This is a genomic window from Buchnera aphidicola str. G002 (Myzus persicae), from assembly GCF_000521565.1.
Taxonomy (GTDB): domain Bacteria; phylum Pseudomonadota; class Gammaproteobacteria; order Enterobacterales; family Enterobacteriaceae; genus Buchnera; species Buchnera aphidicola_C.
Map to the genome: position 1 here is coordinate 115,343 of NZ_CP002701.1, position 57,671 is coordinate 173,013.

General features: G+C 25.7%; 51 protein-coding genes, 1 tRNA gene and 1 pseudogene (2 of these 53 running past the window's edge). 37 read left to right on the plus strand and 16 right to left on the minus strand.

Translation table 11 applies throughout. The features are described from left to right. A protein-coding gene (gene metG, locus BUMPG002_RS00545; RefSeq protein WP_025384566.1) for a methionine--tRNA ligase crosses the window boundary here: on the plus strand, window positions 1-326 show its end. 1,321 nt of this gene lie to the left of the window's left edge; the window shows 326 of its 1,647 coding nt (coding positions 1,322-1,647); its start codon lies off the left edge, out of view; its stop codon occupies window positions 324-326. Window positions 327-386: 60 nt separating this feature from the next. On the opposite strand, the gene tilS is transcribed toward metG, so the two are convergent. Further along, entirely contained in the window at window positions 387-1,712 is a 1,326-nt protein-coding gene (gene tilS / locus BUMPG002_RS00550) for a tRNA lysidine(34) synthetase TilS (protein WP_025368757.1), read from the minus strand. A gap of 37 nt (window positions 1,713-1,749) precedes the next feature. Beyond that, window positions 1,750-1,823 (minus strand) — tRNA-Val (locus tag BUMPG002_RS00555). A gap of 145 nt (window positions 1,824-1,968) precedes the next feature. Here BUMPG002_RS00555 and BUMPG002_RS00560 point away from each other — a divergent pair. The 10 genes and pseudogenes from BUMPG002_RS00560 to tyrS all read left to right on the plus strand — a co-directional run bounded on the left by BUMPG002_RS00560 (window position 1,969) and on the right by tyrS (window position 12,019). Further along, window positions 1,969-2,610 (plus strand): riboflavin synthase, encoded by a 642-nt coding sequence (locus tag BUMPG002_RS00560; RefSeq protein ID WP_025368758.1) that lies wholly within the window; start codon window positions 1,969-1,971, stop codon window positions 2,608-2,610. A 56-nt stretch (window positions 2,611-2,666) separates the two neighbouring features. Continuing rightward, window positions 2,667-3,248 (plus strand): electron transport complex subunit RsxA, encoded by a 582-nt coding sequence (gene rsxA / locus BUMPG002_RS00565; protein WP_025368759.1) that lies wholly within the window; start codon window positions 2,667-2,669, stop codon window positions 3,246-3,248. 2 nt (window positions 3,249-3,250) lie between these two features. Continuing rightward, on the plus strand, window positions 3,251-3,748 hold the full coding sequence (rsxB, locus tag BUMPG002_RS00570; protein WP_044010847.1) for an electron transport complex subunit RsxB: 498 nt from the start codon (window positions 3,251-3,253) through the stop codon (window positions 3,746-3,748). Window positions 3,749-3,856: 108 nt separating this feature from the next. Then, window positions 3,857-5,353: pseudogene (gene rsxC / locus BUMPG002_RS00575) on the plus strand (electron transport complex subunit RsxC); the annotation flags it as partial. A gap of 46 nt (window positions 5,354-5,399) precedes the next feature. After that, window positions 5,400-6,443 (plus strand): RnfABCDGE type electron transport complex subunit D, encoded by a 1,044-nt coding sequence (locus BUMPG002_RS00580; protein WP_071879984.1) that lies wholly within the window; start codon window positions 5,400-5,402, stop codon window positions 6,441-6,443. Next, window positions 6,440-7,072, plus strand: a complete 633-nt coding sequence (rsxG, locus tag BUMPG002_RS00585) for an electron transport complex subunit RsxG (protein ID WP_025384567.1) — start codon at window positions 6,440-6,442, stop codon at window positions 7,070-7,072. Before BUMPG002_RS00580 ends, rsxG begins: the two co-directional genes overlap by 4 nt. Beyond that, window positions 7,062-7,769 carry an electron transport complex subunit E gene (locus tag BUMPG002_RS00590; protein WP_025368763.1) on the plus strand — a complete coding sequence of 236 codons (708 nt, stop codon included), beginning with the start codon at window positions 7,062-7,064 and terminating at the stop codon, window positions 7,767-7,769. Before rsxG ends, BUMPG002_RS00590 begins: the two co-directional genes overlap by 11 nt. After that, window positions 7,747-8,382, plus strand: a complete 636-nt coding sequence (gene nth / locus BUMPG002_RS00595; protein ID WP_025368764.1) for an endonuclease III — start codon at window positions 7,747-7,749, stop codon at window positions 8,380-8,382. The genes BUMPG002_RS00590 and nth overlap by 23 nt, the downstream gene beginning before the upstream one ends. Before the next feature lie 23 nt (window positions 8,383-8,405). After that, window positions 8,406-10,592, plus strand: a complete 2,187-nt coding sequence (gene priA, locus BUMPG002_RS00600) for a replication restart helicase PriA (protein WP_025384568.1) — start codon at window positions 8,406-8,408, stop codon at window positions 10,590-10,592. A 158-nt stretch (window positions 10,593-10,750) separates the two neighbouring features. Then, window positions 10,751-12,019, plus strand: a complete 1,269-nt coding sequence (gene tyrS, locus BUMPG002_RS00605; protein WP_025368766.1) for a tyrosine--tRNA ligase — start codon at window positions 10,751-10,753, stop codon at window positions 12,017-12,019. 7 nt (window positions 12,020-12,026) lie between these two features. On the opposite strand, the gene BUMPG002_RS00610 is transcribed toward tyrS, so the two are convergent. Beyond that, complete coding sequence (locus BUMPG002_RS00610) at window positions 12,027-12,419, minus strand: iron-sulfur cluster assembly accessory protein (protein ID WP_025368767.1); 393 nt, start codon at window positions 12,417-12,419, stop codon at window positions 12,027-12,029. Between the two features lie 202 nt (window positions 12,420-12,621). Between BUMPG002_RS00610 and ydiK the strand changes: the two genes are divergently transcribed. The 12 genes from ydiK (at window position 12,622) to yajC (ending at window position 24,950) form a co-directional block, all read left to right on the plus strand. Next, window positions 12,622-13,704, plus strand: a complete 1,083-nt coding sequence (ydiK, locus tag BUMPG002_RS00615; RefSeq protein ID WP_025368768.1) for an AI-2E family transporter YdiK — start codon at window positions 12,622-12,624, stop codon at window positions 13,702-13,704. Window positions 13,705-14,021: 317 nt separating this feature from the next. Next, on the plus strand, window positions 14,022-15,068 hold the full coding sequence (locus BUMPG002_RS00620; protein ID WP_025368769.1) for a 3-deoxy-7-phosphoheptulonate synthase: 1,047 nt from the start codon (window positions 14,022-14,024) through the stop codon (window positions 15,066-15,068). A gap of 153 nt (window positions 15,069-15,221) precedes the next feature. Further along, window positions 15,222-17,150, plus strand: coding sequence for a threonine--tRNA ligase (gene thrS, locus BUMPG002_RS00625; protein WP_025368770.1), 1,929 nt, complete (start codon window positions 15,222-15,224; stop codon window positions 17,148-17,150). A 3-nt stretch (window positions 17,151-17,153) separates the two neighbouring features. Further along, window positions 17,154-17,693 carry a translation initiation factor IF-3 gene (infC, locus tag BUMPG002_RS00630; RefSeq protein ID WP_025368771.1) on the plus strand — a complete coding sequence of 180 codons (540 nt, stop codon included), beginning with the start codon at window positions 17,154-17,156 and terminating at the stop codon, window positions 17,691-17,693. A gap of 93 nt (window positions 17,694-17,786) precedes the next feature. Next, a complete protein-coding gene (rpmI, locus tag BUMPG002_RS00635; RefSeq protein ID WP_025368772.1) occupies window positions 17,787-17,984 on the plus strand; it encodes a 50S ribosomal protein L35 in 198 nt (65 codons plus the stop codon). A 43-nt stretch (window positions 17,985-18,027) separates the two neighbouring features. Further along, window positions 18,028-18,384 carry a 50S ribosomal protein L20 gene (gene rplT / locus BUMPG002_RS00640; RefSeq protein ID WP_025368773.1) on the plus strand — a complete coding sequence of 119 codons (357 nt, stop codon included), beginning with the start codon at window positions 18,028-18,030 and terminating at the stop codon, window positions 18,382-18,384. A 228-nt stretch (window positions 18,385-18,612) separates the two neighbouring features. Then, on the plus strand, window positions 18,613-19,602 hold the full coding sequence (gene pheS, locus BUMPG002_RS00645; protein ID WP_025368774.1) for a phenylalanine--tRNA ligase subunit alpha: 990 nt from the start codon (window positions 18,613-18,615) through the stop codon (window positions 19,600-19,602). 9 nt (window positions 19,603-19,611) lie between these two features. After that, window positions 19,612-22,011, plus strand: a complete 2,400-nt coding sequence (gene pheT / locus BUMPG002_RS00650; RefSeq protein WP_025368775.1) for a phenylalanine--tRNA ligase subunit beta — start codon at window positions 19,612-19,614, stop codon at window positions 22,009-22,011. Window positions 22,012-22,015: 4 nt separating this feature from the next. Beyond that, window positions 22,016-22,318, plus strand: coding sequence for an integration host factor subunit alpha (locus BUMPG002_RS00655; protein ID WP_025368776.1), 303 nt, complete (start codon window positions 22,016-22,018; stop codon window positions 22,316-22,318). A gap of 52 nt (window positions 22,319-22,370) precedes the next feature. After that, window positions 22,371-23,438, plus strand: a complete 1,068-nt coding sequence (queA, locus tag BUMPG002_RS00660) for a tRNA preQ1(34) S-adenosylmethionine ribosyltransferase-isomerase QueA (protein WP_025368777.1) — start codon at window positions 22,371-22,373, stop codon at window positions 23,436-23,438. A 44-nt stretch (window positions 23,439-23,482) separates the two neighbouring features. Beyond that, window positions 23,483-24,592: a tRNA guanosine(34) transglycosylase Tgt gene (gene tgt / locus BUMPG002_RS00665; RefSeq protein WP_025368778.1), complete on the plus strand. Its 1,110-nt coding sequence runs from the start codon at window positions 23,483-23,485 to the stop codon at window positions 24,590-24,592. Between the two features lie 19 nt (window positions 24,593-24,611). Next, on the plus strand, window positions 24,612-24,950 hold the full coding sequence (yajC, locus tag BUMPG002_RS00670) for a preprotein translocase subunit YajC (protein WP_025368779.1): 339 nt from the start codon (window positions 24,612-24,614) through the stop codon (window positions 24,948-24,950). Between the two features lie 9 nt (window positions 24,951-24,959). Here yajC and glyS read toward each other — a convergent pair whose 3' ends face one another. Together glyS and glyQ are read right to left on the minus strand one after the other, a co-directional pair. Continuing rightward, entirely contained in the window at window positions 24,960-27,029 is a 2,070-nt protein-coding gene (gene glyS, locus BUMPG002_RS00675) for a glycine--tRNA ligase subunit beta (protein ID WP_025368780.1), read from the minus strand. Next, window positions 27,022-27,942, minus strand: coding sequence for a glycine--tRNA ligase subunit alpha (glyQ, locus tag BUMPG002_RS00680; protein ID WP_025384569.1), 921 nt, complete (start codon window positions 27,940-27,942; stop codon window positions 27,022-27,024). The genes glyS and glyQ overlap by 8 nt, the downstream gene beginning before the upstream one ends. Before the next feature lie 185 nt (window positions 27,943-28,127). Here glyQ and folE point away from each other — a divergent pair, with 185 nt between their 5' ends. The 3 genes from folE (at window position 28,128) to rplY (ending at window position 30,159) form a co-directional block, all read left to right on the plus strand. Continuing rightward, window positions 28,128-28,793, plus strand: a complete 666-nt coding sequence (gene folE, locus BUMPG002_RS00685; RefSeq protein ID WP_025368782.1) for a GTP cyclohydrolase I FolE — start codon at window positions 28,128-28,130, stop codon at window positions 28,791-28,793. A 195-nt stretch (window positions 28,794-28,988) separates the two neighbouring features. After that, entirely contained in the window at window positions 28,989-29,831 is an 843-nt protein-coding gene (gene nfo, locus BUMPG002_RS00690; protein WP_025368783.1) for a deoxyribonuclease IV, read from the plus strand. A 43-nt stretch (window positions 29,832-29,874) separates the two neighbouring features. After that, entirely contained in the window at window positions 29,875-30,159 is a 285-nt protein-coding gene (gene rplY, locus BUMPG002_RS00695; RefSeq protein ID WP_025368784.1) for a 50S ribosomal protein L25, read from the plus strand. A gap of 85 nt (window positions 30,160-30,244) precedes the next feature. Here rplY and BUMPG002_RS00700 read toward each other — a convergent pair whose 3' ends face one another. Then, window positions 30,245-31,012, minus strand: a complete 768-nt coding sequence (locus BUMPG002_RS00700) for a DedA family protein (RefSeq protein WP_025368785.1) — start codon at window positions 31,010-31,012, stop codon at window positions 30,245-30,247. Between the two features lie 159 nt (window positions 31,013-31,171). Here BUMPG002_RS00700 and BUMPG002_RS00705 point away from each other — a divergent pair, with 159 nt between their 5' ends. Genes BUMPG002_RS00705 through BUMPG002_RS00715 form a run of 3 tightly spaced genes read left to right on the plus strand, consistent with a single transcriptional unit; the run spans window position 31,172 to window position 34,203 of the window. Further along, the gene (locus tag BUMPG002_RS00705; RefSeq protein WP_268744733.1) at window positions 31,172-32,470 is read left to right on the plus strand and encodes a peptidylprolyl isomerase; all 1,299 of its coding nucleotides are present in this window, start codon (window positions 31,172-31,174) and stop codon (window positions 32,468-32,470) included. Between the two features lie 51 nt (window positions 32,471-32,521). After that, the gene (gene rsmA, locus BUMPG002_RS00710) at window positions 32,522-33,343 is read left to right on the plus strand and encodes a 16S rRNA (adenine(1518)-N(6)/adenine(1519)-N(6))-dimethyltransferase RsmA (RefSeq protein WP_025368787.1); all 822 of its coding nucleotides are present in this window, start codon (window positions 32,522-32,524) and stop codon (window positions 33,341-33,343) included. Window positions 33,344-33,387: 44 nt separating this feature from the next. Continuing rightward, entirely contained in the window at window positions 33,388-34,203 is an 816-nt protein-coding gene (locus BUMPG002_RS00715; RefSeq protein WP_025368788.1) for a symmetrical bis(5'-nucleosyl)-tetraphosphatase, read from the plus strand. A 16-nt stretch (window positions 34,204-34,219) separates the two neighbouring features. Here the strand turns inward: BUMPG002_RS00715 and folA are convergent, their stop codons facing one another. The 8 genes from folA to ribF form a co-directional block, all read right to left on the minus strand. Beyond that, the gene (gene folA / locus BUMPG002_RS00720; RefSeq protein ID WP_025368789.1) at window positions 34,220-34,705 is read right to left on the minus strand and encodes a type 3 dihydrofolate reductase; all 486 of its coding nucleotides are present in this window, start codon (window positions 34,703-34,705) and stop codon (window positions 34,220-34,222) included. An 89-nt stretch (window positions 34,706-34,794) separates the two neighbouring features. Further along, on the minus strand, window positions 34,795-38,025 hold the full coding sequence (carB, locus tag BUMPG002_RS00725; protein ID WP_025384571.1) for a carbamoyl-phosphate synthase large subunit: 3,231 nt from the start codon (window positions 38,023-38,025) through the stop codon (window positions 34,795-34,797). Between the two features lie 17 nt (window positions 38,026-38,042). Next, complete coding sequence (gene carA / locus BUMPG002_RS00730; RefSeq protein WP_025368791.1) at window positions 38,043-39,203, minus strand: glutamine-hydrolyzing carbamoyl-phosphate synthase small subunit; 1,161 nt, start codon at window positions 39,201-39,203, stop codon at window positions 38,043-38,045. A gap of 196 nt (window positions 39,204-39,399) precedes the next feature. Continuing rightward, window positions 39,400-40,209 carry a 4-hydroxy-tetrahydrodipicolinate reductase gene (gene dapB, locus BUMPG002_RS00735; RefSeq protein ID WP_025368792.1) on the minus strand — a complete coding sequence of 270 codons (810 nt, stop codon included), beginning with the start codon at window positions 40,207-40,209 and terminating at the stop codon, window positions 39,400-39,402. Window positions 40,210-40,227: 18 nt separating this feature from the next. Continuing rightward, complete coding sequence (gene ispH, locus BUMPG002_RS00740) at window positions 40,228-41,172, minus strand: 4-hydroxy-3-methylbut-2-enyl diphosphate reductase (RefSeq protein ID WP_025368793.1); 945 nt, start codon at window positions 41,170-41,172, stop codon at window positions 40,228-40,230. A 65-nt stretch (window positions 41,173-41,237) separates the two neighbouring features. After that, a complete protein-coding gene (gene lspA, locus BUMPG002_RS00745) occupies window positions 41,238-41,726 on the minus strand; it encodes a signal peptidase II (protein WP_025368794.1) in 489 nt (162 codons plus the stop codon). After that, window positions 41,726-44,548 (minus strand): isoleucine--tRNA ligase, encoded by a 2,823-nt coding sequence (ileS, locus tag BUMPG002_RS00750; RefSeq protein ID WP_025368795.1) that lies wholly within the window; start codon window positions 44,546-44,548, stop codon window positions 41,726-41,728. Before ileS ends, lspA begins: the two co-directional genes overlap by 1 nt. Window positions 44,549-44,569: 21 nt before the next feature. Then, complete coding sequence (ribF, locus tag BUMPG002_RS00755; RefSeq protein ID WP_025368796.1) at window positions 44,570-45,511, minus strand: bifunctional riboflavin kinase/FAD synthetase; 942 nt, start codon at window positions 45,509-45,511, stop codon at window positions 44,570-44,572. Between the two features lie 191 nt (window positions 45,512-45,702). Here ribF and rpsT point away from each other — a divergent pair, with 191 nt between their 5' ends. Continuing rightward, on the plus strand, window positions 45,703-45,963 hold the full coding sequence (gene rpsT / locus BUMPG002_RS00760) for a 30S ribosomal protein S20 (RefSeq protein WP_044006126.1): 261 nt from the start codon (window positions 45,703-45,705) through the stop codon (window positions 45,961-45,963). Between the two features lie 62 nt (window positions 45,964-46,025). Here rpsT and dnaJ read toward each other — a convergent pair whose 3' ends face one another. After that, the gene (dnaJ, locus tag BUMPG002_RS00765) at window positions 46,026-47,162 is read right to left on the minus strand and encodes a molecular chaperone DnaJ (RefSeq protein ID WP_025368797.1); all 1,137 of its coding nucleotides are present in this window, start codon (window positions 47,160-47,162) and stop codon (window positions 46,026-46,028) included. Window positions 47,163-47,274: 112 nt separating this feature from the next. After that, on the minus strand, window positions 47,275-49,188 hold the full coding sequence (gene dnaK, locus BUMPG002_RS00770; RefSeq protein ID WP_025368798.1) for a molecular chaperone DnaK: 1,914 nt from the start codon (window positions 49,186-49,188) through the stop codon (window positions 47,275-47,277). A gap of 359 nt (window positions 49,189-49,547) precedes the next feature. Here dnaK and ndhC point away from each other — a divergent pair, with 359 nt between their 5' ends. The 7 genes from ndhC to nuoH form a co-directional block, all read left to right on the plus strand. After that, complete coding sequence (ndhC, locus tag BUMPG002_RS00775; protein WP_025404218.1) at window positions 49,548-49,925, plus strand: NADH-quinone oxidoreductase subunit A; 378 nt, start codon at window positions 49,548-49,550, stop codon at window positions 49,923-49,925. A 54-nt stretch (window positions 49,926-49,979) separates the two neighbouring features. Beyond that, window positions 49,980-50,657: a NuoB/complex I 20 kDa subunit family protein gene (locus tag BUMPG002_RS00780; RefSeq protein ID WP_025368800.1), complete on the plus strand. Its 678-nt coding sequence runs from the start codon at window positions 49,980-49,982 to the stop codon at window positions 50,655-50,657. A gap of 139 nt (window positions 50,658-50,796) precedes the next feature. Further along, complete coding sequence (gene nuoC / locus BUMPG002_RS00785) at window positions 50,797-52,587, plus strand: NADH-quinone oxidoreductase subunit C/D (RefSeq protein WP_395765410.1); 1,791 nt, start codon at window positions 50,797-50,799, stop codon at window positions 52,585-52,587. 31 nt (window positions 52,588-52,618) lie between these two features. Next, on the plus strand, window positions 52,619-53,098 hold the full coding sequence (gene nuoE, locus BUMPG002_RS00790) for an NADH-quinone oxidoreductase subunit NuoE (protein ID WP_044006127.1): 480 nt from the start codon (window positions 52,619-52,621) through the stop codon (window positions 53,096-53,098). Further along, window positions 53,095-54,429, plus strand: a complete 1,335-nt coding sequence (gene nuoF, locus BUMPG002_RS00795; protein WP_025368803.1) for an NADH-quinone oxidoreductase subunit NuoF — start codon at window positions 53,095-53,097, stop codon at window positions 54,427-54,429. The genes nuoE and nuoF overlap by 4 nt, the downstream gene beginning before the upstream one ends. A 56-nt stretch (window positions 54,430-54,485) precedes the next feature. Beyond that, the gene (gene nuoG, locus BUMPG002_RS00800; protein ID WP_025368804.1) at window positions 54,486-57,221 is read left to right on the plus strand and encodes an NADH-quinone oxidoreductase subunit NuoG; all 2,736 of its coding nucleotides are present in this window, start codon (window positions 54,486-54,488) and stop codon (window positions 57,219-57,221) included. After that, a protein-coding gene (nuoH, locus tag BUMPG002_RS00805; RefSeq protein WP_025368805.1) for an NADH-quinone oxidoreductase subunit NuoH crosses the window boundary here: on the plus strand, window positions 57,218-57,671 show its start. It continues 515 nt past the right edge of the window; 454 of the gene's 969 nt are visible here — the first part of the coding sequence; its start codon is at window positions 57,218-57,220; its stop codon lies beyond the right edge, outside the window. The genes nuoG and nuoH overlap by 4 nt, the downstream gene beginning before the upstream one ends.

A 57,671-nucleotide genomic window follows, 5' to 3' on the forward strand; every position in this document is an offset into this window, starting at 1 on the left:
TTATCAGAGAATCTATGAGATTAATAGATATAGCTAATCAATATATTAATGAGAAAAAACCATGGAAAATTGAAGTTAAAGAAGAAAATATGAATAAATTACAAAAAATTTGTACTATGGGTATTAATTTATTTAGAATAGTTATGATTTTTTTAAAACCAATATTACCTGATTTAGCAAATAAAACAGAACTATTTTTAATTTCTAATTTGGTTTGGCAAAGTATAAAAAAACCATTATTATCTCATAAAATAAATAAATTCAAACCATTATATACACGTATTAGTTTTGAAAAAATTTCTCAATTAATGAATCTATACAGATAAAACATATTTTTTATAATTTATGGAATCTAGAAAAATTTTAATTTCATTAAAATAAATATTTTAAGAAAATAAAAATAAACGATCATGATTCGATTTTAAGTTATCCTGCCATGCTATAGTCCAAGTTTTTTTATTTGGATTTTTTATATTGACAACAAAGACTCCTAAAGCACTAACAAAGATATTATTATAAAATAAAAGTGGAATTTGACTACGTAACCAAGGAGGAATATTTTTTTCTTGCCAAATTTTTTTTATTTTTCGTTTTTTGTTTCTACCTAAAATTAATATATTTCCTTCATATTGAAATCGAATATTAATTAATTCATTATCTTTAGGTGCAGGAAGAGTCATTCCGTTTTTATGCTGCACTAAATTTCCTAGATTATTAGGTAAAGTAAACTGAATATCAATATTATGCCAAAATAATAAAGTTCTTTTTAAGCTTAATGTTGTTTTTATTAAATAAAGAGATTGTCTATAGCGTCTGATTTCATGTTTTTTTAAAATTATTTTAGGATTTGCATCTTTTCTACTAAAAATCATTTGATCATAAATACATTGAATATTTCTATATGATGGCAGTTTTATTTTTTTTAATGAAATCCAATGTCTGATCAGTGCTGTAGCCAATTCTTTTTGTAAATTTTTAAAACTACTAATGTTTAATGAATCATCATATTGTATGAAAGAATGAATTTTTTCATTAAGTAGATTTCTGAGAATTTTTTTTTCTTCTTGACAAATATTAATTGTACGGTAACAGTTTTTTAAAAAAAAAGGCCATCTTTTTTCTAGTATAGGAATAATTTTATGTCTTATAAAATTACGATCATAATTAATATTTAAATTACTAAAGTCTTCAATCCAATTTAATTTTTTATGATATGCCCATAATTTTAATTCTTTTTTTGTGATATGAAGAAAAGGTCTAACTATTATTTTATAGCCAAATGAAGTTTCTAAAGACATTGCAGAAAGTCCAGTAGGACCACTACCTCTCTTTAAAGATAAAATAAAGGTTTCACATTGATCATTCATATGATGACCAGTAAGTAGTATTTCATCCTGAAGTAAATAATGATAAAGAATATTATAACGTTCAATTCTTAATCTTTCTTCAATGTTTTTTTTATTTAAATCAATATTAATATTTTCAATAATTAATGGTATTTGATGTATTTTACAAATTTTTTTGCAATGTTCTGCCCATTTCTTTGACAGAGTATTAATATTATGATTGATATGAATAGCACGTATTTGAAGGTGAGGTGTTTTTTTTTTTATTTGTAACAACTGATAAAGAAGTACTGTGGAATCTAATCCACCACTATAAGCTATTAGAAATGTTTTTTTTTTATATTGATTAATAATTTTTTCAATCAAAAAAAATCGCCTATAACAGTTGTTTTTGAATTTTCTATACGTTCGAGTGGACTTGAACCACTAACTTCTACCATGTCATGGTAGTGCTCTAACCAATTGAGCTACGAACGTAATTAATAAAAATAAAGATTTTTAATGTTCATCTTTTTATAATTTCAATTATATATTATTATTATATAATATCCAAATAATTTTATTAGTAATATATATTTATTTATATTAAATTAATTTCATTGCGTTATTTTAAGGAAATATTATGTTTACAGGTATTGTACATGGAATTGGTAATATAGTGTTTATAGAGAAGAAAAAAAAAAGTAATATTTATATGGTAAAACTACCATCTATTTTATCCCAAGATTTAAAAATTGGTGCTTCAGTTGCTCATAATGGATGTTGTTTGACCGTAAAATGTATTGATAATGATTTCATAGTATGTGATGCAGTAGAAGAAACTTTGAAAAATACTAATTTAGGAATATTAAATATTGGAGATTATATTAATATTGAAAGATCAGTAAAATATGGAGATGAAATTGGAGGTCATATAATTTCTGGTCATATTATAGACACAACTGAGATTTCTAAAATATTAAAAAATAATGATAATTGTACCTTGTGGTTAAAAGTTAGAAATGTAAATTTAATGAAATATATTTTTTATAAAGGATTTGTATGTCTGGACGGAGTTAGTCTAACTATTTCAGATATTATAAAGAATGAATTTTGTGTAAATATTATACCACATACATTATTATCTACTACAATCAAATATAAAAAAAATGGGGATTTAATGAATCTAGAAATTGATTTTTATACACAAACAATTGTAGATACTACAGAACGCTTAATAAATAAAAAATATAAAAATTTTGATTTAAAATCCGAAATTATTTAAGATTAATTATATAAAAATTTTACTAATATACTTTATATTAATAATAAGGTTTGTAAATGCAACACTATTTTTTATTTTTTGTTTCTAATATATTAATTGAAAATTTTATTTTAGTAAAATTTCTTGGTTTATGTCCTTTTTTAGGAGCATCAAGTAAAATTGAAACATCTATTGGAATGAGTTTTGCAACTACTTTTGTAATTTTATTGTCTACAGTGTTACTCTGGTTAGTCAATTTTTTTATTTTATTACCTTTAGATTTAGTTTATTTAAGAATTATAGCTTATATGTTAATAATTTCAGTGAGTGTTCAGTTTTTAGAAATAGTCTTAAGTAGTACTAGCCCTATTTTATATCGTCTACTTGGAATTTTTCTTCCTTTAATCACCACTAATTGTACAGTTTTAGCTATTCCATTATTTAGTTTGTATGCAAATCATACTTTTTTAGATTCCGTATTATACGGTATTAGTGCATCTTTTGGATTCACTTTAGTCATGATTATTTTTTCTTGCATACGTGAACGTATAGTATTATCTGATGTTCCTCTACCTTTTCAGGGTGCTCCTGTTATTTTAATTACAGCTAGCATCATGTCTATTGCATTTATGGGATTTCAAGGTTTAGTAAAATTTTAATTATGCTTACAATTATTATTTTTAGTATATTATCTTTTTTTTTGGGAATTATATTAGGTTTTGCTACTTATACATTTCATGTAAAAAAAGATCCTGCTGTAGAAATTATTAACGAGTTATTACCTCAAAGTCAATGCGCACAATGTGGTTATGCTGGATGCTATCCTTATGCTGAATCAGTAGTTTATAATTCTGAAAAAATTGATAAATGCATTCCAGGTGGAACTGACCTTATATCAAAAATATCTGAAGTATTAAATATAGAAACACCTGTATACAATTTTATTGTTGAGCACAAGAAAACATTTAATACTACTGTATGGATAGATGAAAAGAACTGTGTCGGATGCTCAAAATGTGCTATTTTTTGTCCAGTCGATGCAATAATTGGTTCTCCTAGTTTTATGCATACAGTTTTACAAAAATTTTGTACTGGTTGTAATGTTTGTTTAGATCACTGTCCAACTAATTGCATTCAAATAAAAAAAAGAGATTTTTGAAAATATCATGTTAATAAAATGGAACCAATTTTTTAAAAAATTTTTTTTCCTGAGATTATGGAATAATATAATTATGAATTTTTTTAACATAAAAAAAAATATAATTTTAAGGGAGGTATTAAATGTTTATCTGAAAAAAATAAATTTGATAATTATTTATTCAAAACTTTACCATTATCTGATAAATTTTTAGTATTTATTGATGGGAATATTTGTAATAAAAAAATATGTGTTAAAATTAATCAAAAAGTACTTCGTGGACAACCGTTGATTTTGGACGACCAGATTAATGTTCCTATACATGCACCTACTTCCGGTCAGATAGAAGAAATTTCTTTTTACACAGATCCTTTGGATCCACATAAAAAAAATATAAAAATTGTGATTTTATCTGATTATTTAGATCAGTGGATCAGATTACAACCTATTAAAAATTATAAAAAATATAATTCTAAAGAATTAATTCAAATAATTCATAAATCTGGTATTGTTGGCCTTGGTGGTGGTCAGTTTTCATCTGCAAAAAAATTAATGTTAAGTGTTAACAAAGTGCATACTTTAATTGTTAATGCAGTAGAAAGTGAACCATATATAACATCAGATAATTGCTTAATAAATAATTATATAGATGAAATTTTAAAAGGATGTGAAATTATATCTTGGATCTCTAATATTAAAAAAGTTTTAATAGCTATTCAAGAGGATAAAATCGAAGCAATTTCAAAAATTTATAAATATATTGAAAATAGATTATCATTTAAAATTTGTATTATTAAAAATAAATATCCTGGAGGCAGTAGTAAAGTACTGATCAAATCTTTAACAGGAAAAGAGATTCCTCATGGCAAACATTCTATAGATATAGGATATCTTGTTTTTAATGTTGCAACAATATATGCTATAAAAAGAGCTATTTTGAATGGAGAACCATTAACTGAACGTATTATTACTATTTTAGGTAGTAAACATTTTTTATCTGGAAATTTTTGGACTAGAATTGGAACTCCAATAAAATATTTTTTAAATAATCAAAAATATAAGATACCTCTAGATACTACTGTATATTTAGGAGGTCCATTTATGGGTAAAAAAGTTAACGATTTGAATTATTCTATATTAAAAAATACTAATTGTATTTCAATTCAATTTAAGAAAAAACAAAACAAGAGTATTATTGAGCAGGGTTGTATAAGATGCGGCTATTGTTCTACTGTATGTCCAGTAAATTTACTTCCTCAACAACTTTATTTATACAGTAAAAATGGTCATCATGAAAAAAGCAAAAGATATGATATATTAGATTGTATAGAATGTAAAGCATGTGAAAAAGTTTGTCCAAGTTCTATCCCCTTAGTTAATTATTTTAAAATGGAAAAAAATATCATAAAAAATATTGAATTAGAAAATCACTTAAAAAAAATATCGTTTTTCCGTTTCAAAAAAAGAGAAGCAAGATTGTTAAATACTCAAAGATTCGTCAATAAATTTAATAAGAATAGTATCGAAAGAATTATAAGTAAATATGAAAAATCAGATGATATTAAAAAAAATATAAGAAAAAAACAAGTTCAGGACGCAATAGAACGAATGAAAAATAAAAAATAATTTTTTTAAAATCCAACTTTATATTAATCAATGAAAATAAGAAAAAATGAACTTTCCTTCCATATATCCTGTTTATAGTGTTAGAAAAATAATGTTTTTAGTTATTATAGCTTGTATTCCAGGTATTTTTACTAAATGTTATTTTTTTGGTAGTGGTACCTTAATACAGATTTTTTTTTCTATAATAATTGCGATATTATTAGAAATTATTATTTTAAAGATTCGTTCAAAAAATATAAAAATACATCTACAAGATAATTCAGTACTTCTAACTGCAATTTTATTTGGAGTTAGTATTCCTTCTTTATTACCTTGGTGGATAACTATGATTGGTGTATTTTTTTCTGTTCTGGTTGGTAAACATGTATATGGTGGCATTGGTCAAAATATATTTAATCCAGCTATGGTTGGTTATACGGTATTGTTAATATCTTTTCCTCTTTATATGCACAATTGGCATGAAAATCATTTAAATGTATCTTTATTAAAAGATATTCAAAAATCATTTAATATTATTTTTTCTAAATCAGATAATATTATTAATGATAATATAAATTCAAATGTTTCTACTGATATTTTTACAGAAGCTACTCCTTTAGATAATTTAAAAATACAATTGCATTCGCAAAATAATTATAACTCAGAAAAATCTGTATTTGATCAAAACACTATTTCTATCAGCAATAGCTGGAAGTATATCAATATTAGTTTTTTTTTAGGTGGTATTTTTTTATTATTTAAAAAAATTATTTGTTGGCGGATCCCAATAAGTTTTTTGATTTTTTTAGGTTTTTTATCTAGTATTAATTATTTTTTTTTAAAAGATTTACTTGCGTCACCATTACTTCATTTTTGTTCTGGAGGAACAATGGTATGTGCTTTTTTTATTTCTACAGATCCAGTTACTACTGCATGTACTAATATAGGAAAGATAATCTTTGGTATGACAACTGCTTTCTTAGTTTGGATTATTCGTTATTACAGCGATTATCCTGATGGAATTGCTTTTGCGGTTTTACTGTCTAATATGATCGTACCATTAATAGATTATTATATAAAAACATCTGGATATGGTCATAGTAATATATGAATATAAGAAAGAAAATATTAAAACATGCTTTTTTAATAAGTTTATTTTCTACTATCTCTGTAGCCACTACAGTCTTTATAAATACTATAACTAAAAATAAAATAATTTATCAAAAAGAACAAGAAAAAAATGTTTTATTAAAACAAGTAATGCCTCTAAAAATATATAATCAATTTACAAAAAAATTATACACAATAAAAAATCAATCTTTAGGGGATAATAAAAAACGTAATTTGTGGTTATTGTTTAAAAATAATCAAGCACAAGCAGCAATTGTAGAAACTACTGCTCCTGATGGTTATGCTGGTTCTATTAATATGTTAGTGGCTGCATATTTCGATGGCAAAATCATTGGTGTTAGAGTTTTATCTCATAAAGAAACTCCAGGTATTGGAGATAAAATTGAGTTGTCTATTTCTAATTGGATTAAAAAATTTACTGATATGTACGTATTTTCTTTAGAAGATAAAAATTTTTCATTAAAAAAATATGGAGGCAGAATTGAACAATTTACTGGCGCTACAATAACACCACAATCAGTGACTAATGCTGTCAAAAGAACAGTTGTTTTTATTAAAACTATACCGTTAATATTAAATTTGTTAAATCAAGATATTTATGAATGTTAAAGATTTTTTTATCAATAGATTATGGAAAAGAAATTCTTCTTTAGTGCAATTATTAGGGCTATGCCCAGTTTTAGCTATGACAACTAATGCTATTAATGCTATAGGTTTAGGTATCACTACTACTTTTGTCTTGACTATTACTAATACTATTATTTCTGTTTTTAAAAAATTTATACCTAGAAATATAAGAATACCTATTTATATGATGATTGTTTCTTCTGTTGTGACATGTGTTGAAATGTTAATTCATGCTTATCAATATAATTTATATCAGTCATTGGGTATTTTCATTCCTCTTATAGTTACGAACTGTATTATTGTAGGTCGAGCAGATCTTGTTGCTTATAAGAGTTCAATATTTTTTTCTTTTTTAGATGGAATTTTAATTGGACTAGGCTCAACTATTTCTATGTTTATAATAGGTTCTATAAGAGAAATATTAGGTAATGGAACTTTATTTTTTGGAGCTAATAAAATTATATCTTCTATAGATAGTTCTTTTTTTATTACTTTATTAGATAAAAATTCGACAATAATTTTAGCTGTTTTACCACCAGGTGGTTTTTTTATATTAGGTTGTATAATTGCTATTAAGAACTTTATAGATCGAAATAATAAGAAAAATACTGTTTTAACTAGTTTAAAATGTTCTTGTATAAATAAAAAAATTAAATATGAACAAAGAAAAACGTTATAAAATATTATCATTGTTTTATGATAATAATCCAAATCCGAAAATAGAATTAATTTTTTCTTCCGATTTTGAATTATTATTATCAGTGATATTATCAGCAAAGTCTACTGACAAAATAGTTAATAAAACTACTAAAATATTATTTAAAATTGCAAATACTCCACAAAGCATTTTATGTCTAGGGATCGAATGTCTTAAAAAATATATTAGAAATATTGGGTTATATAATTCTAAAGCATTAAATATTATACGTACTTCTTTTTTAATAATATATAAATATAATGGAAAAATTCCTAAAGATCGTATTGAATTAGAGTCTTTACCTGGTGTGGGAAGAAAAACAGCTAATATTATTTTAAATACTTTATTTAAAAAAGATACTATTGCCGTGGATACTCATGTTTTTAGAGTTTCTAATCGTACTAATTTTGCTAAAGGTAAAAATACAAAAGAAGTTGAGAATAAATTAATAAAAGTAGTTCCTACTATTTTTAAATCTAAAATGCATTTATGGTTTGTTTTTCATGGTCGTTATATTTGTACTGCACGTAAAATTAAATGCAATATGTGTTTAATAGTTAGATTATGTGAATTTAATAAAAAAACTTTGAAATAGTTAATTTTTTTATAGGTATATAAGTGATTATTGTAAAAGTTGTTTTACCTTTACCAATTAGACAATGTTTTGAATATTTTATGTCTGATAAAATGTGTCCTCCTGTTATTGGTAGTCGAATAGTAGTTCCTTTTCGTTCTAAAGATATAATTGGTATTATTATTTCTTTTTATACAAACACGAATACAAAAAATTTAAATCTAAAATATGTAAAATCATTAATTGATACTAAATCACTATATACTAATGTTTTATTAGATCTTCTTCAATGGATTAGTAAAAATTATTATTGTCCTATTGGAAGCATATTTTTTTCTATTTTACCAAAATTATTACGTAATAATCATATAATAAAAAATCAATATATTTATCAATGGACTATAACAAAAAAAGGACAAGAAATAGATCTAAAAAACTTTATAAAAAAACAGAAACAATTTAAAACTCTAATGTTTTTAAAAAAAAATAACATTTTAACTTCCGAATTAAAAAAATATAATTTGTCTGAATTTATTTTAAAAAAGCTGGAAGAACAAGAATTATGTAAAATAAAAAAATATTCTAAACCTTCACTTGAATATAAATATATATGTGACAACGAAAAAAATTTTTTTGTAAATAAAAATATTTTATTTCATATTAATAATATTTTAATAAGAAGAAAATTTGCATCGTGGTTGTTAACTAAAGTTAATTTATATACAAAAGTGAAATTTTATTTGAAATTGATTAGATCAGTGCTACTAAAAAATAAGCAAGTTTTGATTTTAGTTCCCTATATTAAAGATATTAACGTCATTTCAGTTTTTTTAAAAAAATTTTTTAATATTTCTATTAATATAATTCATTCAGAATTAAGTAATATTCAATACTTGAATAGTTGGATGAAGATACAAAATGGTGAAAACTTAATTATAATTGGTTCAAATAAAAGTGTATTTTTACCTTTTTTAAAATTAGGTATAATTATTATTTTCGAAGAACATAATTTGAATTATAAGAATAGAAAAACATGTAGATATAATTTTAGAGACATAGGAATATTAAGAGCATATAGAGAAAATATACCTATAATTTTGGACTCTGATACTCCTTCTTTAAAAACATTGCATAATATTTTTTTAAAAAAATGTTTTTACATAAAAATAAAACAAGATTATAGTCTTTTAAAATTTAATAATGATATTGTTGATTTAAAAAAAGAAAGAATAAAATTTGGTTTGTCTTTAACACTGATAAATGAAATTAATAAAAATTTTAAAGAAAGACAGGTGTTATTAATTTTTAATAAATTTAATTTATTTTTTTTAATACTTGTCTGTAATATATGTGGATATATCAACAAATGTAGTAATTGCAATGATTATTTTGAAGTGAATCAATACCATAATATGCTATTTTGCAGATTTTGTTTGATTAAAATAAAAAAACCTATATTTTGTTATAATTGTAAAAATTTATCTTTAATAATAAAAAATATCAGAATAGAAGAAATAAAAAATAGTATACAAAGTTTTTTTCCTAAAAAACCATTGTTTTTTTTATTAGATAAAAAAAAAATTAATGAAAACTTTTTAAATAAAAAATCTTTTAATTTTTCAGTTACTACTCCGTTTGTTATTTTTACAACAGAAGATATTGTTTATAATTATTATTTTCCTTGTGTCAAATTGATTGGTTTGATATGTATTGATAATTATTTTCTTTCTTTTAATTTTCGCTCTATAGAATATTTTGCTCAATTTTATATGAATTTGAAAAAATTAACGAAAAAGGGTAAAAAATTATTGAAAATATTAGTACAAACGTCATTTTATAATCATTTTAATTTAACAGAATTATATAATAATGGATATTTTTCTTTTGTAAAAAAAATATTATCGACTAGAAAAAAATTTTTATTACCACCTTGGAGTATACAAAGTATTATTTATTCTGAAAGTTTAGATTCTAAAAAAAATATTATTTTTTTAAATTTATTTCGTAAAATTTTAGAAAAAAAATCTAAGGAATATCATGGTTTTTTATGGTGTATGAGTCCTTATCCTTGTTTTTTTCTTAAAAATAAAAAAAAATATGTTCATCAATTATTAATCCACTGTTCTTCACGTCTATATTTTAATAATTTATTCCACGAATGCATGAATATAATGAATTTTTTTGATATTGCAAAAAAAGTAAGATGCATTATAGATATAGAACCTAATTAAAATGATATAAAATATATGATTAAAAAATAATTTTATATTTTACTCGTTGCTGTTCTAATAAAATTAGAATAAAATATTTTAAAATAGAGATTAAGTAAATAATTAAAATTATAAAAAATAGATTTTTTAAATATAAAATATTAAACATGAGGTTTTTAATGAGTGAATTTAACTTAATTAATGAACTAGAGAATAGAGATCTAATATCTCATATTTCCAATAAAGATAATTTAAATAAACTCATTCAAAAACATTCTATTTCACTTTATTGTGGTTTTGATCCTACTGAAGAAAGTTTACATATAGGTCATCTTTTACCCTTAATTACTTTGAAAAGATTTCAAATAGCAGGACATAAACCTATAGTTTTAATCGGTGGAGCTACTAGCTTAATTGGCGATCCTAGTTTTAAAGAAAAAGAAAGAGTGTTTCATTCAAACTACACTGTCAATATATGGACAGAAAAGATTAGAAAACAAATCTCTTACTTTTTAGATTTTAATGGTCTAGAAAATAGTGCTTTAATATTAAATAATAAATCTTGGTTTAATAAGATTAACATCTTATCATTTTTACGAGATATCGGTAAATATTTCTCAATTAATACAATGATTAATCGTTCGGCAGTAAAACAGCGTATTCAAAGATCAGATCAAGGAATTTCGTTTACAGAATTTTCTTATAATTTATTACAAGCATATGATTTTTTTATTTTACATAAACAGTATCAAGTTCAACTGCAAATTGGAGGATCAGATCAATGGGGTAATATATCTTCAGGACTGAATTTAATACATCGTAAATCTAAACAAGAAGTCTATGGTTTAACAGTACCTCTTCTGATCCAGTCTAATGGAATCAAATTTGGAAAAACAGAATTGGGTACTGTTTGGTTGGACGCTGATAAAACTAGTCCTTATAAATTTTATCAATTTTGGATGAATATAGAAGATAGTAATGTGTACTATTTTTTAAAAATTTTTACTTTTGTAGATATATTAGAAATCAACGATAGAGAACAAAAAAAACATATTAATAATAATATTATAAATGATAAATCTTTTCTTGCTAAAAATATTACTCGTTTTGTACACGGAGAGAAACAATTATTAGCAGTTGAAAGAATCACAGAATTTCTTTTTTTTAAAAATATTATTGATATTCAAGAGTCTGATTTAAAACAATTACAACAAGATGGTATTCCTTCGATTAATATAGATAAAATAAAAGATTTACAAGAAGCATTAGTCTTATCTTCATTAGCTAGGTCTCGTACACAAGCTCAAAATATGATAATTTCTAACTCTATATCTATTAATACTAAAAGAATAAATGAAAATCGTATATTTAATGAATATGATAAATTATTTGGAAAATTTACTTTATTATCTAGAGGTAAAAAAAATCATTGTTTACTTTGTTGGTGATTAAATTTTATTCAAGAGCAAAACTTTCACCACAACCACAAAATTTTTCTAATTTACTATTATGAAACTTAAATACTTTATTAATATTGTTTTGTACAAAATCTATTTTTATTCCTTCTAAAAATGGTATTTCTTTAGAAGAAATATATATCAGAATGTTTTTATAAAAAAACATAACTTCTTTTGTATCTTTTTCTTTATTTAATTCTGAATTTTTAATTAATTTCATAGTGTATCGAAATCCTGCACATCCTGATTTTTTTATACCTAATCTTATTCCTTTATTATCAGAATGTGAATTAATTAAAAACAAAATTTGTTTGATAGCATTTTCAGTTATTGTAATGCTTTTCCATGTATTTTTATTTGGAGCATAAGTATTAATTTTATATTTATTCATAATATTCTCTTTTTAAAAATGTATATATCAATTAAAAATAATTTTATTTAAAATATATGATTATATTTTAATATATCCATTTATTTTAAAGAATATTATTTTTTTATTAATTATTTTTGCAAATTTTAATGTTATAATTACTTTGTATTCAAAAAAATAAAAAATTTTTTGTTTTAGAAAAAAATTGAGGTAAAACAATTATATGCAAAATCCAAAAGAAAAAATGGATTTATCTCAGTCTATTTTATCACTGATATTTATTATTTCCATGGGTGTTATAAGTTTTTTGGTTATACATCCATTTATATTAGGATTTTCTTGGGCTAGTATGATTGTTATTGCCACTTGGCCTCTAATGTTAAAAATACAAAAATTTTTAGGAGGCAAACGCTCTCTTGCAGTAGCAATCATGATTATCGTTTTGCTTCTTTTATTTATTATTCCAGTATTTTTTTTAGTCAATAGTTTAATCGCAACAAGCATACCTCTTATTCATTGGTTGAGTTCAAATAATTTAGAATTTCCAGAATTAATTTGGCTGCAAGATATTCCTCTTATTGGTAAAAAAATATTTACTAGTTATCAAGAGCTACTATCTGGTGATGGGGGTGAATTAATTCGAGAAGTGCGACCTTATATGGGACGCACAACTGAATTTATTATGCTTCAAGCTAAGAATTGCGGACTTTTCATTGTCCATTTAATACTAATGCTTTTATTTAGTGTTTTATTATACTGGAATGGTGAAAAAGTAAGCGATGCTATTCGTCATTTTGCGTGTCGACTTAGTTCCAAGAATGGAGATGCTATAATTTTTCTAGCAGTTCAAGCTGTTAGAGCTGTAGCATTAGGTGTAGCAGTAACAGCTTTAATTCAAGCAATATTATCTGGCATAGGATTATTAATTTCTGGTGTTCCTTATTGGGCATTATTAATGATAATTATTGTTTTTTCTTGTTTAGTTCAGTTAGGACCTTTGCCTGTTTTAATACCATCAATTATATGGCTTTATTGGAATAATAATACAACTTGGGGAACCATATTGTTAATATGGAGTTGTCTTGTCTTTATACTTGATCATATACTTAGACCATTTTTTATACGAATGGGAGCCGACTTGCCTATTTTACTAATTTTGTCTGGAGTTATTGGTGGTTTATTAGCTTTTGGAATAATTGGTTTATTTATTGGTCCAGTAGTATTAGTAATATTTTATCGTTTAATAATATCTTGGATGTACGGTATTTCTATTGCATCTTTTTTAAAAAATACGTCATTAAAATAGTTATTCATAATATAATGAGTAAAATAAATATTTTTAATAGAACATAATCTAAATATCATAGTATAAATTATTATTTAATTAGATTGATTCAAGAGTTAAGAAAAAATATAATATTTTTTTTGAAAAATTTAATTATCATGTTATTTTATTTTTGAAATTTCGATCATATTTATTTTCAATATTATGAAATTTTTTCTATATAAGTATTAAGTATTTTACAAAATTATTAGAGATGCCCTTATGAGTAGTTAGTTTTTCATAATTATTATCACATCTTGCCATTCTTTCCAGAATAAAAAATTCATTTAGAGAACAAAATGAAAAAAACAGATGAACTACGTACAATACGAATTGATCCATTAATCACTCCATTTGAATTAGCGAAGCAATATTCTATTACTTCAGATATTATGGATAATGTTATCACAACAAGACAAAATATCGCTCGTATTATGACTGGAGAAGATTTAAGATTACTTGTTGTCATAGGACCATGTTCAGTTCATGATCCTATTGCTGCAGTAGAATATGCACATAGATTATATGAATTACGCGTAAAATATAAAGATCGTCTTGAAATTATAATGCGTACATATTTTGAAAAACCAAGAACAGTTGTTGGTTGGAAAGGATTAATTTCAGATCCAGATTTAAATGGTAGTTTTCGAGTTAATCATGGATTAGCTGTTGCTCGTAAATTATTACTAGATATTAATGCATTAGGAATGCCTGCAGCAACAGAATTTCTTGATATGGTTATAGGACAATTTATAGCAGATTTGATTAGTTGGGGAGCTATTGGAGCTAGAACTACTGAAAGTCAAATTCATCGAGAAATGGCTTCCGCTCTTTCTTGTCCAGTAGGTTTTAAAAACGGTACCGATGGAAACATAAGAATTGCCATTGATGCTATTCGTGCAGCAAAGGTACGACATTTATTCTTAGCTCCTAATAAAAATGGCCAAATGACTATTAATCATACTAGTGGTAATCCTTATGGTCATATAATTATGCGAGGTGGTCGTTCTCCTAATTATCATGCTGATGATATTGATTCTGCAGTAAAACATTTACGTGAATTCAATTTAGTAGAGCATTTAATGATTGACTTTAGTCATGGTAATTGTTTAAAAGAACATCTTCGTCAAAAAAATGTTGCTAAATCTGTTGCTAGTCAAATTTCTAATGGTTCTAAAGCTATATTTGGTGTTATGATCGAAAGCTTTTTAGAAGAAGGTTTTCAAAAAGTAATTAATAATCAGCCATTAATATACGGTAAATCAATCACTGATGCTTGTTTAAATTGGAAAGATAGTACTTTAATCATTCAACAATTAGCAGATGCCGTAGACACTCGTTTTTAATTTACATGCTAGTCAAAAAAATTGGCTAGCATCTTTTTGTTAAGTTTAAAAATTTTATATAAATAGTTTCTATTATGTCATATATAAAAGAAAATTTCATATTTGTTTTTTATAGAAAATAAACAATTAATATTTTAAATTAAGGATTTAAGCATGCCTGTAATAAGATTTTGTGATGGAAGTCAGCAGGTGTACGAGTATTCTATTCCATTGATAGAGATTATTGAAAATAAAAAACCTAGTTTAAAAAAGTCTCTTATTGCAATTTCTGTTAATAATAATTTTTCAAATTTACATACTGTCATCACAAAAGATTCTACTATAGAATTTATTAACAGAAAAGATCATAAAGCATTAAATACTATTCGATATTCTTGTATACAACTTTTAAGTTATGCTATAAAAAATATATGGCCACTTGCTAAAATTGCTGAAACTAATCGTATTGAAAACGGATTCTATTGTGATATAGATTTAGAAAATAAAATTTCACAACCAGATCTCGTATTATTAGAAAATACCATGAATATTCTCATACAGAAAGAATATGATATTGTTCACAAAGTAGTTTCTTGCTCTCAAGCAATCGAAATATTTAAAAAAAGTTTTGAAGAATATAAAATATCTTTAATCAATAAAATGATTAAATCTCAGAATAGTGTTTCTTTATATTATCATGAAAATCATGTCGATATTGATATCGGAATACAAGTCTTTAATATAAAATTTTGTAAATATTTTAAATTACAAAAAATCGGAGGTGTTTATTGGGCAGGTAATAAAAAAAATAAGATGTTACAGCGTATTTATGGTACTGCTTGGTCTACTCAAAAAGAATTAGATAAACATTTAAATTATTTAAATGAATTAGAAAAGAGAGATCATAGAAAAATTGGAAAATTTCTTCAATTATATCATATGCAAGAAGAATCTCCAGGTATGATTTTTTGGCATAACAATGGTTGGATTGTTTTTAATGAACTGCAAAATTTTGTTCGAGAAAAATTAAATCAATATAAATATAAAGAAGTTAAAACACCTTTATTAATAGATAAGTTCATTTGGAAAAAAAGTGGACATTGGAAAAATTATAAAAATGCAATTTTTACAACATTATCAGAGAATCGAGAATATTGTATTAAACCAATGAACTGTCCCGGACATGTTCAAATTTTTAATAATAAATTAAAATCTTATCGAGATTTACCTGTTCGTATGGCAGAATTTGGAAGTTGTCATCGTAATGAACCTTCTGGTTCTTTACATGGTCTTATGCGAGTACGCAATTTTACTCAAGATGATGCTCATATATTCTGTACAAAAGAACAAGTACGTACTGAAATTAATGATTGTATTAAAATGATATATGATTTGTATAGTATATTCAATTTTAAAAAAATATTAGTTAAGCTTTCTACTCGTCCAGAAAAACGTATTGGTACTGATCTAATGTGGGATCAATCAGAAAAAGATTTATCTGATATGCTGATAGAAAATCATTTATCATTTGAATATCAATTAGGTGAAGGTGCTTTTTATGGTCCTAAAATTGAATTTATCTTGCAAGATTCTTTAGATAGAAACTGGCAATGTGGTACTATTCAACTTGATTTTTATTTAGCAGTACGTTTGAATTCGTTTTATATTGATGAAAATAATGAACGTAAGGCACCAGTGATTATTCATAGAGCTATATTAGGTTCAATAGAACGTTTTATTGGTATACTAATTGAAGAATGTTCTGGTAATTTACCAACATGGTTATCTCCCATACAAGTAGTAATTATTAGTATTTCTGATACTAGTATAGATTATGTAAAAAAACTAGTTAAAAAATTTTCTGATAATAATATTCGTGTTCAATCTGATTTAAGAAATGAAAAAATAGGTTTTAAAATTCGAGAACATACATTAAATCGAATTCCATATATATTAATATGTGGCGAAAAAGAAATTAAATTTAAAAAAGTTTCTGTTAGAAACCGAAATGGTTATAATTTTGGAATGGTTGACACTCATATTTTTATTAAAAAGTTACAGCAAGAAATTATTACTCGTAACTTTTATCTAATGGAGGAATAAAGTATTAAAGGTGGAAAACGAATTCAATTGATACGTCCTAATCGAATTAATAGCGAAATACGTGCTGTTAAAATTCGTCTTACAGGTGTTGAAGGCGATCAAATTGGTATAGTTAATTTAAGAGAAGCATTAGAAAAATCTGAAGAACTCGGATTAGATTTAGTAGAAATTAGTCCGAATGCTGAACCTCCGGTATGTCGTATCATGGACTATGGAAAATTTCTTTATGAAAAGAGTAAATCTTCCAAGGAACAGAAAAAAAAACAGAAAGTCATTCAAATAAAAGAAATAAAATTTCGACCAGGGACAGATGAAGGTGATTATCAAGTTAAATTACGTAATTTAATACGATTTTTGGAGGATGGTGATAAAGTTAAAATTACTTTACGATTTCGTGGTCGAGAAATGGCCCATCAAAAAATAGGTGTTGATGTCTTAAATAGAGTTAAAAATGACTTAATAGAATTAGCAATAGTTGAATCATTTCCATCTAAAATTGAAGGACGTCAAATGATCATGACTTTATCACCAAAGAAAAAATAGTATTTTTCAGTCTATATTTTTAGAAATAAATATATGATTGATAATGTAATAACTGCTTATATTTTTCTTTTTATAATTTAAATGAAATATTTTATGCCAAAAATTAAAACTTTAAAAAGCGCGGCTAAACGGTTTAAGAAAACTGCGTCTGGAAATTTTAAACGTAAACAAGCAAACTTACGTCATATTTTAACTAAAAAAACAACGAGTAAAAAACGTCATCTTCGTTCTAAGATTTTAGTGTCTAAAGGAGATATAGATAGAGTTAAATCTTTTTTACCGTATGCGTAAATTAGACTTGTTTTATTAAGATTTTACAAATAGGAGAGCATCAATGGCTCGTGTAAAACGTGGCGTAATAGCTCATGCTCGTCACAAAAAAATTTTAAAACAAGCCAAAGGTTACTACGGAGCTCGTTCTCGTGTTTATAGAGTTGCGTGTCAGGCAGTAATTAAAGCTGGTCAGTATGCTTATCGTGATAGACGTCAAAGAAAAAGACAGTTTAGACAATTATGGATTTCTCGTATTAATGCTGCTGTTCGTCAAAGTCAAATGTCTTATAGTAATTTTATATTTGGTTTGAAAAAAGCTTCAATTAATATTGATCGTAAAATATTATCTGATCTTGCGATATTCGATATTTTTTCATTTAATGTATTAGTTGAAAAAGCAAAAGAAGCTTTATTATAAATTATATAATACAGTCATACTAAAGAGGGGAAATGTAATATCCCCTCCACTATTGATTATTATTTTAATTCATATTTTTTATATAAAAAATATAATAAAATATTCTTTACTTATTCTGATAAATTTTTAAACTGCATATTTTTTTAAAAAATGAGCTTCCTTTATGGAAGCTTTTTTAGTATGTTAAATATATGTTAAAAAATAAAAAACGTATAATAAGTCGATACAATGTTAACTTTAAATGAATTATTTAATAATATTAAGATAGATATAAAAAACGCAAATAAAATAAAAGAATTAGAACAAATTAGAATTAAATATTTAGGTAAAAAAAGTATTTTCAATACTTATATGAGAAGTATAAAAGATTGTTCTTTTCAAGAAAAAAAAAAATACAGTATGATCATTAATGAGATAAAAAAAGATATTTTTTACAAAATTGATGAAAAAAATAAAATATTAAATAAAGTACTCTTAAATAAACGAATTAAAGCAGAAAAAATAGATATTTCTCTTCCGGGTCGTCGTACTGAATATGGCGTCTTACATCCTATTACACATACTATTAATGATATAAAAATTTTTTTTTCAAAGTTGGGTTTCCAAGCCATTAATAGTCCTGAAATAGAAGATGAATACCATAATTTTGATGCATTAAATATTCCTAAAAATCATCCAGCAAGAGATAGTCATGATACTTTTTGGTTTGATAATAATCGTTTGCTCAGAACTCAAACTTCTAGTATGCAAATTCGTATTATGAAAAAAGAAAAACCTCCTATGAGATTTATTTTTCCTGGAAAAGTATATCGTAATGATTATGATATTACACATACACCTATGTTTCATCAGATTGAAGGTTTAATAGTTGATAGAAATATTAATTTTTCTAATTTAAAATGGATGATATATAATTTTTTATATAATTTTTTTGGTAAAAATATTTCTATTAAATTTCGTCCATCATATTTTCCTTTTACTGTTCTTTCTGCAGAAGTAGATATTATTAATGATCATAGTGAAGCATTAGAAATATTAGGATGTGGAATGGTACATCCTAAAGTTTTAAAAAATGTTAATATTGATTCTACCTTATATTCTGCTTGTGCTTTTGGAATAGGTATTGAAAGACTAGCAATGATACGTTATGGTATTTCGGATCTTCGATCTTTTTTTGAAAATGATATAAAATTTTTAAAACAATTTAAATACAATTAGTGAGATAAAATGAAATTTAGTGAAAAATGGCTACGTGAATGGATAAAATTTAAATTAGATAGTTTTGTTTTATATGATCAAATTTCTAATTCTGGTATAGAAGTAGAATCCATTACGAAATTTGAACCTATGTTTAATGGTGTTGTAGTAGGACAAATAGTTGAATGTATTTTACATCCTGAATTTAATAAGATCAAAATAGTAAAAGTCGATATAGGTAATAAAAAAATATTAAGTATTCTATGTGGAGCACCTAACTGCCGTAATAATATTAAAGTTGCAGTCGCAACGATTGGTGCTATTTTACCTAAAAATATAAAAATTGATAAAAAAATAGTTAGAGGTGAATTATCAGAAGGTATGCTATGTTCTTTTTTTGAATTAGGTTTATTTGAAACAGACCAAATTATTGAATTTTCTAAAGAAACACCTATCGGTATTAATATTAAGGATCATTTATTATTAAAAGATAATATTATTAAAGTTTCAACTACATCAAATCGTCCAGATGGTTTAAGTATTTTAGGAATAGCACGTAATATTACAGCAATAAATAATTTGAAAAGAGTATCTTTAAAAAATAAATTAATTCCAATAATGAGTCAGAAAAAGATTGATATTGTTATTAATACTGAAAAAGAATCGATTAATTATATAGGTAGAATTATAGAAAACATTAATGTTAATGTTGATACTCCTTTCTGGATGAAAAAAAAATTATTTTTATCTGATTGCTTATCAGGAAATATTATTACAGATATTATTAATTATGTTTTAATTGAATTAGGACAACCATTAAATGCATTAGATTCAGATCATATTAATAGTCACATTATTATACGTATGGCAAAGTCTGAAGAAAAAATATTTTTGAAAGATAACATTCAAATAAGTTTAAATGAAAATATATTAGTATTTTCTGATACTAATAAAATATTATCTATGCCCGGGAATATAAATTCTTTTTTAGTAGATGTAAATAAAAACACTAAAAACATATTTTTAAGTGCATGTATTGTGAAAAAAGAAATAATCTTTCACATGATGAAGAAAATTAGTTCTAATAAGATATTAGAATATCATAATTATGGTATTGATCCTTTTCTACAAAAATATGCTCTTGAATACGCAACAGATTTAATCATACAGATATGTGGTGGAAAAGCTGGATCGATTAATAAAAAAAATAATCTAAATTCTTTACGTTCATTACCGATTAAAAAATCAATAAGATTGCATCATGAAAAATTAAATAAAATTGTCGGTGTCTTTTTTAATACAGTTGTAGTTTCAGATATTTTATCTAATTTAGAATATAAATTAGTTTCTCAAGAAAAAAAATATTGGGATGTAATTCCTCCTAGCTGGCGATTCGATATACTGATTGAAGAAGATATAATAAGTGATATACTTAGGATTTATGGTTATAATAGTGTTGTTTTAAATCCTTTAAAAGAATCTTTATATATTACAAAAAAAAATGAATCAATAAATTTATTAATAGATAAATCTGATATTATATTAGTTAATAAAGGTTATTATGAAGTTATAACGTATGGTTTTGTTAATCCTCAAGTTCAAGATTTGATTTTTCCAAATAAAAAAAAACTAGTATTATCTAATCCTATTTCTCAAGATATGTCATCTATGCGTTTATCTTTATGGCCTGGTTTACTGAAAACAGTTTCTTACAATACCAATCGTCAGCAAGATTCTATTCGTTTTTTTGAAAGTGGTCTTTGTTTTTCACTAGATAAAGAACAAAATCTTGGTATCAAACAAGAAATGTTTTTGTCAGCTGTTATTAGTGGAAATCATTTAAAAGAAAATTGGTATTCTAAAATAAGAAAAGTAGATTTTTACGATTTAAAAGGTGATTTAGAATGCATACTAGAATCAATATGCGGGCTAGAAGATATAGAATTTAGATCTAAAAATATTAATGGACTACATCCAGAACAAAGTGCTGGTATATACTTTAGAAATAATTTTATCGGTGCTATTGGTGCTATCGATCCCAGATTAGAAGAAAAATTAAACGTAAATAGTGCTACTTTTTTATTTGAAATATTATTAAATAATCTTTTAGATGTTAAAAAACCGTTAAAAGTTCAAGAAATTTCAAAATTTCCTACTAGTAGAAGAGATATTGCAATATTGGTCTCATCAGATCTTGCTGTATCTGATATTATAAATACTTGTAAAAATTTTTTTATTAATGAAATAGTAGAAATCAATCTTTTTGATGTATATTCTTGTCAAGAGTTTTCTAATGAGAAAAAAAGTTTAGGTATCAGTTTTATTTTTCAAAATAAAAAAAGAACTTTTCAAGACAATGAAATTAATCTAATGATGAATGATTGCATAGGAGCATTAAAAAAAACATTTCAAGTTATCTTAAGGAAATAAATGGATGGTGCTTACAAAAGCTGAAATTTCAGAAAATCTATTTGAAAAATTACAACTGACTAAAAAAGACTCAAAAAAGTTTGTAGATTTTTTTTTCGAAGAAGTAAGAAAATCTTTAGAAAAAGGAGAAGATGTTAAATTATCTGGATTTGGTAATTTTGAACTAAAAGATAAAAAAGAGCGTCCTGGTAGAAATCCTCGTACAGGAGAAATTGTACTGATTACAGCGAGACGAGTAGTTACTTTTAAAGCTGGTCAAAAACTTAAAAATAGAATTGAAAATTATTCATCTAATAAAAAACCATAATATTGATTAAAAATTAATAAAATTATTTTTATTTTTTTAAAAGAAGTAAGATATGAAAATTTCTAATTTTTCTTTTATTTTACCTAAATCACTTATATCTTTTTACCCTTCTATTATTCGTAGTCAATGTCGTTTAATGGTTATAAATGGAACAAGTGGGAAAATATTTCATAAATATTTTTTTGATATTGTTAATGAGATTAATTCTAACGATTTAATTGTTTTAAATAATAGTCAAGTTATTCCAGCTAGATGTTTTGGTTATAAAGAAACTGGAGGAAAAGTTGAAATTTTAGTTGAAAGAATATTAGATTTTAATACAATTTTAGTCAAAATTAAAAATTCTAAAACTATTCACATTGGAACTAATATTTTTTTTGGAAAAAATAATAAAATTAGAAGTTCTGTAATTAGTTATAAAAACCCTTTTTTTAAAATTTTATTTCACAATAATATTTATTCAGCTACAGAAATTATTAATAATATTGGGCAAATACCATTGCCTCCTTATATTAAAAGATTAGATTCGAAATTAGATTTAGATTTATATCAAACTGTATATAAAAAAAGAATAGGTTCTATTGCTGCTCCTACTGCCGGATTGCATTTTGATTTTCCTTTATTAGATTGTCTGAATAAAAAAGGGATAGATATAAATTATATTACACTTCATATAGGGTCTGGTACATTTGAACCTGTTAGAACAGTTAATATTAAAAAACATATTATGCATTCTGAATTAGTTGAAGTGTCTGCTGAATTAATTAAAAAAATTAAATGTTGCAAAAAAAAAGGAGGCCGTATTATTGCTGTAGGTACAAGTACACTTCGTGCTTTAGAGAGTGCATATCATTCTGATTCGTGGAATGAAACCAAAGATTTTATAGAAAATACAAATATTTTTATATATCCTGGTTACAAACATAATATTGTTGATGCATTAATTACTAATTTTCATGTTCCTGAATCTACATTGATTATGTTAGTAGCTTCTTTTTTAGGTTATAAAAATACTATGAATGCTTATTCTGAAGCTATAAAAAATAAATATCGTTTTTTAAGTTATGGTGATGCGATGTATGTTACATATAACAAATTTGCTAAATATGAAAAAATTTAACTTGATATATTTCAAAAAAATTTTATAAATACTCTGGAGATAAAATGGATTTTAAAATTTTTCATCAAGATGGTAATGCTAGATATGGTGCATTTAGTTTTAATAAAGATATAATAGAAACACCTATTTTTATGCCAGTTGGTACTTATGGTAGTGTCAAAAGTCTCAGTACAGAAGAAATTAAAAATACAGGCAGTAAAATTATTTTATCTAATGCGTTTCATTTAAATTTAAGACCGGGTCAAGAAATAATAAAATTACACGGTACGCTACATGATTTTATGAATTGGTCAGGACCTATCCTTACTGATTCTGGAGGATTTCAAGTTTTTAGTCTGTCAAAATTTTGTAAAGTTGATAAAGAAGGAGTTATTTTTAAAAATCATATCAATGGTAAAAATTTTTTTCTAACTCCAGAAATATCCATGAAAATTCAGTTTAATTTAGGTTCTAATATTGTTATGATTTTTGATCAATGTATTGCATACACACGTAATTGGGAACAAACAAAAAATGCCATGGAAAGATCTTTATCTTGGGCTGAAAAAAGTCGTTTATACTTTGACATTCATAAAAATAAAAATTTATTATTTGGTATTATTCATGGCGGTATATATCGATCTTTGCGTGATATTTCATTAAAAGAGTTAATTAAAATAGATTTTGATGGATATGCATTAGGTGGTTTAGCTGTTGGAGAATCAAAAAAAGAATTGTATGAATTATTAGATTATATTTGTCCTCAAATGCCAAAACATAAACCCAGATATTTAATGGGAGTAGGAAAACCAGAAGATTTAGTGGAAGGAGTTAGTCGTGGTATAGATATGTTTGATTGCGTTATTCCTACTCGTAATGCTAGAAATGGATATCTATTCGTTACAAACGGTATAATTAAGATTAGAAATAAAAAATATAAAGAAGATTTATCTGTATTAGATGATACTTGTACTTGTTATACTTGTAAGAATTATACAAGGTCTTATTTACATCATTTAGATTCTTGTAACGAGATGTTGGGAGCTCGTTTGAATACAATACATAATTTACATTATTATCAGACATTAATGTTTAATATAAGAACTTCAATAAAATTGAATAAGTTCAATGAATTTCTTTTCAATTTTTATCATCAGAAAAAAAATAATATTTAAAATATACAGGAGATGAGACATGAGTTTTTTTATTCAAAATGCTAACGCAGTAGTAAATGAATCATCAGAAGGTAATTCATATTCTCTTATATTTATGTTAGTAATATTTTTGTTAATTTTTTATTTTATGCTGTTTCGTCCTCAACAAAAGAAAGATAAAGAACATAAAAAACTAATATCTTCTTTAGTTAAAGGAGACGAGGTTATAACAACGAGTGGTTTGTTGGGTCGGGTAATAAAAATTACGAAAAATGGATATATTGTACTTCAATTGAATGAAAATATGGAAGTATTTATAAAGCAAGATTTTATAGCCTCTTCTTTACCTAAAGGAACTTTAAAATCTTTATTATCATAAATGATTATTCTAATATAAATAAGAAAAATTAGTTATTTTAGTAAAAATACTTTCTATTTTTTTTAATAAAATCAATCTATTTATGCGTATTTTAATATTAGAATGATGTATTTTCACTTTATCAAAAAAGTTATATATAGGTTTTTCAAGAACTTTTGTTTTCAATAGAATTTCTTTATATTTTTTTTCTTGAAATAATTTTTTTGTATCAGTATGAAATTTTTTTATTGTACTAAATAACACTATTTCTTCTTTTTCTTGAATTAATTGAATATCAACATGTCCTGTAATTTTTTCTTTTTCTTTCTTTAAAATATTAGATATTCTTTTAATAGATTGTATAATTGATTTTGAATATTCTAAATTTTGAAAAAAAGAAATAGCTTGTATTTTTTTATGAATATCTCTCGGTTCTGTTAATTGAGATGATAATACTGATTGAATAACTTTTATATCATAACTATTTTCTTCATACCAATATACCAGTCTATTCATAAAAAATTTTATAATTTTATTATATATGATTACGTCATTAACGTATTTGATATTATAAAGACTAAGACTTTTATTAATTAAACATTTTAGATCTAATGGTATATTTTTTATTATGATAATACGAAGTATGCCTATAGCTAAACGTCTCAATGCAAATGGATCTTTTGCTGAAGTAGGAATATTACCAATACAAAACATGCCAGATAAAGTATCCATTTTATCAGCAATTGCTAGAGAACATCCTATCATTGTAGATGGTAGTTTATCACCTGAAAAAGATGGAGAATATTGTTCTTGAATAGCTTGAGAGACATCTTTTTTTTCTTTATCAGATAAAGAATAATACATTCCCACAGTACCTTGTAATGCTGGAAATTCGCATACCATACTTGTTACTAAATCGCATTTAGATAACTGTGCTGCTCTGATTGCATCTTGTATGTTAATACAACTATATTTTGATATCCATTGAATGAGAATTTGAAGACGCAATGTTTTGTCATATAATGTACCTAAGTTATTTTGGAATAAAACTTTTTTAAGAGACATTAGATAGTCTTCTAATTTTATTTTTCTATCATTTTGTAAAAAGAAAGCAGCATCTGAAAGTCGTGCATCCATAACTTTTTCATTTCCTAAAATAATTTTATTAGGTTTTTTTGAATCAATATTAGAAATAAAAATAAAATTAGGGAAAAGTTCGTTTTTCACATTATATATTGGAAAACATTTTTGTTGACTTTCTATAACATGAACTAATATTTTTTTAGGTATTTTAAGAAAATTTTTTTTAAATGTACCTAACAGTGCTGTAGGAGACTCTACTAAAGAAGTTATTTCTTCAATTAAATTATTACTAGTTTTTATATATCCATTTATTTTTTCTGATATTTTATTGATCTGATTTATAATTGTTTTTTTTCGTATTGCATAATCAGCTATAATATTATTTCTTTGAAATAGAATTAAAGGGTATTCTTTCGCATCTTTAATTTCTATTTTTTCTTGACAAGAAATATGATTTTGGAGAAAATTATTAGAAAAGACATCAAATATTTTGCCTTTTATTACTTTGCGATCTAATAATATTACAATATTACGAATAGGACGAAAAAACTTTTCATTTGTTACATTCCATCTCATAGATTTCTGTATGATAATTTTTTTTAATGCTATGTCAATTATTTTAGGCAGTAATATTTCTATTTTTTTTTGTTTTATTTTTTTTTGGCAAAATAACCATTCGCCTTGTTTAGTTTTTATACGTGTAGCTTCATTAATATTAATGCCACAATATTTTGCCCAACGATTTGCTGCGTTTGTTGGTGCGCCATCTTTATCATAAGCATCTATTATAGATGGACCTTTTTTATTTATTTCTATTGTTTTATCAGTTGTATCTATGTCTATAATTTTTAATGCAAGTCTTCTAGGAGTAGAAAAGTATTCAATCTTTTTATATACAATAGTGTAAAGTTTTAATTCTTCATTAAGATTTTTATAAAAAGACAAAGATATACTGCTTAGTAGTTTAGCAGGTAATTCTTCGGTTCCGATCTCTATTAATAGTATTTTTTTAGTCATTTTTATCTCTTTTTTTATGACATAGAGGGAAATCTAATTGTTTTCGAATAACAAAATATTTTTGAGCAATTTGTGTAGTTAATTTACGAATACGTAAAATATAACTTTGACGTTCGTTTGAAGAGACAGCTTTTCTTGCATCTAATAAATTAAATATATGATTTGCTTGCAATGTTTTTTCATACGAAACTAATAATAGCGGTGGTGTTATATTTATTAAATTTTGTGCTTCTGATTCATATTTTTGAAAAGCACTGAATAAAAAATCGATATTAGAATGCTGAAAATTATATCTTGATTGTTCTATTTCATTTTGTTTAAAAATATCTCCATAAGTTATTTTTTCCTTTTTATTAATATTCCAAACAAGATCGTATATATTTGTTTTTTTTTGCATGTGCATAGCAATTCTTTCTAATCCATATGTTATTTCAATAGTAACAGGATTACATTCTAATCCTCCTACTTGTTGAAAATAAGTGAATTGAGTAATTTCCATTCCATTTAACCAGACTTCCCAACCAATACCCCAAGCGCCTAATGTAGGATTCTCCCAATTATCTTCTACAAAACGTATATCATGTATTTTTTCATCTATATTTAATATATTTAGTGAGTTTAGATATATTTTTTGGATATCGTGTGGAGGAGGTTTTATAATCACTTGAAATTGAAAATAATGTTGTAAGCGATTAGGGTTTTCTGCATATCTTCCATCTGTAGGACGACGACACGATTGTACATATGCTGCTCTTATTGGCTCAGGTCCAATAGTACCTAAAAAAGTTATATTATGAAAAGTACCAGCACCCATTGGTAAATCTAATGGTTGGAAAATATTACATCCCTGTTTTATCCAGTATTCTTGCAAACTTGTAATTAGATTATAAAAAGTATTATGATTGTTTTTCATGTTTCATCCAGAAAGGATATATAGAAGATATATTTTATTTTTTTTATGATTGTATGTAATAATAAACATATGTATTTTTTGTATTAATTGTTGTTTTATATTAATAATTTTTTATATATTAAAATTATTTGAAAAAATTAAAAAATAGATATAAAAATATAATAATTATCAAAAGTAAGATAAATATGAAAAAATTTAGTAAAGAAGCTAATTTAGCACATTATGCATTATTAGAAAAAAAAATAGAAAATTCTATTTTAAAAGAATACAATGATATAAATGAAAAAGAAAGAGAATTATTAATTGCTGAACATATATATCAAATTATGATTTTACTTAACTTAGATTTAACAAATGATAGTTTAAAAGATACACCAGTTCGTATGTCAAAAATGTATATTTATGAAATTTTTTCAGGATTAAATTATAAAAATTTTCCAAAGATTACATTTATAGATAATAAAATGAATGTTAATGAAATGATTATAATTAAAAATATAGTATTAATAAGTACTTGTGAACATCATTTTATTACAATTAATGGACAAGCTACTATTGCATATATCCCTAAAAATAAAATTATTGGTTTATCTAAAATAAATAGAATCGTACAATTTTATGCTAAAAGACCTCAAATACAAGAACGTTTAACCAAACAAATACTAATTGTATTGCAAACTTTATTAGAAACAAGTAATGTTGCAGTTATTATTAACATGGAACATTTTTGTGTAAAAGCACGTGGAGTTTGTGATGTAAATAGTAGTACTATAACTTCTTCTTTGGAAGGTTTATTTAAATCTGATAAAAATATTCGTGATGAATTTTTTAAAAAAAAGAATATTCGATAATCAATCGAATATATCCGCTTATTTTTATTGATTAAGAGAAACTTTCTCAGTATCATGTTATTTAAATACAAAAACTTATTATTTTTTATATATGCTCGTTATATAGTTCTTTTTTTTAGTTTTTTTATTTAAATTTATTGAAATATTTTAAAAAAATATTCTAATAGCAAATATTGCAATAGGAAAAAATAAAAAATGAAATATATTGGTGCGCATATTAGTTCTTCAGGCGGTTTAGAAAAAGCTGTTCTTCGTGCTTTTAAAATAAGAGCAACAGCTTTTTCTTTTTTTACTCGAAATCAACGGCAATGGACCACCCCTCCATTAACTGAAAAAAAAATATATAATTTTAAACAATCTTGTATTAAGTATAAATTTACACCTCAACAAATTTTACCTCATAGCAGTTATTTAATTAATTTAGGTCATCCTATTGATTATTTATTAGAAAAATCTCGTAATGCTTTTATAGATGAAATGATTCGCTGTAGTCAATTAGGTTTAATATTTTTAAATTTTCATCCGGGTAGTCATTTAAATAAAATCACTGAAAGCGATTGTTTATTAAGAATTTCTGAATCCATTAATATAGCCTTAAAAAATACAAAAAATATAATTGCAGTAATAGAAAATACTGCAGGACAAGGAACAAATGTTGGGTATTGTTTTGAACATCTATCTGAAATTATTAAAAACGTTGATGATAAAGCTAGGGTAGGAGTTTGTATTGATACATGTCATTTATTTGTTTCTGGATATGATTTACGTACTTTAGATAATTGTGAAAAGACATTTAAAAAGTTTAATGATTTGATAGGATTTAAATATTTAAAAGGTATTCATTTAAATGATTCTAAGAAGATATTTAATAGTCGAGTTGATCGACATGAGAACTTAGGAATCGGTGAGATAGGAGAATTAGCTTTTAAGTGGATTATCAAAAATAAAAATTTTTATAATATTCCTATGATTTTAGAAACAGTTGATTCGACACTGTGGGAAAAAGAAATTGCCTGGTTAAGATCGCAAAAAATATAATGTAGTAAATTTACTATATATACTATTATACAGAGGTTTAATTATGTTAACAATTAACGCAGAATTAAGAAAAGAAACAGGTAAAAGTTTTAGCAGAAAATTACGTATTCATAATAAGTTTCCAGGTATTTTATATGGAGTGGGTAACTCCAATATTTTACTGACATTAGATCATAATTCTATTTTTAATTTACAAAAACAAATATCATTTTATCAAGAATGTTTGTTTTTAGTTATCAAAGATGAAAAATACAAAGTAAAAGTTCAAGCAATTCAGCGCCATTCATTTAAATTGAAATTATTACACATTGATTTTTTACATGCTTGATTGTATGAAAATATTCTTGTAATTTGTATTTTAACTGGATAAATTTTAATAAAATTTTTGATGATAAAACAATCAATAATGTTTATTATAAACCTAATAAAATAGTGAATAAAATTTTCCTAAAAATCATCATTGTAGGATGAAATTGTATAGCAATAAGACTTATAATTCCTAGTAAAACTGTTATTATTGCTAACCACCTAGTATTTTTTTCCGTGAAAAATAAAGAAGTATGTGAATTATTTTTTTTTATTTTCCACCATTTTGATACCAGCCATATTCCAAGCCAGATTAAAATTGAAATAAATAACAAAAACCATTTAAAATAATCATTTTGATCGTTTGGGGGTATTTTAATAGTGATTCCAGTAACTATACCTGGAAAAAAGTATACTGGAGGCCATAATATACATCCAATCATACTAGGAAAAATAAATTTTTTTAATGGTAATTTAAGCATGCCGGCAATCATGGGTATTAACGGTCTAGTTGGTCCTATGAATCTTCCGACAATAATAGCTATGATACTATGCTTATGTAATATAGATTTTGTTTTATCGAATAATTTTTGATTTTTTTTTAAAAATTTTAAATTATATAACCAGTTTTTAAAATACAATCCAATATAATATGAAAGCCAATCTCCTAGTAAACAACCAATAGTTCCAGATATCCAGGCAGGATAAAATAATAATCTTCCATCGCCTATAAATGTACCTAGTGTTGTCATTAAAATGATACCCGGCAGTAATAATCCAACTAATGCAAGAGATTCTAAGAAAGAAACTATACCAACTAATAAAAGCGAGTAAGTTAAAGATTGTGTAATAAAGTTTGTTAGCCAAGATTCCATAAGCTCTCATTATTTCAAGTGTTTTAATATTGAAAAATATTTTTAAATAAATATTTTATACTTTATATACTTTTTTAAGTAACCTCAAGAAAAATTTTTTATTAAATATATAATAATAAAAAAACTTGTCTATTAAACGCTTAACATAAAAAAAGAAGAATTACAATGAAAATATGGATTGTTATAATTTTATATATTTTTACTAGTATTTTTTATGTTTTATCTAAAGAAATTGAAATAGATAATATTGCAGCGGTTGTAAATGATCAGATTATTTTAAATAGTGATGTTAAAAAGATTCTTTTCTTACTTAAAAAAGAAGGACAAGATTTTAGAATACCTTTGAAAAGTGATTTTTTAAAAGAAAAAGTTATTCAAAAATTAATTTTAGATGAGCTTCTTTTACAAGAATCAAAAAAAATGAATATTACCGTTACTCAAGAACAAATAAATAGCATGATTAAAAATATAGCTTTAAAAAAAAATATTAGTATGAATCAATTAAAAAATTATATTTTATTTCATGATAGTTACAGCAATTTCTCTTATAAAAATTACGAAAAAAATATTAAAAAATTATTACAAATTAAAATAATACAAGATTATGAAATTAATAAACGTGTAAATGTAACAGAAGAAGAAGTAAATGTTCTTTTTAAAAAACTCATTCATAATAATAAAAAATTCAAAAAGATAAATTTGAGTTATATTTTGATACCTCTTGTTAAAGACAGATCTAATTATGTTATTGATGATAAAAGAAAATTAGCAAATAGTCTTGTTACTAAACTTAAAAAAGGTTATGATTTTGAAAAATTATATATAGAATGTAAAAAAAATAAAGTTTTATTTTCAGTGAAAAAAATGTTTTGGATTCATTTATTAGATATGAAAAATACATTTTTAAAAACTTTAGATGTTTTAGAAAAAGGACAAATTTTAGGACCTTTTTTAGGTGATAAAGGATTTTATATTTTTAAAGTCAATGATATTCGTAATAACAAAGAAAACATTTCAACTGAATTTTATGTACAACATTGTTTAATAAAACCTTCTATTATAATTAATGATGAAGAATCAAGAAACAATATTTGGAACATATATAGAAATATTAAAAGAGGAGTGTATAGTTTCGATTATGCTGTTAAAAACTTATCTAATGATTTTTATTCAGCTAATAAAAATGGTGATTTAGGTTGGATTTCTGAAGGAATGTTTCATGGTAATTTTAAAAAAATATTATTTAGTTTAAAAAAAAATGAGGTTAGTGAACCTGTTCGATCTGAATTTGGATGGCATATAGTTAAAATATTAGATAAACGTGAAATAGACTACTTTTATAATTTTAAAAAAAAACAAGCTTATAATATTTTATTTTTCAAAAAAATGGTATTAGAAAAAAACCATTGGATAGAAGATCTTAAAAACTTTTCTTATATAAACATTATCAGACCGTAGTATATATTTTTATATGATTAACAAGAATATACTAATAATAAGCATAAATTTATGAAAAGTATAAAAACTTTTAAAAAACACTTTCCTGTGAAAAAATATGGACAAAATTTTCTTATTAATAAAGAGATCATAAAAAATATTGTTAAAAAAATTAATCCAAATATAGAACAAACATTAGTAGAAATCGGACCAGGATTAGCTGCATTAACTGAGCCCATATCTCAGTTATTAAAAGAGTTAATAGTTATTGAAATAGACTGTAATCTATTATATTTTTTAAAAAAACAACCATTTTATTCAAAATTAATAGTTTTTTGTCAAGATGCTTTAAACTTTAATTATACAAATTTATTTTATAAAAAAAATAAATTAATTCGTATTTTTGGTAATTTACCATATAATATCTCTACATCTTTAATTATTTTTTTATTTCAACACATTAGAGTAATTCAAGATATGAATTTTATGCTTCAAAAAGAAGTTGCTGCAAGATTAATTGCATTACCTGGAAATAAATATTACGGTCGTTTGAGCATTATATCTCAATATTATTGTGATATCAAAATTTTATTAAATGTTGCTCCTGAAGATTTTTGGCCTATTCCGAGAGTTCATTCTATATTTGTAAATTTAACACCTCATCATAATTCTCCTTATTTTGTTTATGATATTAATATTTTAAGCCTTATTACAAATAAGGCTTTCCAAAATAGAAGAAAAATATTACGTCATAGTTTAAAAAATTTATTTTCTGAAACAACTTTATTAAATTTAGATATTAATCCCAGATTAAGAGCTGAAAATATTTCTGTTTTTCAGTATTGTCAATTAGCTAATTATTTGTATAAAAAAAATTATACTAAAAAAAATTAATTTGGTTAGATTCTTTAACAAATTGATTAAAAGAGGAATGTGAGATGAGTACTTATTTTATTAGTGATATTCACGGTTGTTATAAAGAATTTAAACTTCTTTTAGAAAAATCAGATTTTAATTATACTAAAGATTATCTATGGATTGCTGGTGATTTAGTATCAAGAGGACCTGATTCTCTTAAGGTTTTAAAATACATTTATTCTTTTCGAAAGAGAGTAAAAATAGTACTTGGGAATCATGATATAAATTTAATTTCTGTTTATATAGGTGTTAAAAAAAATAAAAAAGAAAATTTTTTTGATGAATTTCTTAATTCTGAAGATAGCTTTCAACTAATAAATTGGTTAAGGAAGCAATCTTTATTAAAAATTGATAAAAAACGTAAAATTATTATGGTGCATGCTGGTATTAGTCCTAAATGGAATATTAATACTTTACAATTTTATGCATTAGCAATTGAAGAGTTTTTGTCAAATGATAATTATTTTTTATTTCTTGAAGCTATGTATAATAACAATATAAATTTTTGGGATATAAGTTTAAAGAGATTAGATCGATTAAGATATAGTATGAATACTTTTACAAGAATGAGATACTGTTATCCAGATGGTCAATTAAATATGTTTTATAAACAATCTCCAAAATTGATTAAATATCCACTTTTACCCTGGTTTTTTATTCATCAAAGACTGATAAAAGATTATTCTATTTTTTTTGGACATTGGTCTTCTCTAAAAGGAACATATATTCCTAAACCATTTTTTTCATTAGATGGTGGCTGTTGTTGGGGTGGAGAGCTCAATATGTTTCGCTGGGAAGATAAAAAATGGTTTTCTCAATCTTATTTAGGTAAGTAAATAAAATTTTTTTATTTTATCTATATAAAATTTCAAAACAATAATTATAAGGATTAATTGTGTTTTTGATAAAATTTTTTCTAAATATTATTTTCCAATACGGATACAATTGATATTTAGGAAAATAAGTATCACCATTAACGTTAATATCTATATGAGTCAGATATAATTTTTTAGCATAAAACAACATCTTTTTATATACTTGAGCCCCTCCAATTACCATTATTTCTTGATTGTATTTCGTTGCAGCAAGAATGGCGTTTGATATTGAATCAGCCCAAATAATACCTTTTTCATCAATCTTTTTTTTACTAATTACTATATTGTTACGCATAGACAAGGGTTTACGAATAGATTCCCAGGTCAAACGACCCATGATAACGTTTTTGTTTATTGTGTTTTTTTTAAACCATTTTAAATCTTCTGGAAGATGCCAAGGTATTTTATTATTATGTCCGATGACAAAATTTTTAGAAATAGCAGCAATTAAACTTATGTTCATATAAAAATGTATCCTTAATATGAATTATAAATATGTTTTACAACATATTTATAAAAATTTCATTATATAAATTATATTAAGAATTAATTTTAAAGTAAATTTATTTTTTTGTGCATTTCTTGTAAAGAGTTGACTTTTTTAGTTGGATTTTCATTTAACGCCATAACAGTTGCAAAAGCACCATTTAAAGTTGTATCATAGTGAACTTTATATTGAAGAGCACTACGACATATTAATTTTGAATCTTTTATCCCTTGATGACATGCAGTTGTATTAATAATATAAGAATATTCTTTATTTTTTAAACGATCTTGTATATGTGGACGTCCTTCATGCACTTTGTTGACTAATCTAGACTCAATACCAGATTTTTTTAAAGCTATAGATGTACCTTTAGTAGCATCAATTTCAAAACCTAATTTTTTCAATTTTACTGCTAAATTTATAATATTATTTTTATCATCATCTCTTACTGATAAAAGAACTCTACCTAATCTTTTCATATTTGTATGTGCACCAAGCATTGCTTTAGAAAAAGCTTCTGAAAAGTTATTACCAATACCCATGACTTCTCCTGTAGAACGCATTTCTGGACCTAATATAGGATCAACACCTTGAAATTTATCAAAAGGAAGAATAGCTTCTTTTACCGAAAAATATGGTGGAATCACTTCTTTTGTAAAACCTTGTTCTAATAGTGTTTTTCCATACATAACTCGTACAGAAATTTTTGCTAACGCAAGACCCGTTGCTTTTGAAACAAATGGTACTGTCCGCGCGGCTCTTGGATTTACTTCAATAATATATATTTTATTTTTTTTAATGGCAAATTGTACGTTCATTAGTCCTTTTACAGATAATTCAAAAGCTAGTTTGATTACTTGTTTTCTGATTTCATTTTGCACTTTGTTAGTTAAAGTATATGCTGGTAAAGAACATGCAGAATCACCGGAATGAACTCCAGCTTGTTCGATGTGTTCCATAATACCACCGATAAGGACTGTTTTTCCATCACAGATAGCATCAACATCGACTTCTGTTGCATAATCTAGATATTGATCTAGTAAAAAAATAGGAGTAATGTTCTTTTCTTTTAAAATAGTTTTAAAATAATTTTCTAGACCAGATTCATTATATACAATCTCCATTGCTCTGCCGCCTAAAACATAAGATGGTCGAACCATAATAGGATAACCGATTATTTTAGATTGTTTAATAGCATCTTGTAAAGTGAAAACAGTAGCATTTAACGGTTGTTGTAATTTTAACTTAGTTACAGTTTTTTGAAATCGATTTCTATCTTCTGCATTGTCAATTGCATCCGGACTCGTTCCAATAATAGGGATTCCTTCTTTTTCAAATTCACGTGCTAATTTTAAAGGTGTTTGTCCACCATATTGAATAATAACACCAGTAGGTTTTTCTATTCTGACAATTTCTAAAACATTTTCTAATGTAATAGGCTCAAAATATAGTCTATCGGAGATATCATAGTCTGTAGATACTGTTTCTGGATTACAATTAATCATAATTGCTTCAAAACCGTCTTCTCGTAAAGCTTGAGCGGCATGTACACAGCAATAATCAAATTCTATACCTTGTCCTATTCTGTTAGGACCACCACCTAAAATAATAATTTTTTTGTTGTTTTTATTTGGATATGATTCACATTCATCTTCCCATGTTGAGTACATATATGCTGTTTCTGTTGAAAATTCAGCAGAACATGTATCAATTCTTTTATATACCGGATGCAAATTTAATTTATAACGTAATTTTCTTATTTCTTGTTCTGTTGTCTGCATTAATTTTGCAATACGCTGATCGGAAAAACCTTTTCTTTTAATAAAATAAAAGAAATTATATTCTAGTTCAATAAATTTTGTTTGAATAATTTTTTGTTCTAGTGAAATAATTTCTTGAATTTGAATAAGAAACCATGGATCAATAGAGGTTAATTCGAAAATATCATTTACAGTCATACCAGCACGGAACGCATCACCGATATACCAAAGACGTTCAGATCCTGCTTCTTTTAATTCATGCCTAATTTTTATTAAATATTCTGAATCTGAAGAAGATATCTTAGAATCAAATCCACTAGAACCAACTTCTAGACCACGAATAGCTTTTTGTATAGATTCTTGAAAAGTACGACCTATCGCCATTACTTCTCCAACAGATTTCATTTGCGTGGTTAATCTATCATTGCATCCTGGAAATTTTTCAAAATTAAATCTGGGAATTTTTGTTACTATATAATCTATAGAAGGTTCAAATGATGCAGTAGTATTAGTTCCTGTGATGTCATTTGCAAGTTCATCTAAGGTATATCCAATAGATAATTTAGCAGCGATTTTTGCAATTGGGAAGCCAGTAGCCTTTGATGCTAGAGCAGAAGAACGAGAAACTCTAGGATTCATTTCAATTACGATCATTCGACCATCTTTGGGGTTAATAGCAAATTGTACATTAGAGCCACCAGTTTCAACACCTATTTCTCTTAAAATAGACATGGAGGCGTTTCTCATTACCTGATATTCTTTATCAGTAAGAGTTTGTGCTGGTGCTACAGTAATAGAATCTCCCGTATGAATACCCATAGGATCTAAATTTTCAATTGAGCAAACAATAATACAGTTATTATTTTTATCTCGTACGACTTCCATTTCATATTCTTTCCAACCGATAAGAGATTCATCAATTAACAATTCTGTACTCGGGGATAATTTTAATCCTCTTTCACAAATTTCTTTAAATTCTTCATTATTGTATGCAATACCTCCTCCATGTCCACCCATCGTAAAAGAAGGTCGAATAATACAAGGGAAACCTACATCGTTTAAAATAGAAAATGCTTTTTTAATATTATGTGCAATACCGCATTTTGCAGTTTCTAGACCTAGTTTCTTCATAGAATATTCAAATAATTTTCTATTTTCAGCTTTTTTAATCGCATCAACTGTAGCACCTATAATTTTTACATTAAATCGATCTAGTATTCCTTTTTTGTCTAATTCTAAAGCACAATTAAGAGCTGTTTGTCCTCCCATAGTAGGTAGTAGTGCATCTGGTTTTTCTTTTTTAATAATTTTTTCAACTACTTTCCAATGAATTGGCTCAATATATGTTGCATCAGCCATACCAGGATCTGTCATAATAGTTGCTGGATTAGAATTGACAAGAATAATTCTATAACCTTCTTCTTTTAAAGCCTTACAAGCTTGTGCACCAGAATAATCAAATTCACAAGCTTGTCCAATTACTATTGGACCTGCTCCAAGAATTAAAATTGATTTTATATCAGTAGATTTAGGCATTTTTTTTCCCTAATGAATTACTGAGTTTTAGTTTTTTGATAAATAATTAATTGAATAAAATGATCAAATAAAGAAGAAGCATCATGTGGTCCAGGACTAGCTTCTGGATGACCTTGAAAACTAAAAGCTAATTTATTTGTTAAAGATAGTCCTTGTAATGTTCCATCAAAAAGAGAACTATGTGTGATTTTAATATTATTTGGCATGTTTTTCATATCTACAGTAAAACTATGATTTTGAGAGGTAATAATAACTCGGTTAGTTTCTATTTCTTTTACAGGATGATTGGCTCCATGATGTCCAAATTTCATTTTGACAATTTTAGCTCCACTAGCTAAAGCAAGAAGTTGATGCCCTAAACATATTCCGAAAATTGGAATATTAATTTTTAAAAAGGATTGAATGGCATTAATAGCGTAATAACAAGGTCTTGGATCACCTGGTCCATTAGATAAAAATATTCCGTCTGGATGTAAATTTAAGACTGTTTCTGAATTAGTAGAAGCAGGAACAATTGTTAAATAACATCCTCTATCTACAAGCATGCGTAATATGTTTCTTTTGACTCCAAAATCATATACAACTACATGAAATAAAGATTTCTCTTTTTTAATAGAAAGAAATTTTTTTTTATTCAGATCAAAACTGCCTTTATTCCAGTTATAAATAAATTTAGTAGATACTTCTTTTGCCAAATCTAAACCTTGTAAACTTAAAAAATTTTTAGCATGCGCATGTGCTATAGGATAATTTTCTTTCTTATCTTCTATAATACATCCGTTTTGAGAACCTTTTGTACGTAAAATACGTGTAAGCTTTCTAGTGTCGATATCAGATATTGCAACAATATTATTGTCTTTTAAGTATGAAGAAAAATTATTTTTATTTCGATAATTACTTGCAATAGGTGATAAATCACGAATGATCAGTCCCTTTGCATGAATTTTAGATGATTCTTCATCATAAGGATTTGTTCCAACATTTCCAATATGGGGATGAGTTAATGTCACAATTTGATGTGAGTAAGAAGGATCGGTAATTATTTCTTGGTAACCAGTTATTGATGTATTAAAAACAACTTCACCTACAGTTATTCCTTTTGCTCCAATAGCTCGTCCGTGAAATCTAGTTCCATCTTCTAAAACCAGTACTGCTAATTGACTCAAAACGCCCTCCATTAAAAAAGTATTTTTTATATTAACTTTTTAATTTTTTAATAAAAATTATTATATATATTATAATAGTTTTATTATATTTTAACTACAATTAATGTTTTTGTCTATTATCATAAGAAACATTTAAAATTTAATAGTGTGGTACGTTTAAATTATAAAAATTTTAGAATATGATAAATATATTAAATAAAATAATTCATTATCTGAATGATAGTACGTCTGTCATGTCAAATAAACCTGTTTTTTTTTGGTGAATCCAAATTGCAGATTCTATAGCACCTTTAGCAAAACATATTCTATTCGATGCAGTATGAGTAATTTTAATTTCTTCACCAGGACTAGAAAACATAACTGTATGTTTCCCGATAATATCACCTGCACGTACTATAGAAAATCCAATTTTGTTTTCTTTTCTAGTTCCAGTAATACCTTTTTTATAATATATTGAATTTTTATTTAAATCCCATTTCATAATTTTTGCTATTATTTCTCCTATTGATAATGCTGTTCCTGAAGGAGCGTCTACTTTGTTACGATGATGAAATTCAAGAATATCAATATCAGATTTTTTTCCTATAATTTGGGTAGTTTTTTGAATTAATTGAAAAAGTAAGTTTATTCCTATGCTAAAATTCGATGAGATAATTACAGCAGTTTTTTCAGAGTGTTTTTTAATAATATTAATTTCTTCTGTTGAAAATCCAGTTGTACCAATAACAATATTTTTTTTTAGTTTACTACAATATTGTAAATAATTTAACGTAGCATTTGGTCTTGTAAAATCAATTAAAACATCAAAATCTTGTGTTTTATTTAATTCATCAGTTATCAGAACACCAATTTTTCCTATTCCAAGAGTTTCTCCAATATCTTTATTTACTAGTGGGTGTTTTTTTTCTACTAGTGCTGCTGTTAAACATGTATTTTTATTTTTTTGTATTTCTTGAATTAATATTTGACCCATTCTACCCATAGGTCCAGTAATCGCTATACGAGTTATTTTAATCATTTTTTTACTCCTTTTTATTTAATTAAATGCTTTATAGATAGTATTTTTAGAGATTTTAAAAACTTTTTTTTCTTCTTTACCTATTATTCTAATTTTTTTATTAGCACCTATTTTTTTTAAATATTGAATTACTTCTTTTACTAATATTTCTGGTGCAGAAGCGCCAGCTGTGATTCCAATATTATTTATATTTTTGAACCATTCTTCTTTAATATCGAGAAAAGAATCAATCAGTTTGGTAAATGTTCCAGTTTCTTTACCTAATTCAGCTAGTCTATTAGAATTAGAAGAATTTTTTGAACCTACTACAAGTATCATATCAGTTATTTTAGATAATTGAGAAACGGCTATTTGACGATTAGTAGTTGCATAACATATATCTTCTTTATAGGGTCCAGAAATTTTAGGAAATTTATTTTTTAAAGCAGAGATAATTTTTTTAGTATTTAAGATAGATAAAGTAGTTTGAGTCACAAAATTTAATTTTTCGATATTTTTAACAGATAAATTATCAACATCTTTTAAAGACTGAATAAGATATATTTGTCCATTTTTATTATTATATTGCCCCATTGTACCTTCTACTTCAGGATGTCCTTTATGACCAATCAGAATCGTCTCTATGCCTTTTGAACTAGATTTTGATACTTCCATATGTACTTTTGTTACTAAAGGACAAGTAGCATTTAAAATAATCAATTTTTTTTTAATTGCTTCTTTTTTAACTTGTTTAGATACTCCATGTGCAGAAAAAACAACCACAGAAAAATCTGGAATTTGTGAAATTTTTTCAACAAAAATAACTCCTTTGAGAGATAATTTATTTACAACATATTTATTATGAACAAGTTCGTGTTTAATATAGATTGTTTGTTTGTATATTTTTAATGCACTTTCAACTATTGAAATAGCTCTTTTTACACCTGCACAAAAACCTCTAGGATTGGCTAATATAATATTCACTTTATACCTATTTCTTCATATATAAATTTAAACAATTAAATATTATAAAATTATTTAGAATTTTTTTAAAGATGAGATTTTTTACAATGTTTCCATATAAGTATAAGTACACCAAAAAAAATACTAGAATCAGCTATATTAAATGTAGCAAAATGCCAATCATAAAAATGTATATCAATAAAGTCTATGACAAAACCATAAAAAATTCGATCTATGAGATTTCCTAATGCTCCAGCAATTATTAAACAATAGCCTATTATTTTGCTTTTTTCTGTTTTTTCAGATTTAATAATTATATTAATAATTGCCAATATAACAAAAGAACTGATAATAGATAGTAACCATTTTTGTGGTTTTTCTGGATCGGATAATAAACTAAATGCTATACCATAATTGTGAATATGGAAAAAATTTAATATTGAAAAAATTTCTTTTATATCATATACTTCTATATGATTCATGATCCAATTTTTACTAGATATATCCATAATAAGAATTAACATTATTATAATGATGTATATACAGTTAATTTTTTTAAAATATTTATTTTCCATTATATAAATTTACGTTTTTCACCATTTCCTTGAGTATTTAAAATACAGCGATTACATATATTACTATTTTTTATATTTTTTTTAATGTCAATAGCATAATGCCAACATCGTAGACATTTTTGTTTTTTTATTTTTTTTAAAGATATTTTAAAAAAAGAAAGAGTTTTACTTTTTTTAGTATTTATAGGAGCGCTATCATAAAGTTTAACTTGAGCATCAGATGTTAAAAATATAAATTTTAGTTCTTTATTTAATATTGTTAATTTTTTAAATAATTTAGGTAATACATAAAGTATTATAGAAGCCTCAAGTGAATTATTAATATTTTTATTTTTGATTTCTTCTTCTAAAAATTTATTTATTTCATTTTTAATATTGATTATTTCATTCCAAAATTGATAATTAAATAAATCATCTTGATTTAAATGAAATAGTTTATCAAACCATTCTTCTGTAAATACATATTTAGAACTTTTTTCTGGTAAATAATCCCATATTTCATTAGCAGTAAAAGATAGTATTGGTGCTATCCATCTTACTAATGATTGAATGATATAATATATAGCTGTTTGACAGCTGCGTCTTTCTTGACTGTTTTTTTTAAAAGTGTATTGTCTATCTTTTATAATATCTAGATAAAAAGATCCCATTTCTATCGAACAGAAATACATTAATCGTTGCACTACTGCATGAAAATTATAATTTTTATAAAATTCAATGATTTCTTCTTGAACTATTTTAGTTTGTCCTATAGCCCATTTATCTAAAGAGAGCATTTTATCTCTATCTATTATATGTTTTTCTGGTTTAAAATCACTGATACTAGCTATTAGGAAACGTGCTGTATTTCTAATCCTACGATATGTATCTGATGCATTTTTTAATATTTCATCAGATATTGAAATATCATTACAATAATTAGAAGAGGCAACCCATAATCTTAAAATATCTGCACCTAATGTTTTAATTATCTGATTGGGGCTAATAGTATTACCTATAGATTTAGACATTTTCTGTCCTTTTCCATCAATTACAAATCCGTGGGTTAATACATTAGAATAAGGTGCTTTTCCATTTATTAATGTAGATATAATCAGTGAAGACATAAACCAACCTCTATGTTGGTCTGAACCTTCTAAATACATATCTGCACTATTTTTAGTGTATTTTTTATTTTTGTATTTTATTGAAGTATGTGTATTTCCTGATTCAAACCATACATCTAATATATCAAATATTTGAATATATGATGAATGTTCTTTACCTAATATTTCTCTTAAATCTATATTCCACCATGCTTGTATTCCTTCTATTTCTACTTTTTTTGCTATTATTTCCATCAAGATAGAAGTTTCAGGATGAATTTTTCCTGTTTTTTTATGTATAAAAATAGACATCGGTACTCCCCATTTTCTTTGTCTAGAGATACACCAATCAGGTCTTTTTTTTATTAATTCTTTTATTCTTGATTCACCCCATTCAGGTATCCATGATACTTTTTTTATTTCTTTTAAAGAATTATTACGTAAATGGCGTTGATCTATATTAATGAACCATTGTGGAGTAGCTCTATAAATAATTGGTGTCTTATGTCTCCAACAATGTGGATAGCTATGAGTTAAAGTTTCATAATGTAATAAAATATTATAATCGACTAATATTTTAATAATTATCTCATTAGCTTTTAAAATATTAATACCATTTAATTTTGTATGTATGTTATCAATGTAATTTCCTTGAACATCAACTAAATGTTTAGTTTTAATATTATATTTTTTACTAATAGTATAATCATCAGGACCATGATCAGGTGCAGTATGTACCGCTCCAGTACCTGATTCAAGATTGACATGTTTTCCTAAAATAACAGGCAAAGAAATATTTTTTAGAAATGGATGTAAAAATTTTATATATTCTAAATTTTTTCCTAGCAAAGAATTTATTACTTTCCATTTTTTTATTTTTAATATTTTAAATAAATGATTAACTAATTCTTTTGCTACAATTATATTCCATTTTTGTGTTTCTATTAATTGATACTCAAAATCTGGATGTAGTGTAATTGCTTGACTAGCTGGAAGTGTCCAAGGTGTTGTAGTCCAAATAGGTAAATATATTTCTTTCTTATTTAATAATGAACAATTAAATAATTTTCTTAGGATGGAGTTCTGTTCGCTTTTTAAAGCAACAATGATTGAATCAGATTTTTTTTTAGAATATTCGATTTCTGCTTCAGATAAAGAAGAAGTACATTGAAGGCACCAATGTATGGGTTTAAAATCTTGATATAAATATTTTTTTTCAATTATACAAGAGAGAGTTCTAATAATATTGGCTTCATTTTTAAAATCCATTGTAAGATGTGGGTTCTCCCAGTCACCTAATACTCCGAGTCTTATAAAATCTTCTTTTTGAGTTTTGACTTGATTAATTGCATATTGTCTGCATTTTTTTTGAAATGTTGAAGTAGAGATTTTTTTATTTTTATCTAAAATACCTTCTTCTACTTTTTGTTCAATTGGTAGTCCGTGGCAGTCCCAAGAAGGAATAAAAGGTGCATCAAAACCTGATATATTTTTAAATTTTATAATAATATCTTTTAAAATTTTATTGACGGCGTGTCCAATATGAATATTACCATTGGCATACGGTGGACCATCATGAAGAAAAAAAATTTTTTTTCCTTCTTTTTTTTTCCTAATTAATTTATAAAGATCATTTTCATACCAATTTTTTAATATTATTGGTTCTTTTTGTGTAAGGTTACCACGCATAGAAAATTTTGTATCAGGTAAATTTAAAGTTTTTTTATAATCATCCATTCTTTTCTCTTTTTTTTAAGATTAATTTTTATAAATTTCAAAAAAATTTTTAACTATTAAAATGTCTTGATAAATTTGATTTTGCAGTTCTTTTGTTGAAATAAAAATTTTCTCATCACGTATTCTTTTATATAGAATGACTTCTATATATTTTCCATATAAATTTATATTTTGATCAAATAAATAAACTTCGAGTATTCTATTTTTTTTAGTGCTAAAAAAATTTTTTTTGATCCCAATATTACAAATTCCTGTACATATTTGATTTGATAAATAACGTACTTTTACTGCATATACGCCATTTTTTAAGAAAGAATATTTTTTTAAAGATATATTTGCTGTGGGATAACCTATTCTTCTTCCTATTGCATTTCCATGTACGACTTTACCAAAAATACTATAAGAACGACCTAGAAGAAGAGAAGCTAATTTTATTTTATTTTGGGATAATGCAATTCTGATGTTAGTACTACTAATTTTTATATTATTTTTATATAAAGATTTAATTTTTATAATCTGAAATTTATATTTATTTTTAAATTCTTCTAAAAGATCAAAGTCTCCAGTTCTTTTAAAGCCAAATTTAAAATCCTCTCCTATTACAATAAATTTTATATGTAGTTTATTTATTAATATATTTATGATAAAATCTTCCGCACTTAAAGATTTAAAAAAATTATTAAATCGAATACATAAAACTTTATTAATATTAAAATATGAAATACGTTTTATTTTTTCACGAAATGTTGTAATTCTAACTGGAGCATCTTTATTTTTTAAAAATTCTAGCGGCTGTGGTTCAAATAAAATTATTATAGTAGGTATTTTATATTCCTGACCTATTTTATGTATGTAAGAGAATAGTTTTTGATGACCTAAATGTATTCCATCAAAGTTGCCAATGGTAACAACAGAATTAGAATTCATTTCTTTAATATTATGAATACCTCGTATAATATTCATTTTGAACTAACCTTATTAAATTAAGAAATTATATAAAGATATTTGTTCTTAAAATTGTTATATATAATGTTTTTGCTTTCTATATTAGTTTTTTATTTATAATTAGTTATATAATTAAAACATGTTTTTAGTATATTTATTAATATTATTATTTCAAATAAATGTTAAATTTTTCAACTAAGAGGTGACTATTGGCTAATATTAAAGCTGCTAAAAAAGATGCAGTAACATCTGAAAAACGTCGGAAACAAAATACTAGTCGACGTTCAATGATTCGAACTGTTATTAAAAAAGTACGAATAGCTATAATGTCTGGTGATAAAAATATTGCACAAGATGCGTTTAGAAAAATGCAACCAATCGTAGATAGTCATGTTAATAAACGTTTAATACATAAAAATAAAGCTGCACGTTATAAATCTAATTTTGCATTACAGATTACTAAAATGTGAAAAGATTAGTATAACTCAAATAGTATTGCCTCTCATTTTTTAAGAAGCAATACTGTAAGAAATTATCGTGTTAAATCATCAAAAAATCTTTTGACTCCATCAAAGAATCTTTTAGAACGGGGGCTATTATTTTCACCTCGAAAACCGTTAAAACTTTTTCCTAATTCATATAAGAGATTCTTTTGCTGCTCGTTTAGATTAACTGGCGTTTCTACGACGACACGACATAATAAATCACCTTGATTTCTATTTTGTACTGATTTTACTCCTCTGCCCCGAATACGAAAAAGTTTTCCTGACTGTGTTTCATGTGGTATTTTTAGTTTAACTCTTCCATCTAGTGTTGGAACCTCTATTTCTCCTCCTAATGCAGCCATAGTAAAATTTATTGGGACCTCACAGTATAGATTATTTTCTTCTCTTTCAAAAATGGGATGTTTTTTTACTGAGATCTGGACATAAAGGTCTCCAGATTGTGCACCATTAGAACCAGCTTCTCCTTCATTATTTAAACGTATTCGATCATTACTGTCAATACCAGGTGGTATTTTTACTACTAATGTTTTATAAGATTCAATTCGTCCTTGTCCATGACATATATTACATGGATCTTTGATAACTACTCCTCTTCCTTGGCATGTAGGACATGATTGTTGTACAGTAAAAAAACCTTTTCTGATATGTACTTGACCTTTGCCATTACATGTAGAACATGAACGTGGTTTAGTACCAATATTCGCACCACTTCCATGACATCTTTTACATTTTTGAAGAGTCGGAATACGAATTTCTTTTTTTATTCCTTTTACTGCTTCTTCTAATAATATTTCCATTTTATAGCATAAATCAGCTCCTTTTTTAGCTCTTTGAGATCTGTTTCCACCAAATATATCACCGAAAACATCTCCAAAAATATCTCCAAAATCTGTAGAACTAGTAAATGAACTATAAGTATTATTAGCAGAATGACCATTTTCAAAAGCAGCATGTCCATATTGATCATATGCAGCACGTTTTTCTTCATTAATTAATATTTCATATGCCTCTTTTATTTCTTTAAATTTGTTTTCAGCAGTTTTATCTCCTTGGTTTCGATCAGGATGATACTTCATCGCTAGTTTTTTATATGCTTTTTTTATTTCCCGTTCTTCAGCTGATTTTTGAATCCCTAAAATTTGATAATAATCTTTTTTTGCCATTCTTGTTTACTCTTGCTTGTTTAAAAATAATTGCACGGGCGTAGATAAGTTTCTACGCCCGTGCCAGTTTAAAGTCCATTGTAATTTTGTTTTATTTTTTTACTTAAAGTAGTTATTTTTTAGGATCTTTAATTTCTTCAAATTCTGCATCTACGACATTTTCGTCTTTTTTATTAGATGATGTATCTGCTTTTTTTAAATTTTCTTCTGAATTTTTTTGATTTATTTCATTTAACTTGGATGAAGTTTTTAAAAGCATCTGTATATTTTGTTCAATTTCAGACTTATTTTCTCCTTTTAATGCTTTTTCTAGTTTCTCTAAAGCTAATTCGATTTCTTTTTTATCATTTTTTTCAATTAAATCTTTACTGTCACTTAATTGTTTTTTAGTACTATGGATTAATTGATCGCCTTGGTTTCGTAATTGGACTAGTTCTTCGAATTTTTGATCGGCCTCAGAGTTGGCTTCTGCATCACTGACCATTTTTTGAATTTCTTCTTCATTTAGTCCAGAAGATGCTTTAATTGTAATTTTTTGTTCCTTTCCTGTTTTTTTATCTTTAGCAGATACATGTAATATTCCATCAGAATCGATATCAAATGTAACTTCAATTTGAGCTGTACCTCTAGGTGCTGGTTGGATACCATCTAAATTGAACTGTCCTAAAGATTTATTATCTGATGATTTTTTACGTTCACCTTGTAGTATATGTATGGTTACTGCTGATTGATTGTCTTCGGCTGTTGAAAAAACTTGGCTATGTTTAGTAGGAATAGTAGTATTTTTCTTGATGAGTGATGTCATTATTCCACCCATTGTTTCAATTCCAAGTGATAAAGGAGTGACGTCTAATAATAAAACATCTTTTACATCACCTGATAGAACTCCTCCTTGTACCGCTGCACCTACTGCTACAGCTTCATCTGGATTAACATCTTTTCTAGGCTCTTTACCAAAAAAATCTGCAACTTTTTTTTGAACCATAGGCATTCTTGTCTGTCCACCCACTAATATAACATCATGAATGTCTGACACTGAAAGTCCTGCATCTTTTAATGCAACTTTTAACGGTTCAATAGAACGTATGACTAAGTCTTCTACTAGAGACTCTAATTTTGAACGAGTTACTTTTATATTAAGGTGTTTTGGACCATTAGAGTCTGCTGTAATATATGGTAGATTGACATCTGTTTGTTGTGCAGATGATAATTCTATTTTAGCTTTTTCTGCGGATTCTTTTAAACGTTGCATGGATAATGGATCATTTCTTAAATCTATTCCTTGTTCTTTTTTAAATTCTGTTACTAAATAGTTAATTAATCTGCTGTCAAAATCTTCTCCTCCTAGATGAGTATCTCCATTAGTAGCAAGAACTTCAAATGTTTTTTCTTTATCTACATCATCAATTTCAATAATAGATATATCAAATGTTCCACCACCTAAATCGTAGACAGCTATTGTTCTATTTCCTTGTCCTTTATCTAAACCGTAAGCAAGTGCAGCTGCTGTCGGTTCGTTAATGATTCTTTTTACTTCTAGTCCTGCTATTCTTCCAGCATCTTTAGTAGCTTGACGTTGAGCATCATTAAAATAAGCAGGCACTGTAATAACCGCTTCTTTGATTGACTCTCCTAAATAATCTTCAGCAGTTTTTTTCATTTTTTTTAATACTTCTGCAGATATTTGCGGTGGAGCCATTTTTTGTTTTTTTATATCAATCCATGCGTCACCATTGTCAGAATTGATAATTTTATAAGGCATTATTTTTATGTCACGTTGTACTTCATCATCTTTAAATTTTCTACCAATTAATCGTTTTATTGCAAATAACGTATTTTTTGGATTAGTTATAGCTTGACGTTTAGCTGGCTGTCCTACTAAAACTTCTCCTTCTTGAGTATAGGCAATAATAGAAGGTGTGGTACGATCACCTTCTGCATTTTCTAAAACACGAGGTTTGTTGCCATCCATAATGGCAACACAAGAGTTGGTTGTTCCCAAGTCAATACCAATAATTTTACCCATTAAAATTTCTCCTATTTAATATTTTGATAAATTGGGTTCTTCAACCTTTATGCGGCCATTTTTTTAGCTTTTAATAAGCTACATAGGATTTTTCTGTGCTTTATCTGTAGTGTTGAATGATTATTAAATGGGGTCACTTTTCCGGTCATCAAGGGTTAAGAGTAAAAAAAACAAGTATAACTGAAGACTAGTTTAAATAATAATTTTTTACTTTTCATTTATAAATTAAATAGATACTTTATTTTTTATTGAAATATTTAATATATAGTAAATTTTATTTTTGTGTCATATGATTTATATAGATAAAATAAATAATACATTTTATTAAATAAAATCTATTTCGATTACAAGGAAAATTTATGTTAGACAATTTAGATCAAATAACTGAATGTTTATCTTTTTTTATTTTTATATTTTTTTCTTTAGGACTTTGTTTTTTTTTACTTTTTTTAAGTTCAATGCTTGGTGGAAAATCTTCATCTAGATATAAAAATACACCTTTCGAATCAGGGATTGTATCCATCGGGAACACTAATCTTCATTTTTCTGTAAAATTTTATTTAATTGCAATGTTTTTTGTGGTTTTTGATGTGGAAGCTCTTTATTTATACGCATGGTCTATTAGTATCTCTGAATCTGGATGGATTGGATTTAGTGAGGCTGCTATGTTTATTTTATCTATTTTATTATCTTTGTTTTATTTGATTCGTATCAAAGCGCTCAATTGGATATCCTAATCGTTTAGGATAGTATTTTGAATTTATTAATAATGTAAATTTATGAGGTATAAAATGGATTATACTTTAACAAGAGTGGATACTAAAAAAAATAATCAAAAGTATCCAAAACAAATTACTGAATCTGTTAGAGATCCCATAGAAGATTACTTAAAAAAAAATATTTTTATGGGTAAAATTACTCAGTTAATGCATAAATTAGTTAATTGGGGAAGAAGAAATTCTCTTTGGCCTTATAATTTCGGTCTGTCTTGTTGTTATGTTGAAATGGTATCTGCTTTTACTTCTGTACATGATGTTGCACGTTTTGGTTCAGAAGTATTACGTGCTTCTCCTAGACAAGCAGATGTTATGGTTATTGCTGGTACACCATTTATAAAAATGGCTCCTGTTATTCAACGATTATATGATCAAATGCTAGAGCCTAAATGGGTCATTTCTATGGGTGCTTGTGCTAATTCTGGAGGTATGTACGATATTTATTCTGTAGTACAAGGGGTAGATAAATTTCTACCAGTAGATATTTATATTCCTGGCTGTCCACCTCGTCCAGAATCATATATACAAGCCTTAATGTTATTACAAAAACTAATAAAAGAAGAGAGAAGACCATTATCTTGGATAATTGGAGAACAGGGCGTATATCATAAAAAAATGTCATCTGAAAGAATTAAAAAAAGAAATAAAAGAATTAATGTTATTAACCTTCCAACTTCAGAAAAAATTAAATGATATAATTGAGTTTAAGAAGTATAAATCTCTTTAATACTGCTGATGTTTTATTTAGATAATGATAGTATTAATAATACTATATTTTAAAATATTATATTTTTCTAAATTTATGTAGAACGAGAGATTTATGACAAATTTAATGAAAAAAGAAAATAATTTTTTTTTAAAAGGTAATTGTAAAGAAAACTCAAAAAATTTAGTAATCGAAAATTTATTTAACTTTTTTGGTAAAGATTTTGCTTTTTATCAAAAAACTTTAACTGGTTTTCCTATATTATGGATAAATAGAATAATTTTAATAAAAGTAGGAGAATATTTATATAATTTATCTCCACCTTATATTATGCTTTATGACCTACATGGTGTAGATGAGCGTTTCCGATTACATCGTAAAAATTTACCTAAAGCTGATTTTTCAGTATTTTACCATTTAATATCTATTGAAAGTAATTCCGATATTATGCTAAAAGTACCATTATTCGAACATGATTTAAGTTTGCCTACATTTACAGGTCTGTTTTCTAATGCTAATTGGTATGAACGTGAAACTTGGGATATGTTCGGTATTGTTTTTGATAAACATCCTAATTTAACTCGTATTATTATGCCAAGTACATGGAAAGGACATCCGTTGCGAAAAAATTATTCTGCAAGAGCGACTGATCATGAAGCTTTCTATTTAAATGAAATAAAAGAAGATGCTGAAATGGAAGGTTTGAAATTTAAACCTGAGTTATGGGGTATGAAACGTAAAAAAGATGATGTAGAATTTATGTTTTTGAATTTAGGACCTAATCATCCTTCTGCTCATGGTGCTTTTAGAATCGTTTTACAACTAGATGGTGAAAATATTATAGATTGTGTTCCAGATATTGGATATCATCATCGTGGAGCGGAAAAAATGGCAGAACGTCAGTCATGGCATAGTTATATCCCATATACTGATCGTATTGAATATCTTGGTGGCTGCGTTAATGAAATGCCTTATGTTTTATCTGTAGAAAAATTAGCTAATATTTCAGTGCCAAAAAAAGCAGAAGTAATTCGTGTTATGATGTCAGAATTATTTCGTATTAATAGTCATTTATTGTATATTTCTACTTTTATTCAAGATGTCGGTTGTATGACACCTGTTTTTTTAGCATTTACTGATCGTCAAAAAATATATGATTTAATTGAAGCAATTACAGGTGCACGTATGCATCCTGCATGGTTTCGTATTGGTGGAGTAGCTAATGATTTACCAAAAGGTTGGCATACTTTATTAAAAGAATTTTTAATTTGGATGCCAAAAAGATTAAAATATTATGTAAAAACCGCTTTAGAAAATAGTATTTTAATTAATAGATCAAAAGGAATTGCAAAATACAATAAAGAAGAGGCATTAAAATGGGGTGTAACAGGAGCAGGATTGCGTGCTACAGGAATAGATTTTGATGTGAGAAAATGGCGACCGTATTCTGGATATGAAAATTATACTTTTGATGTACCAGTAGGAGGAGGAATCAGCGATTGCTATTCAAGAGTCATGATAAAAGTAGAAGAAATTTATCAAAGTCTTCGCATTTTAAAGCAATGTTTACATAATATGCCAGAAGGTCCTTTTAAATCTGAGCATCCTTTAAGTACACCACCTGATAAAGAATCAGCTTTACAGAATATAGATACTATGATTTCTCATTTTCTACAAGTATCTTGGGGGCCTGTCATTCCACAAAATGAAAGTTTTCAAATGATTGAAGCAACAAAAGGAATTAATAGTTATTACTTAATTAGTGATGGTGGTACGATGAGTTATCGTACTAGAATAAGAACGCCTAGTTTTCCACATTTACAACAAATACCTGCAGTAATTCGTGGAAGTTTGATATCAGATTTAATTGTATACTTAGGTAGTATAGATTTTGTCATGTCTGACGTGGATAGATAATTATGTATAAAAAAAAAGTGTATTTCGAGAAATTTCTATAAAATTCATATTAACTAATGAAGAAATTAGTGAAATCGAGAATCAAAAAAAATATTATGAAAATTATCGAGCTATTTCTATAGAGGCATTAAAGATTGTTCAAAAAAAACGAGGATGGGTTTCTGATCAAGCTATTTATGCTATTGCTAAAATACTTAAAATCAATCCTAGTGAAGTTGAAGGAGTAGCTACTTTTTATAGTCAAATTTTTCGACAACCTGTCGGTCGTAACATTATTCGATATTGTGATAGTGTAGTTTGTTTTATAACAGGTTATCAAAACATAAAAATGACTTTAGAAAATTGTTTAAACATAAAAAAGGGAGAAACTACAAAAGATAATAAGTTTACTTTATTACCAGTTTGTTGTTTAGGAAATTGTGATAAAAGCCCAACTATTATGATTAATGAAGATACATATTCTTTTGTAACTAAAGAATCAATAAAAAATTTGCTGGAATCATATAAATGAAGACTATTGTACGTCTTGAAGAAACGCATCCCTTAACTTGGCGTTTGAGAGAAGATCAAAAAACAGTATATATTAAAGAATATTGTCAGAAAAACGGTTATTCAGCTTTAAAAAAAGTATTGAAAGAAACACTTCCACAAGACGTTATTAAAATAATAACAGAATCAGGATTAAAAGGAAGAGGAGGTGCAGGATTTTCTACTGGGTTAAAATGGAGTCTGATGCCTCAAAAAAAAAATTATGAAGAAAATCGATATCTAATATGTAATGCAGATGAAATGGAACCAGGAACATATAAAGATAGGTTGTTACTAGAACAAATACCCCATCAATTAATTGAAGGTATAATAGTAGCAGCTTATTCTTTAAATGTTTCTCGTGGTTATATTTTTTTAAGAGGAGAATATGTTCAAGCGGAATATATTTTAATAAAATCTATTCAAGAAGCAATAGATTTTGGTTATATTGGTAATAACATTTTAGAAAGTGGTTTTAATTTTGAATTAATTTTACATACTGGTGCTGGTCGATATATTTGCGGAGAAGAAACAGCTTTACTTAATTCTTTAGAAGGTCGTCGAGCTAATCCTAGATCTAAACCGCCATTTCCAGCAGTGTTTGGTTTATGGGGAAAACCAACATGTGTCAATAATGTTGAAACATTATCTAATGTTCCATCAATTATTTTACATGGTGTTCAGTGGTATAAAAGCTTATCTAAAAGTTTTGATGCTGGTACTAAATTGATGGGATTTTCAGGGAAAGTAAATAATCCAGGTGTTTGGGAGTTACCTTTTGGAATTACTGCTCGTGAAATATTAGAAGATTATGCCTGTGGAATGCAATCGGGATTATCTTTAAAAGCTTGGCAACCTGGCGGTGCTGGTACGGATTTTCTTACTGATATTCATTTAGATACACCAATGGACTTTTCTCATATTAAAGAGGCTGGTAGTCGTTTAGGCACTGCACTTGCTATGGCAGTTGATAATAAAATTAATATGGTATCTCTTGTATATAATTTAGAAAAGTTTTTTGCTCGTGAATCATGTGGTTTATGTACTCCATGTAGAGATGGGTTACCATGGATTGTAAAAATATTAAAAAGTTTAAAAGAAAATAAAGGACAAAAAGATGATATAAAAACTTTAGAACAATTATGTATTCATTTAAGTCCAGGAAAAACATTTTGTGCTCATGCGCCAGGAGCAATAGAACCGTTGCAAAGTGCAATAAAATATTTCCGTTATGAGTTTGAAGCTGGTATTTATACAAAACAAATAAATTTAAACAAAAAAATTATTGGAATTCAACCTAATCATATTAGTTAAAGATTTCAATTTTAATGTACATTTATCTAAATAAAAGTTTTCGGAATCAATCTATTATGGCTATCATTTATGTAGATAAAAAAATGTATGATGTTGATAAAGCAGATAACTTACTACAAGCCTGTTTATCAGTAGGTATTAATATTCCTTATTTTTGCTGGCATCCTCTATTAGGTAGTATAGGCGCATGTCGTCAATGTGCAGTAACTCAGTATAATAATTTTGAAGATCATCAAGGTCGATTAATTATGTCTTGTATGACTCCTGTGATCGATGGAGCTATAATTTCTGTTAATAATACTGAATCAGAAATTTTTCGTAGCGCAATGGTAGAATTATTATTAACTAATCATCCTCATGATTGTCCAGTATGTGAAGAAGGAGGTCATTGTCACTTACAAGATATGACTGTCATGATTAAACATAATACACGTCGTTATAGATTTAAAAAACGAACACACAAAAATCAATATTTAGGATCTTTTATTAAACATGAAATGAACCGTTGTATTTCATGTTATCGTTGTGTTAGATACTATAATGACTATGCAGACGGTAATGATTTTGGAGTTTATGGAGCTAATAATAATATTTATTTTGGTCGTATAGAAGATGGTATTTTAGAAAGTGAACATTCGGGTAATTTAATAGAAATATGCCCTACTGGTGTATTTACAGATAAAACTCATTCTAAAAGATATAATCGTAAATGGGATATGCAATATGCTCCTGGCATATGTAATAGTTGCAGTGTGGGTTGTAATATTAGTATTGGAGAACGCTATGGTGAAATACGTCGGATAGAAAATAGATATCATGAAAATATAAACCATTATTTAATTTGTGATCTTGGTCGTTTCGGGTACTCACAAAATAATTTAAAAACTCGTCCGAAACAGCCAATTTGTACCAATAATGAGAATAATGTAACGACATTAAATTTTAAAAAAGGAGTTGAACTTGGAGTAGATTTTTTTAAACGATATAAACGTGTAATTGGCATTGGTTCTACTAGATCAAGCATAGAGAATAATTTTGCTTTACAAGAACTAGTTGGAAAAGAAAATTTTTCTAATGGAATGCTCGAAAAAGAAAAAAATTGTACTAATTTAATTTTAAACGTTTTAAAAAATAATGATATATATGTTCCTTCTTTAAAAGAGATTGAAGATTATGATGTAATTTTAATATTAGGAGAAGACTTAACGCAAACGTCTCCTCGTGTATCTTTAGCTGTTCGTCAAGCAGTCAAAAAGAAAGCTCAAGATATTACAAATTTACATGGGATACCAAATTGGAATGTTTCTCCAATCAGAAATATTTCTGAAAATTATAAGAATTCTTTGTATATTATGAATACACATGAAACTCAATTGGATAATATTGCTGAATGGTGTTATTTTGGGTGTATCAATGATCAAGTGAATTTAGCATCTGCTATTGCTCATGAACTAGATCACAATTTACCTCAAGTTACGAACTTAGATGTTTCTTTAAAAAACAAGGTATCATTGATTGCTAATCGTTTAATTTCATCTAAAAAAACGTTAATTATTTCAGGTTCACATTCTTTTAGCACTGAAATAATATCAGCGTCTATAAATATAGCTAAAGCTATTAAGATGAATCTAATAAATCATCATATTGCCTTGACTTTATTAACACCTTCTTCAAATACTTTAGGTGCAGAATTAATTGGAGGTATGTCTATAGAGTCTGCATTAGAAGCATTCAAACAAAAAAAAGCAGATGCTATGATTTTTATGGAATACGATTTATATCGTTTCATATCTGAATATGATTGTAATCTTTTGTTTAAAAATAAAGAAAAAATAATGACTTTAGATCATCAGTATACTCAGACTTATAAAAAATCTGGATTAAATTTTCCTACAGCCAATTTTACAGAAAGTTCTGGTACGATAATAAACTTTGAAGGACGAGCACAGCGTTTTTTTCAAGTATATGATCCAAGTTTTTATGATAAAAATACCTGTATTTTTGATGGCTGGAAATGGTTGCATTTTATTAAAGCAAAAAATGAAAATGTAGAAATGTCTTGGTTTAATTTAGATGATGTAATTAATGCATATACTAAAAAATATTCTTTTTTTCAAGAAATAAAAAGAAAAGAACTAGATTCTAGTTTTCGTATTCATGGTCAAAAAATTGCTCGATCTCCTATACGATCTAGTGGTAGAACAGCTTTACGTGCTAATATAGATATTCATGAGCCTTCTCAGCCCAAAGATTTAAATACTATGTTTTCATTTTCTATGGAAGGATTTAATCAACCTCATCAATCTCTCTCTCATATTCCATTTGCTTGGTATCCTGGATGGAATTCACCTCAAGCATGGAATAAGTTTCAAAAAAAAATAGGAAAAAATTTGATATCGGGCGATTCTGGAGTTCATATTTTTAAAAATAATATCAAAACAACAGATGTTTATTATCATATTATTCCAAAAAATTTTATAAAAGAAAAATGCTGGTATATAATTCCTTATTATCATATTTTTGGTCATGAAGAATTAACTCAGTATTCATCTGTTATACAAGAAAATACTCCTTTAGAATACGCTTTAATTAGTTTATCAGATGGAATTCAATTAGGTTTAAAAAAAGATTCTATAGTTGAATTTCATTGCTTAAATAAAGATTATCGTTTGGGTATACGAGTATCTAAATTTTTAAATCAAAAACAGATAGGTTTACCTATAGGAAGAAAAGGATTTCCTATTTCACTTGTTGGTGAAAAAATTAAATATTTACAGGAATTTATTAAATGATTTTTTTAGAAAAAAGTATATATAAAATCTTTTTTTGTTTTTTTAAAGTTTTTTTTCTTTTGTTTTTAACAGTATTTTTTGCTGCGATTTTGAGTGTTGTAGAACGTAGATTATTAGGATTTTTTCAAAATAGACATGGACCGAACCGAGTTGGTTGGTTTGGAAGTTTACAATTATGTGCTGATATGATAAAAATTTTATTTAAAGAAGACTGGATTCCTCCATTTAGTAGGAAATTTATTTTTATTTTATCACCAGTTATTGCTTTTGTTTCTTTATTATGTGTTATACCAATTATTCCTTTTACGTCTAATTTTTTTATTATTGATCTCAACATAGGTATTTTATTTTTTTTAATGATGGCTAGTTTATCTGTTTATGCTGTATTGTTTGCAGGTTGGTCTAGTAATAATAAGTATTCATTATTAGGAGCAATGCGTGCTTGTGTTC

Bases quoted from the DNA above. Each gene is read 5' to 3' on its own strand.
- BUMPG002_RS00560 (WP_025368758.1), top strand. From the start codon at position 1,969: ATGTTTACAGGTATTGTACATGGAATTGGTAATATAGTGTTTATAGAG.
- rsxA (WP_025368759.1), top strand. From the start codon at position 2,667: ATGCAACACTATTTTTTATTTTTTGTTTCTAATATATTAATTGAAAAT.
- rsxB (WP_044010847.1), top strand. From the start codon at position 3,251: ATGCTTACAATTATTATTTTTAGTATATTATCTTTTTTTTTGGGAATT.
- BUMPG002_RS00580 (WP_071879984.1), top strand. From the start codon at position 5,400: ATGAACTTTCCTTCCATATATCCTGTTTATAGTGTTAGAAAAATAATG.
- rsxG (WP_025384567.1), top strand. From the start codon at position 6,440: ATGAATATAAGAAAGAAAATATTAAAACATGCTTTTTTAATAAGTTTA.
- BUMPG002_RS00590 (WP_025368763.1), top strand. From the start codon at position 7,062: ATGAATGTTAAAGATTTTTTTATCAATAGATTATGGAAAAGAAATTCT.
- nth (WP_025368764.1), top strand. From the start codon at position 7,747: ATGAACAAAGAAAAACGTTATAAAATATTATCATTGTTTTATGATAAT.
- tyrS (WP_025368766.1), top strand. From the start codon at position 10,751: ATGAGTGAATTTAACTTAATTAATGAACTAGAGAATAGAGATCTAATA.
- BUMPG002_RS00610 (WP_025368767.1), bottom strand. From the start codon at position 12,419: ATGAATAAATATAAAATTAATACTTATGCTCCAAATAAAAATACATGG.
- ydiK (WP_025368768.1), top strand. From the start codon at position 12,622: ATGCAAAATCCAAAAGAAAAAATGGATTTATCTCAGTCTATTTTATCA.
- BUMPG002_RS00620 (WP_025368769.1), top strand. From the start codon at position 14,022: ATGAAAAAAACAGATGAACTACGTACAATACGAATTGATCCATTAATC.
- thrS (WP_025368770.1), top strand. From the start codon at position 15,222: ATGCCTGTAATAAGATTTTGTGATGGAAGTCAGCAGGTGTACGAGTAT.
- rpmI (WP_025368772.1), top strand. From the start codon at position 17,787: ATGCCAAAAATTAAAACTTTAAAAAGCGCGGCTAAACGGTTTAAGAAA.
- rplT (WP_025368773.1), top strand. From the start codon at position 18,028: ATGGCTCGTGTAAAACGTGGCGTAATAGCTCATGCTCGTCACAAAAAA.
- pheS (WP_025368774.1), top strand. From the start codon at position 18,613: ATGTTAACTTTAAATGAATTATTTAATAATATTAAGATAGATATAAAA.
- pheT (WP_025368775.1), top strand. From the start codon at position 19,612: ATGAAATTTAGTGAAAAATGGCTACGTGAATGGATAAAATTTAAATTA.
- BUMPG002_RS00655 (WP_025368776.1), top strand. From the start codon at position 22,016: ATGGTGCTTACAAAAGCTGAAATTTCAGAAAATCTATTTGAAAAATTA.
- queA (WP_025368777.1), top strand. From the start codon at position 22,371: ATGAAAATTTCTAATTTTTCTTTTATTTTACCTAAATCACTTATATCT.
- tgt (WP_025368778.1), top strand. From the start codon at position 23,483: ATGGATTTTAAAATTTTTCATCAAGATGGTAATGCTAGATATGGTGCA.
- yajC (WP_025368779.1), top strand. From the start codon at position 24,612: ATGAGTTTTTTTATTCAAAATGCTAACGCAGTAGTAAATGAATCATCA.
- glyS (WP_025368780.1), bottom strand. From the start codon at position 27,029: ATGACTAAAAAAATACTATTAATAGAGATCGGAACCGAAGAATTACCT.
- glyQ (WP_025384569.1), bottom strand. From the start codon at position 27,942: ATGAAAAACAATCATAATACTTTTTATAATCTAATTACAAGTTTGCAA.
- folE (WP_025368782.1), top strand. From the start codon at position 28,128: ATGAAAAAATTTAGTAAAGAAGCTAATTTAGCACATTATGCATTATTA.
- nfo (WP_025368783.1), top strand. From the start codon at position 28,989: ATGAAATATATTGGTGCGCATATTAGTTCTTCAGGCGGTTTAGAAAAA.
- rplY (WP_025368784.1), top strand. From the start codon at position 29,875: ATGTTAACAATTAACGCAGAATTAAGAAAAGAAACAGGTAAAAGTTTT.
- BUMPG002_RS00700 (WP_025368785.1), bottom strand. From the start codon at position 31,012: ATGGAATCTTGGCTAACAAACTTTATTACACAATCTTTAACTTACTCG.
- rsmA (WP_025368787.1), top strand. From the start codon at position 32,522: ATGAAAAGTATAAAAACTTTTAAAAAACACTTTCCTGTGAAAAAATAT.
- BUMPG002_RS00715 (WP_025368788.1), top strand. From the start codon at position 33,388: ATGAGTACTTATTTTATTAGTGATATTCACGGTTGTTATAAAGAATTT.
- folA (WP_025368789.1), bottom strand. From the start codon at position 34,705: ATGAACATAAGTTTAATTGCTGCTATTTCTAAAAATTTTGTCATCGGA.
- carB (WP_025384571.1), bottom strand. From the start codon at position 38,025: ATGCCTAAATCTACTGATATAAAATCAATTTTAATTCTTGGAGCAGGT.
- carA (WP_025368791.1), bottom strand. From the start codon at position 39,203: ATGGAGGGCGTTTTGAGTCAATTAGCAGTACTGGTTTTAGAAGATGGA.
- dapB (WP_025368792.1), bottom strand. From the start codon at position 40,209: ATGATTAAAATAACTCGTATAGCGATTACTGGACCTATGGGTAGAATG.
- lspA (WP_025368794.1), bottom strand. From the start codon at position 41,726: ATGGAAAATAAATATTTTAAAAAAATTAACTGTATATACATCATTATA.
- ileS (WP_025368795.1), bottom strand. From the start codon at position 44,548: ATGGATGATTATAAAAAAACTTTAAATTTACCTGATACAAAATTTTCT.
- ribF (WP_025368796.1), bottom strand. From the start codon at position 45,511: ATGAATATTATACGAGGTATTCATAATATTAAAGAAATGAATTCTAAT.
- dnaJ (WP_025368797.1), bottom strand. From the start codon at position 47,162: ATGGCAAAAAAAGATTATTATCAAATTTTAGGGATTCAAAAATCAGCT.
- dnaK (WP_025368798.1), bottom strand. From the start codon at position 49,188: ATGGGTAAAATTATTGGTATTGACTTGGGAACAACCAACTCTTGTGTT.
- ndhC (WP_025404218.1), top strand. From the start codon at position 49,548: ATGTTAGACAATTTAGATCAAATAACTGAATGTTTATCTTTTTTTATT.
- BUMPG002_RS00780 (WP_025368800.1), top strand. From the start codon at position 49,980: ATGGATTATACTTTAACAAGAGTGGATACTAAAAAAAATAATCAAAAG.
- nuoC (WP_395765410.1), top strand. From the start codon at position 50,797: ATGAAAAAAGAAAATAATTTTTTTTTAAAAGGTAATTGTAAAGAAAAC.
- nuoF (WP_025368803.1), top strand. From the start codon at position 53,095: ATGAAGACTATTGTACGTCTTGAAGAAACGCATCCCTTAACTTGGCGT.
- nuoG (WP_025368804.1), top strand. From the start codon at position 54,486: ATGGCTATCATTTATGTAGATAAAAAAATGTATGATGTTGATAAAGCA.